The 57,671-nt window shown below is 40.2% G+C and carries 35 protein-coding genes and 1 CRISPR repeat array (1 of these 36 running past the window's edge); of the genes, 22 read left to right on the top strand and 13 right to left on the bottom strand.

Annotated features, from left to right (window positions below; genetic code table 11):
• The 8 genes from BM130_RS04785 to BM130_RS04750 form a co-directional block, all read left to right on the top strand.
• Nucleotides 1-1,947 carry the 3' portion of an SNF2-related protein gene (locus tag BM130_RS04785; protein ID WP_010528476.1) on the top strand. The gene continues 1,305 nt to the left of window position 1, outside the view, so only the last 1,947 of its 3,252 coding nucleotides appear in the window; the start codon falls outside the window, past its left edge; it ends in the stop codon at nt 1,945-1,947.
• Nucleotides 1,948-2,174: 227 nt separating this feature from the next.
• Complete coding sequence (locus BM130_RS04780; protein WP_010528475.1) at nt 2,175-5,549, top strand: Eco57I restriction-modification methylase domain-containing protein; 3,375 nt, start codon at nt 2,175-2,177, stop codon at nt 5,547-5,549.
• A 569-nt stretch (nt 5,550-6,118) separates the two neighbouring features.
• Nucleotides 6,119-6,664 carry a hypothetical protein gene (locus BM130_RS04775; protein WP_074964286.1) on the top strand — a complete coding sequence of 182 codons (546 nt, stop codon included), beginning with the start codon at nt 6,119-6,121 and terminating at the stop codon, nt 6,662-6,664.
• A gap of 452 nt (nt 6,665-7,116) precedes the next feature.
• A complete protein-coding gene (locus BM130_RS04770) occupies nt 7,117-10,110 on the top strand; it encodes a SusC/RagA family TonB-linked outer membrane protein (protein ID WP_010527114.1) in 2,994 nt (997 codons plus the stop codon).
• Nucleotides 10,111-10,122: 12 nt separating this feature from the next.
• Nucleotides 10,123-11,643: a RagB/SusD family nutrient uptake outer membrane protein gene (locus BM130_RS04765; RefSeq protein ID WP_010527113.1), complete on the top strand. Its 1,521-nt coding sequence runs from the start codon at nt 10,123-10,125 to the stop codon at nt 11,641-11,643.
• Between the two features lie 72 nt (nt 11,644-11,715).
• A complete protein-coding gene (locus BM130_RS04760; protein WP_010527112.1) occupies nt 11,716-13,206 on the top strand; it encodes an endo-1,6-beta-glucanase in 1,491 nt (496 codons plus the stop codon).
• Nucleotides 13,207-13,223: 17 nt separating this feature from the next.
• Nucleotides 13,224-14,552 (top strand): DUF5125 domain-containing protein, encoded by a 1,329-nt coding sequence (locus BM130_RS04755; protein WP_010527111.1) that lies wholly within the window; start codon nt 13,224-13,226, stop codon nt 14,550-14,552.
• Nucleotides 14,553-14,757: 205 nt separating this feature from the next.
• Nucleotides 14,758-16,242: a glycoside hydrolase family 30 protein gene (locus BM130_RS04750; protein WP_010527110.1), complete on the top strand. Its 1,485-nt coding sequence runs from the start codon at nt 14,758-14,760 to the stop codon at nt 16,240-16,242.
• A gap of 226 nt (nt 16,243-16,468) precedes the next feature.
• Here BM130_RS04750 and BM130_RS04745 read toward each other — a convergent pair whose 3' ends face one another.
• Nucleotides 16,469-19,357, bottom strand: coding sequence for a triple tyrosine motif-containing protein (locus tag BM130_RS04745; RefSeq protein ID WP_010527109.1), 2,889 nt, complete (start codon nt 19,355-19,357; stop codon nt 16,469-16,471).
• 138 nt (nt 19,358-19,495) lie between these two features.
• Here BM130_RS04745 and BM130_RS04740 point away from each other — a divergent pair, with 138 nt between their 5' ends.
• The 3 genes from BM130_RS04740 (at nt 19,496) to BM130_RS04730 (ending at nt 23,472) form a co-directional block, all read left to right on the top strand.
• Nucleotides 19,496-20,335 carry a sialate O-acetylesterase gene (locus BM130_RS04740; protein ID WP_010527108.1) on the top strand — a complete coding sequence of 280 codons (840 nt, stop codon included), beginning with the start codon at nt 19,496-19,498 and terminating at the stop codon, nt 20,333-20,335.
• Between the two features lie 241 nt (nt 20,336-20,576).
• Nucleotides 20,577-23,189, top strand: coding sequence for a beta-mannosidase (locus BM130_RS04735; RefSeq protein ID WP_010527107.1), 2,613 nt, complete (start codon nt 20,577-20,579; stop codon nt 23,187-23,189).
• Nucleotides 23,176-23,472, top strand: a complete 297-nt coding sequence (locus BM130_RS04730; protein ID WP_010527106.1) for an NAD(P)-dependent sugar epimerase/dehydratase — start codon at nt 23,176-23,178, stop codon at nt 23,470-23,472. Before BM130_RS04735 ends, BM130_RS04730 begins: the two co-directional genes overlap by 14 nt.
• A gap of 29 nt (nt 23,473-23,501) precedes the next feature.
• On the opposite strand, the gene BM130_RS04725 is transcribed toward BM130_RS04730, so the two are convergent.
• Together BM130_RS04725 and BM130_RS04720 are read right to left on the bottom strand one after the other, a co-directional pair.
• Nucleotides 23,502-24,332 (bottom strand): universal stress protein, encoded by an 831-nt coding sequence (locus BM130_RS04725; RefSeq protein WP_010527105.1) that lies wholly within the window; start codon nt 24,330-24,332, stop codon nt 23,502-23,504.
• A 631-nt stretch (nt 24,333-24,963) separates the two neighbouring features.
• Nucleotides 24,964-25,952: direct repeats of the CRISPR family, unit length 37 nt; unit sequence CTCAGAAAGCAACATCCATTAAAACAAGGATTAAGAC.
• Between the two features lie 1,229 nt (nt 25,953-27,181).
• Nucleotides 27,182-27,700, bottom strand: coding sequence for an NUDIX domain-containing protein (locus BM130_RS04720; protein WP_010527092.1), 519 nt, complete (start codon nt 27,698-27,700; stop codon nt 27,182-27,184).
• A gap of 208 nt (nt 27,701-27,908) precedes the next feature.
• On the opposite strand from BM130_RS04720, the gene BM130_RS04715 reads away from it, so the two are divergent.
• Together BM130_RS04715 and BM130_RS04710 are read left to right on the top strand one after the other, a co-directional pair.
• Nucleotides 27,909-28,364 (top strand): co-chaperone GroES, encoded by a 456-nt coding sequence (locus tag BM130_RS04715; protein ID WP_010527091.1) that lies wholly within the window; start codon nt 27,909-27,911, stop codon nt 28,362-28,364.
• Between the two features lie 1,306 nt (nt 28,365-29,670).
• Nucleotides 29,671-32,073: a TonB-dependent receptor gene (locus tag BM130_RS04710; protein WP_010528474.1), complete on the top strand. Its 2,403-nt coding sequence runs from the start codon at nt 29,671-29,673 to the stop codon at nt 32,071-32,073.
• Here BM130_RS04710 and BM130_RS04705 read toward each other — a convergent pair.
• On the bottom strand, nt 32,070-33,236 hold the full coding sequence (locus tag BM130_RS04705) for a metallophosphoesterase (RefSeq protein ID WP_010528473.1): 1,167 nt from the start codon (nt 33,234-33,236) through the stop codon (nt 32,070-32,072). The genes BM130_RS04710 and BM130_RS04705 overlap by 4 nt on opposite strands.
• A gap of 251 nt (nt 33,237-33,487) precedes the next feature.
• Entirely contained in the window at nt 33,488-34,306 is an 819-nt protein-coding gene (locus tag BM130_RS04700; protein WP_010528472.1) for an SDR family oxidoreductase, read from the bottom strand.
• 292 nt (nt 34,307-34,598) lie between these two features.
• On the opposite strand from BM130_RS04700, the gene BM130_RS04695 reads away from it, so the two are divergent.
• Nucleotides 34,599-34,955 (top strand): hypothetical protein, encoded by a 357-nt coding sequence (locus BM130_RS04695; RefSeq protein WP_010528471.1) that lies wholly within the window; start codon nt 34,599-34,601, stop codon nt 34,953-34,955.
• Between the two features lie 6 nt (nt 34,956-34,961).
• Here BM130_RS04695 and dpp5 read toward each other — a convergent pair whose 3' ends face one another.
• Nucleotides 34,962-37,124: a dipeptidyl-peptidase Dpp5 gene (gene dpp5 / locus BM130_RS04690; RefSeq protein WP_010528470.1), complete on the bottom strand. Its 2,163-nt coding sequence runs from the start codon at nt 37,122-37,124 to the stop codon at nt 34,962-34,964.
• Nucleotides 37,125-37,341: 217 nt separating this feature from the next.
• Here dpp5 and BM130_RS04685 point away from each other — a divergent pair, with 217 nt between their 5' ends.
• Nucleotides 37,342-39,834 (top strand): helix-turn-helix domain-containing protein, encoded by a 2,493-nt coding sequence (locus tag BM130_RS04685; protein WP_044138817.1) that lies wholly within the window; start codon nt 37,342-37,344, stop codon nt 39,832-39,834.
• 233 nt (nt 39,835-40,067) lie between these two features.
• On the opposite strand, the gene BM130_RS04680 is transcribed toward BM130_RS04685, so the two are convergent.
• From BM130_RS04680 to BM130_RS04660, 5 genes are all read right to left on the bottom strand, one after another.
• Complete coding sequence (locus BM130_RS04680) at nt 40,068-40,313, bottom strand: hypothetical protein (protein ID WP_010528468.1); 246 nt, start codon at nt 40,311-40,313, stop codon at nt 40,068-40,070.
• A gap of 368 nt (nt 40,314-40,681) precedes the next feature.
• Nucleotides 40,682-41,968, bottom strand: coding sequence for a Gfo/Idh/MocA family protein (locus BM130_RS04675; protein ID WP_010528467.1), 1,287 nt, complete (start codon nt 41,966-41,968; stop codon nt 40,682-40,684).
• Nucleotides 41,969-41,986: 18 nt separating this feature from the next.
• Nucleotides 41,987-42,814 carry an FAD:protein FMN transferase gene (locus BM130_RS04670; protein ID WP_237706164.1) on the bottom strand — a complete coding sequence of 276 codons (828 nt, stop codon included), beginning with the start codon at nt 42,812-42,814 and terminating at the stop codon, nt 41,987-41,989.
• Nucleotides 42,815-42,842: 28 nt separating this feature from the next.
• Nucleotides 42,843-44,192: a Gfo/Idh/MocA family protein gene (locus tag BM130_RS04665; protein WP_010528465.1), complete on the bottom strand. Its 1,350-nt coding sequence runs from the start codon at nt 44,190-44,192 to the stop codon at nt 42,843-42,845.
• A gap of 173 nt (nt 44,193-44,365) precedes the next feature.
• Nucleotides 44,366-45,751, bottom strand: a complete 1,386-nt coding sequence (locus tag BM130_RS04660; protein ID WP_010528464.1) for a 3-keto-disaccharide hydrolase — start codon at nt 45,749-45,751, stop codon at nt 44,366-44,368.
• Nucleotides 45,752-45,930: 179 nt separating this feature from the next.
• On the opposite strand from BM130_RS04660, the gene BM130_RS04655 reads away from it, so the two are divergent.
• The 7 genes from BM130_RS04655 (at nt 45,931) to BM130_RS04630 (ending at nt 54,915) form a co-directional block, all read left to right on the top strand.
• Nucleotides 45,931-49,932, top strand: a complete 4,002-nt coding sequence (locus tag BM130_RS04655; protein ID WP_010528463.1) for a hybrid sensor histidine kinase/response regulator transcription factor — start codon at nt 45,931-45,933, stop codon at nt 49,930-49,932.
• Nucleotides 49,933-50,262: 330 nt separating this feature from the next.
• Nucleotides 50,263-50,664 carry a DUF134 domain-containing protein gene (locus tag BM130_RS04650; RefSeq protein ID WP_074964284.1) on the top strand — a complete coding sequence of 134 codons (402 nt, stop codon included), beginning with the start codon at nt 50,263-50,265 and terminating at the stop codon, nt 50,662-50,664.
• A gap of 90 nt (nt 50,665-50,754) precedes the next feature.
• Nucleotides 50,755-51,069, top strand: coding sequence for a NifB/NifX family molybdenum-iron cluster-binding protein (locus BM130_RS04645; RefSeq protein ID WP_010528461.1), 315 nt, complete (start codon nt 50,755-50,757; stop codon nt 51,067-51,069).
• 65 nt (nt 51,070-51,134) lie between these two features.
• Nucleotides 51,135-51,260 (top strand): hypothetical protein, encoded by a 126-nt coding sequence (locus BM130_RS15815; protein WP_367889484.1) that lies wholly within the window; start codon nt 51,135-51,137, stop codon nt 51,258-51,260.
• A gap of 73 nt (nt 51,261-51,333) precedes the next feature.
• Nucleotides 51,334-52,251, top strand: coding sequence for a nucleotide-binding protein (locus BM130_RS04640; RefSeq protein ID WP_010528460.1), 918 nt, complete (start codon nt 51,334-51,336; stop codon nt 52,249-52,251).
• Nucleotides 52,223-53,104: an ATP-binding protein gene (locus BM130_RS04635; RefSeq protein ID WP_010528459.1), complete on the top strand. Its 882-nt coding sequence runs from the start codon at nt 52,223-52,225 to the stop codon at nt 53,102-53,104. The genes BM130_RS04640 and BM130_RS04635 overlap by 29 nt, the downstream gene beginning before the upstream one ends.
• A gap of 119 nt (nt 53,105-53,223) precedes the next feature.
• Nucleotides 53,224-54,915, top strand: coding sequence for an FAD-dependent oxidoreductase (locus tag BM130_RS04630; protein WP_029626702.1), 1,692 nt, complete (start codon nt 53,224-53,226; stop codon nt 54,913-54,915).
• A gap of 246 nt (nt 54,916-55,161) precedes the next feature.
• Here the strand turns inward: BM130_RS04630 and BM130_RS04625 are convergent, their stop codons facing one another.
• Nucleotides 55,162-55,836: a hypothetical protein gene (locus tag BM130_RS04625; RefSeq protein ID WP_010528457.1), complete on the bottom strand. Its 675-nt coding sequence runs from the start codon at nt 55,834-55,836 to the stop codon at nt 55,162-55,164.
• A gap of 463 nt (nt 55,837-56,299) precedes the next feature.
• Nucleotides 56,300-57,544 carry a pectinesterase family protein gene (locus tag BM130_RS04620; protein WP_302846861.1) on the bottom strand — a complete coding sequence of 415 codons (1,245 nt, stop codon included), beginning with the start codon at nt 57,542-57,544 and terminating at the stop codon, nt 56,300-56,302.
• Nucleotides 57,545-57,671 lie beyond the last annotated feature (127 nt).

The following is a 57,671-nucleotide window of genomic DNA, read 5'->3' as shown; positions in this document are numbered from 1 at the left end:
AATTTTAGAACCAGGCTATCGAAACTAAAAAAAGATAACCCTGAGTATAAAGCACTAATTAAAGAAATTTCCGAAGACATTCGAAATAATGTGTTGCGTTATGTAATGGTGCGTAGAACAAGGCATGACGTCCAAACTTACTTTTCAAAAGACATGGAATTACAGGGATTAGTATTCCCTACTTTAAACGACCCTCATAAAATTGTTTACAATTATGAAGGTAAATTGGAAGAAATATTTAAAGCAACTATAAAACGCTTACAGGAATTCACATATGCACGTTATACACCTTTACTGTTCTATGTAGGCCACAAAAAACTCTCGGAATTTGAGAAGCAACAACAGAAAAACGTTGGTGGCTTCATGAAAGGTATATTGGTGAAACGTCTTGAAAGCAGCTTTTTTGCTTTCAGAAAAAGTGTAGACCGTTTTATCCTTTCATATGAAAAGTTTATTGATATGTTCCATTCAGGAACTGTTTATATTAGCAAAAAAGTAGATGTATATGACTTAATTGAAAATGACAATATAGATGTTCTCGAAGCTTTTGTAAATGAAGAAAAAGCACACAAATACAGTTCAAAAGATTTCAAAAAAGACTTTTTAACCAAACTTGAATTTGACCTTCAAATCCTTAAAGACATTAAAAACCTTTGGCAAAAAGTTGATTCTGATCCCAAACTCGAAAAATTTATTGCAAGTCTTAAAAGCATTGACATCTTAAAGAAAAATAAACTTGTTATTTTCACCGAATCTAAAGAAACAGGTGATTATTTATACGAAGCTTTGCAAGACGTCTTCCCCGGCAAAGTGATGTTTTACTCTAGTACAGGAGGACGACATACAAACAAAGAATTAACCTCAAATCACATTGTTTCCCGAGATATTATTCAAGCAAACTTCGACCCCAACAGAAAAAATAATGAACAGCGGGATGATATTCGAATTTTGATTGCTACTGATGTTCTTGCAGAAGGTATTAACCTGCACCGCTCAAACGTACTTATCAATTACGATTTACCGTGGAACCCTACGCGGGTTTTACAAAGAGCTGGAAGGGTAAATCGTTTAGGTAGTGCTTTTGAATACGTTCACATTTACAATTTCTTTCCCACCTCACATTCAGACAAACACCTAGGATTAGAAGTAAATATTACCAATAAAATTCAAATGTTCCATGATATTTTGGGTGAAGATGCAAAATATCTAAGTGACGGGGAAGAGTTTGGTAGCCAAGAATTATTTAATACTTTGAATAGCAAGGAAGCATATTCCGGAGAAGATGAAGAAGGCGATTCTGAGTTGAAGTATTTGGAAATGATGCGAAAAATCAGAGATGAAAATCCCGACTTGTTTAAAAAAATTAAGGAGCTGCCTAAAAAAGCCAGGTCCGGTTTCAAAAAGCTTGATATCTCAACCAATCAATTAGTAACGTTTTTCCGAATTGGTAAGCTTAAAAAGTTCTATTTAAACCAAAATGGGACATCTAAGGAAATTACATTTTTCGATGCTGTAAACCTCTTAGAATGTAATCCTAATACAAAAAGGGAAAAGATTCCGGATGATTACTATCACTTATTAGAAACCAACAAAGCTCGATTTGAGTTAGATACTTCTATGAGGGATGAACCTAAAAAAAGTAACGGGGGACGTTCCAATACCAAGTATATTGAAACCAGACTAAAAGAAAAGTCCTTCAAAAACTTTAAAGGGTTTACCGATTCTGATGAAGAGTTTATCAATGGCGTTAAAAACATGTTGCAGCAAGGTACTATGGCTAAAAAAGTGGCTCAAAAAATCAAAAAAGAGCTCGAACGAACCATTAACCCATTAGAAATGCTTAATATTTTACGAAAACATATTAGAACAGTTGCTATCGAGAACAGTAATACCCAAAATGCTTTTCAAAAAAGAGAAGTTATTTTATCTGGCTACTTAATTAAATAACGATGAAACGTGCATGGAGATGTTTGCCACAATAAGAACATTTATAAAAATTTTTAGCCGGAAGCCACAGGCAGAAGGAAAAGAAGTCAACAGTCATTAGTCAATAGTCATTAGTCAACAGTCATTAGTCATTAGTCAACAGTCTTTAGTGTTGATTAACTAATGACTATCCACTAATGCCTAAATATAGTTCCATTCGACCATTGAATTAGATTAATATTATACGAATGAACAAGAATACAGCAATACAGTTAATAGAAAACACTTTTAGCGCTCGATTTGACGAAAATCAATTCACACTTTTTATTAAAAACCTGTTGAATGACCTGGAGCAAGGCGAAAAGGTCAAATCATACTCCGGCCAATATATTTGGGACGACTTCAAAGAGCACATCAATGCATACAAGCGTATAGGGAAATACACAGACCCTAATGGTGAAGCCCTTGATGTGTTAATTGTGGAAGTGAAAAATCGACAAAAACTCGAAAGGGCCAGAACCACCCTCAGAAACTTTGTAATTAAGCATCTGAATAAGTTCGAGAAAGACCATGCCTTAGTAGCTTTTTTCAGTAAAGAAGACGATAAACAAGATTGGCGTTTTTCTTATATAAAACTTGAACACAAAGCCTTTTGGGATGAAGAAAAAGGCAAGGTAAAAACCGGGAAGGAATTTACACCGGCTAAACGCTATTCATTCCTGGTTGGTGTCCATGAAAAGGCATATACCGCTAAGAACCAATTGCTGCCATTATTGCAAAATGTGGCTAAAAATCCAACGCTGGAAGAAATTGAAGCTGCCTTTAGCATTGAAAAGGTTACGGATGAATTCTTTGAACAATACAAAAACCTTTACATCAAACTTTCCGAACACTTTGAAAACGATGGGCATATCAAAGCCGAACTTGACAAAGCCAATATTGACATTCCTCGTTTTACAAAGAAGTTACTGGGGCAAATCGTCTTCCTTTACTTCTTGCAAAAAAAGGGCTGGTTAGGAGTCCCTAAAAACGAACGGTGGGGAAATGGCGATAAAAAGTTTATACAAACCCTTTATAATAAAGCCGTTGCCAATAATAAAAACTTTTTTAAAGATTATCTGCAATACCTGTTTTATGAAGCCTTGGCCAAAGAGCGGAAAAACACCGATTCATATTATGAAAAATTTAATTGCCGTATTCCTTTTTTAAATGGCGGTTTGTTTGAACCCGGTTATGATTGGGAAAAAGCTGACATTAGCATTCCAAACTCTTTGTTCAGAAATGATGAAAAAAACAAAGCCGGAGATATTGGTACGGGGATTCTGGATGTTTTCGACCGCTATAACTTTACTATTAAAGAAGATGAACCCCTTGACAAGGAAGTGGCCGTCGACCCTGAAATGCTGGGTAAGGTGTTCGAAAACATGTTGGAAATTACCGAGCGTAAGAGCAAAGGTGCTTTTTATACCCCTAGAGAGATTGTCCATTTTATGTGCCAGGAAAGCTTGATTCACTATTTGGACAACGCTTTGGAAGGAAAAATTGAAAAGGCAGATATCGAAACCTACATCCGCCACGGACATTTTGCTCTTGAAAATGACCAACGGGTTGCTGAAAAGGGAGAAACCGAAACTTATAAATATCAATTACCTTCAAGTATCCGCCAAAATGCCGACCTTATTGATCAAAAACTCGCTGAAATTCGCATTTGCGACCCGGCCATTGGCTCGGGAGCATTTCCCGTGGGTTTATTGCATGAGTTGGTAACTGCTCATTTGGTAATAAAACCGCACCTGTCAAACAGCTATCTTAGCCAAAAACTGGATAAACTGGGTTTCCCATTCAAAGAAAGTGTAAGCGAAAGCCGTTTTGTGTACCGTTTAAAACGTCATATAATACAGGAATGTATTTATGGAGTGGATATTGATGCCTCTGCCATAGACATTGCCCGTTTGCGATTGTGGCTCTCTTTGGTGGTTGATGAAGACGACCTTGACCCCATTGAAACCTTACCCAACCTCGATTACAAAATTATACGCGGTAATTCTCTAATTGGCTTGCCCCAAACTGCCATGCGCGATTTAAATGTTGAAAAGCAATTAGAAGAATTAAAAGAAGCTTTTTATAATGAAACAGACGAATCACAAAAGAAAGTATTACAGAACAAAATCAATTTTAAAATTCGGGAGTTACTGGATTCTGCTGAAAGATATGGAGGTGACAAAATTGACTTTGACTTCAAATTATTCTTTTCTGAAGTTTGGCGAGAAAAAGGTGGTTTTGATGTGATTATTGGAAATCCCCCGTATATACAATTACAGAAAAAAGGCGGGCAATTAGCTAACCAACTTAAACATGTGGGTTTCGAAACCTTTGTTCGAACTGGAGATATTTATTCATTGTTTTACGAAAAAGGTGTAAAACTATTAAAAGAAAAGGGTATTCTTTGTTACATCACTTCCAACAAGTGGATGCGAGCAGGTTATGGAGAAAAAACACGCAGTTTCTTTACCAAATATAATCCTTTAAAATTATTAGATCTTGGTGGTGGTATTTTTGAAAGTGCCACGGTAGATACTAACATACTTTTATTACAAAAAGCCTCTAATCAAAACCATTGCTTGGCCGCAAACCTTTCTCAACTTAAAAACTTAAAAGATTTAAATAATCTTTCCTTCGTTACGCTTAAAAATCTGACTAAAGATAATTGGGTTATTACCTCCGAAATTGAACAACGGATTAAAGCAAAAATTGAAGCAAAAGGAAAACCTCTAAAAGATTGGGATATTAATATTTACAGGGGCATTCTTACCGGCTACAACAAAGCATTTGTTATTGACACCGCAAAGCGCAATGAAATTTTAGCCAATTGTAAAAGTGAAGAGGAGCGCAAACGCACAGAAAAACTTATTAAACCACTGTTGCGGGGCCGTGATATCAAACGATACAGGGCAGATTGGGCAGGGCTGTGGTTGATTGGAACATTCCCTGCTTTAAAATTAAATATAGATGACTATCCAACAGTAAAAAATTATCTTAAAAGTTTTGGAAAAAAATTACACCAAACAGGGGAAGAATACATAGATGAAAATGGACAAAAACAAAAAAGTCGAAAAAAAACGGGTAATAAATGGTTTGAAACACAAGACCAAATCGGGTATCACCAAGAGTTTGAAAAAGAAAAGATTATTTTTCAAGAAATGGTTCAAGTTTCTTCTTTTCTATATGATGATAATCATAACTTTTATTGCTTGGATACAGGTAGAATAATTACAGGCAAGTCAATTAAATATCTAGTTGCTATTTTTAATTCAAAATTGTTTTTTTATGCAATAAAAAACTTTTATGGTGGAGGGGGGTTAGGAAATACAGGAGTTCGAATGAAACACACCTTTTTCAGAAAGTTTAATGTACCAAAAGCCACATTTAATAATAGAATTGAATATTTTGTAGAACAAATTCATTCAGCAAAAGAACAAGGTAAGGATACCACCACATTAGAGCAACAAATAGACTACTTAGTGTACAAGCTGTATGATTTGAGTTATGAGGAAGTAAAAGTAATAGATCCGGAGATTTCTTTATCAGAAGAGGCTTACAATAATCTCAAATTAGAAAGTTGATATAAATGTTAAACTAATTTTGCTGAGGATTTGGGATAAACAGCGAAATCCTATAAAACACGCGTAACGACCTTTACCACAAAGGTAATCGTAAAAAAGGGACAGAAAAAAGTTTATATAGTCATGAATTAAAATTCAATTGGTTATGTAGACTTACCCTTTATAGGACTGCATAGAAACAAACCGGTTTAATGAGGAAAAAACACTGCATGCAAAAATTGTAAACATTAAGAGCCAAGGTGCCTGTTCTTTGTTTGAATCCGTTGAAATGGTGCAAAAAAAACAAGGAATATTTCAAATCCATATTTTCTAAATAATTATAAATTCAACAAATAAATATTTGAAGGAGAAAACCCACAATCATTAAGGTGTGCATGGCGTCTCAACAACTTTGTTTTTGCGCTGCCTGTCGTATAACTATCAGGAAACCGCCAAAAAGAATTGTGGCCGGATTATCCCCAACCGGCTAAAGACGACAAATGCACGCCTTTGTCCATTTGGTATGCTGCTAACCAGGAAGACAACCCTGCATTTGGAAAACAGATTAACAGAAAGATGCACTAATCTTCATGCGGAAGGCCATTACATCGCTGCAGCGAGGTTTCGGCAACTCCCGAAGGTCATTGCAACGCTGCAGGAAGGTTTCGGGAACTCCCGAAGGCCATTGCAACGCTGCAGCAAGGTTTCAAATCACTCTGGAAGCCATTGCAACGCTGCAGCGAGGTTTCAAATCACTCTGGAAGCCATTACATCGCTGCAGCGAGGTTTCAAATCACTCTGGAAGCCATTACAACGCTGCAGCAAGGTTTCAAATCACTCTGGAAGCCATTACATCGCTGCAGCGAGGTTTCAAATCACTCTGGAAGCCATTACATCGCTGCAGCGAGGTTTCAAATCACTCTGGAAGTCATTGCAACGCTGCAGCGAGGTTTCAAATCATTCTGGAAGCCATTGCAACGCTGCAGCAAGGTTTCAAATCACTCTGGAAGTCATTGCAACGTTGCAGCGAGGTTTCAAATCACTCTGGAAGCCATTGCAACGTTGCAGCGAGGTTTCAAATCATTCTGGAAGTCATTGCAACGCTGCAGCAAGGTTTCAAAGAAAATATTCACTGAGCTGTGTTCCCGGTAAAATAATTAGTATAACGTCATGGCAAAATCATAGTTCAACTTCTCTGGTTTTGAGAAAAAAAGAAAAAATTAATCAGGACACAGTTTTATTAACACTCCCCTATTTTCGTTTTGCTCCTTGGGCAGAATAGTTCTTCTCTGTTCGATTTTCCCACCGGAAATTTTTAATCGGCGTTTCTTCCTGATTAAGGGCTAAAGTCCTTAATCTGTTCGGATAAAAACAAAAAAGATTTAAAGCCTGATAATCAGTATAGTAAAATTAAATGAAGTAGTAATGAATACCTCTTTCTCCGACGTGATGTAATTAAGATGTAAGGAATTGTTTTACTCCCGCCATTCGAAAAATTTACTTTGCTTTTCATTAGTTAATGTTTGTTTGCAAAGCCATTAAAAAATACGGGAAATTCGAATTAGTGTGTTAACTAAATTTAAATGCAATGAAGATAAAAGCAAAGTATTTCAATGAGATGGTAAAAATCTCATGGCGTTTGTTCCTGCTGGGAGCCTTTTTTCTCCTTACGCATAGAACTTTTGCACAGGAACTGACCGTTAACGGAATCGTTACCGATGAGCAAAATTTGCCTTTACCCGGCGCATCGGTAGTAATTAAGGGTACTACCAGCGGAACCATCACCGACTTGAACGGAGAATATACCCTTTCTGCCGGGGCGGATGATATTCTCGTCTTTTCCTTTATTGGAATGAAAAAACAGGAGGTGGCAGTGGATGGCCGTTCACGAATCGATATCCAAATGGAAGTCGAGACGGAAACATTGGAAGAACTGGTGGTGATAGGATATGGTTCCGTAAAAAAGAAAGATGTTACTACCTCTATCTCTACTGTTTCTACCAAAGAATTGGAAAAGAAACCCATTACCAATGTGGCGCAGGCAATACAGGGACGGGCTGCCGGAGTCTCGGTGATGAAACCCAGCGGTTCCCCCGATGCCGGAATGGTGGTAAGAGTGCGTGGTACTACCTCCCTGAACGGTAATAATGATCCTTTATATGTAGTTGATGGGGTACCTATGACCGACATTTCCTATCTGTCGCCCACCGAAATCGAAAGTATGCAAATATTGAAAGATGCCTCTTCCGCTGCCATTTATGGCTCCCGGGCGGCTAACGGTGTCGTCATTATTACTACAAAAAACGGAAAAGCGGGGGTAGCGAAAATTACTTTTAATGGTTACATGGGTATTACCGACCTGACCAATGAAATTGAATCTTTGAATCTTGAACAATATCGTGAATTACTTAATGATTTAGAACTCAATATTAACCTGCCCGATAATCTTACCGATCAAACCGACTGGTACGATGAAACCTATCAGACAGCCTTGACTCAAAACTATCAGCTTTCCATATCCAATGGCGATGATAAAATGAACTATTACATTACCGGTGGTTATACCCGGGAAGAAGGGGTGATTAAGGTCTCTTTTTTCGAACGCTACAACTTTAAGGCAAATCTTCAGAATGAAATTCGTCCCTGGCTAAAGGTCGGCGCTAATATCTCCTATTCTGACTATACCGGAAACGGCATTATATCAGGTACCGGTTCAAACCGGGCAGGTGTTGTATTGTCGGTTATTAATACCCCCACATATGCTCCCGTTTGGGATCCTGATAATCCCGGTCAATATTATAACAATTTTTATGGGGTTAATATTACTCACCCGGTCGAAAATATGTCCCGGAGTGAAGATAATGAGTCCAATAACCAAAGATTACTGGCTACCGGTGATGTTGAAATTGCTTTTGCCCCCAATCTGAAACTGAAATCTTCCATAACTCTTGACCGAAGCTATAATCATTCAGTATCCTTCCTGGATCCGGTGAAAACTGCCTGGGGGCGATCCAATTATGGTATGGGTAGCGACACACGCTCGCTTAGTACCGTCATGATATATGATAATGTGCTTACTTATAACCAATCGTGGGATAAACACAATTTTGATTTGATGCTGGGAAGTTCAGGAACTACTTCCGAGTGGTCTCAAAGTTACCAGTCTGCATCTCATTACCGCGATGGTAGTATCAAAACGTTAAATGCTGCCAATAAGATTTCGCCATACAACGGAACGGTTGCCGCCGAGTGGGCTATAATGTCCTATTTTGGTCGTCTGGGCTACAATTTTGATGACAAATATCTTATTACCTTGAATATGCGTGCCGATGGTTCATCTAAGTTGCATCCCGACCATCGTTGGGGCTATTTTCCTTCCGCATCAGCGGCATGGAGAGTCTCTTCCGAGCCCTTTATGGCTGATATTTCATGGATCGATGACTTGAAAATCAGAGGTGGCTGGGGACAAACAGGTAACCAATCCGGCCTGGGCGATTATGCCTATCTGGAACGATATAATATAATTCGCCAAAACTGGTGGGAAGAAGGAAATGAAAATGCCACTGTTAGTCTTAGTCAGGCAAATTTGAGAAATACTGATCTTACCTGGGAAACTACTACTCAAACCAATATTGGGCTGGACCTTACTATTCTTAAAAGCCGATTGACTTTTAATATGGATTGGTACTATAAGAAAACCACTGATATGTTAATGACCGTCGACCTCCCTGCCGGATCGGCTGCAGCTAGTACCATAAGTCGTAATGAGGGAGAGATGACCAATAAAGGCTTTGAATTCATGGTAAGTTCTCACAATATCACGCGTCCCAACTTTAAATGGGATACCGATTTTAATATCTCATTTAACCGGAATGAATTGACCAGCCTTGAGCTTACTAAAGTTTATTATTATGCTATTACCAGTGAATATGTTAACGAATATGCTGTTCGTATTGAGCCCGGCAGGCCGCTGGGTAGTTTTTACGGATACATCAGCGATGGGGTAGACCCCGAAACCGGAGAACTTATCTATCGCGATGTAAATGGTGACGGCATTCTTTCTACCACCGACCGTACCTACATCGGTGATCCGAATCCTGATTTTACCTTCGGATTAACCAATAATATTTCTTACAAAGGATTTTCTCTTAATGTTTTGATTCAGGGAAGCTATGGAAACGACATATTCAATGCTTCACGTATCGAAACGGAGGGTATGTATGACGGGAAAAACCAATCTACTGCGGTTCTGGACAGGTGGAGAATTCCCGGCCAGATCACAGACACCCCTAAAGCCGGTTTCGATATTAAGACTTCTTCTTATTTTGTTGAAGATGGTAGTTATCTGAGAGTTAAAGATATCACTCTGGCCTACGAGTTTCGGAAAGACTTTCTCAAGCGACTGGGTATTGCCAGATTACAACCTTATGTGTCGGCAACCAATCTAATTACCCTTACCAATTATTCAGGTATGGACCCCGAAGTTAACCAATGGGGCAATAGTGGGGCTGTTCAGGGTATCGATTGGGGAACCTATCCTCAGACCAAATCATTTGTTTTTGGTGTAAATGTTGAATTTTAATCGATTACAATTATGAAAATGATAAATATTTTGATTAAAGGATTCGGGATATTTTTGCTTTTGATAATATCCTTCTCTTGTTCTCTGGATAAAGATCCTTTGTCCGAGTTTTCGGAAGTAACCATCGGCAGTTCAGATGATGATGGTGACCGTATTAAGTTTGAAACCCGTAGCGAAATGTTGACTCAATATGAAGGGATGTATGAACTTTTCAGAAGTCGTCAGGAACACTGGTATCTCGATTATCTTATGATTACCGAAGTGCGTTCCGACAATGCCTATGCCGGCACCGTTGGGGCAGAAGTAATGCCCTTCGAAAACAATTCACTGGACGGAGGTAATAGTGTCATTACGCGTGATTGGAATCGGTACCTTGAAGATATTGCCTATGTAAATTCCATAATCGAAAACATCGATTTAGTGCCGGATCCTTCGTTTTCGGAGGAGGAAAGAGCACAGTGGAAAGCCGAAGCCAAAATTTTCAGGGCTATGGTTATGCTCGATATGGTCCGTTTCTGGGGTAATATTCCGGTAATTACCAAAGAGGCCGAGGATATTACCGCCGAAAATATTGAAGAGGTTTATCCTACCTATTTCCCGAGTCAAAATACACCTGAGGAGGCTTATCAACAAATTGTGGATGATTTAACTTCGGCGATTCCCGATGCCCCTGAGGCCGGCGATGACAAAACCATTCTTACAAAGGCGGTGGCTCGGTCGCTGTTGGCTAAAGCCTATGCCGAAAAACCCATTCGTGACTATGATAAAGTGATCGAATATTGCGATGCCGTTATCGCGGACGGGTTCCAACTTGTGGATGATTATTCGTTGCTTTTCAGAATGAACGAAGCAGGAACCGACATTGAAGCACGAAACACTTCCGAGTCGATTTTCGAAGTCCAATTCTTTACCGGTAGCGGTAACTGGGTTACATGGATGTTTGGACGTAACCTTCTTGACTGGGATCAGAATTTCTCATGGGCCAAATGGGTGACACCTTCACGAGACCTTATTGCTGCTTTTGAAGACGAAAATGATGACATCCGAATGGGCCAATCCATCGTTTATTATGATTGTAATTGGAGCCTCTATTATCCTTCCGACTATTATCCTTTCATGTACAAAATACGGTCGGGCAACAATAGTATTATCAAGCTACGTCTGGCCGATATCATGCTTTTAAAGGCCGAAGCTCTTGCCTGGAAAGGCGAACTAAATGCCGCAGCTGATATTGTAGACCAAATTAGAGCGCGTGTTGATTTGCCGGGGTTGTCCGAGTCGGTTAAGGCATCTCAGGAATCGATGATTGAGGCTGTATTGAACGAACGACGGCTGGAACTTGCTTTTGAGGGGCACCGTCTATTCGACCTTATACGCAACGGGAAATTACAATCCGTAATGAACTCTGTTAATGACAGAGATAGTGGCCGATTATCACAATCCAGACCTTTTACTGAAGATTCGGAACTGCTTCCCATCCCGCAAACCGTGCTGGATGCCAATACCAATCTTGTTCAGAATCCGGGTTATTAATTTGATATAAAATTGTCGAATGATGAGTGGTCTGTTTCATAATTTTTTAGACCCTTAATTAAACATTTGAAGATGATAAAGGAATTTTTTTATATGACAATTTTAGGGCTGGTTTTCATGTCGTGCAGTGCCTGTTCGGAAGACAAGAATGACAGTCCCGACGAAGAGCCTAATGACATTCCCGAAGTGGGAGATGTTACCCTGTATGTTACAACGGCTAACCGTGCTTACGATTTTGCCCAAAAAGCTGTTGATTTTAGTCAAACATCAAACATGTCTCCAACCACCATTACGCTGGACCCCTCAACGCGGTATCAGGAAATGGATGGTTTTGGCGCTGCTCTTACAGGATCATCCTGCTATAATCTTTTGCAGATGGATCCTGCCGACCGAACCGCTTTTCTCAAACAAACCTTTTCACACGATGAGGGAATGGGCTACAGTTATGTACGTATCTCTATCGGCTGTTCCGATTTTTCACTGAGCGAATATACCTGTTGTGATACACCGGGTATAGAAAATTTTAGTCTGCAAAGTGAAGAAATTGATTATGTGATTCCTGTTTTAAAGGAAGTGCTGGCAATTAATCCCGACCTTAAGATTCTGGGATCACCGTGGACTTGCCCCAGGTGGATGAAGGTCAATAATCTTACCGATTTGCAACCCTATAATTCCTGGACCGGCGGACATTTAAATCCTGAGTACTATGATGATTATGCCACCTATTTTGTGAAATGGATTCAGGCTTTTGCCGGTTATGGCATTGATATTTATGCCATAACACCGCAAAATGAACCGTTGAATACCGGTAATTCGGCTTCGCTGTTTATGGGCTGGGAAGAACAACGCGATTTTGTAAAAATATTGGGACCTGCGCTTCAGGAGGCAGGCCTTGAAACCAAGTTGTATGTTTTTGATCACAATTACAATTACGACAATATGAGTGATCAGGAAGATTATCCGGTTAAAATTTATCAGGATGAAGACGCAGAACCATTTATTGCCGGTGCTGCTTATCATAATTATGGCGGCAATATCGATGAATTGCTCGATATACACGAAAAGGCACCTCACAAAGAATTAATCTTTACCGAAACATCAATAGGTACCTGGAACGATGGACAAAATCTTGCTGTCAGACTGATGGACGATATGGAATATGTAGCCCTGGGAACTGTTAATAGGTGGTGTAAAGCGGTCATCGTCTGGAATCTGATGCTGGATTCCAACCGCGGACCCAACAGAGAAGGAGGATGTCAAACCTGTTACGGTGCAGTGGATATCAGCTCGCAAGATTATAAATCCATTAGCCGTAATTCTCATTACTACATTATTGGTCACCTGGCCAGTGTCGTAAAGCCGGGGGCTGTACGTATTAATACTTCCGGGTATGAAGAGGATGGAATTCTTTACAGTGCATTCCAAAACACCGATGGATCCTTTGCTCTGGTGTTAATGAATAACAGAGATGAGAACAAATCTATTACCATAAGCGATGGTACTAACCACTTCACCTATGTTGTCCCTTCAAAAGCGGTTGTATCATATCGTTGGAATCAATAATTTTAAATAGCAGAATTATGAAAAAGATTATATTTTTCTTCAGTTTATTATTACCGGTTTTTTTCTTTGTCGCCTGCGATGATGATGAAGAGGTTACCGGACAACCTCAGCTGGTGTTAAATAGTGAAATTTCTCAGGCAAATTTTGGCGATAGTATCTCTTTTTCGGCCACGGTAAGCGATGCCGATAATGTGCCGTTATCTACTCTTAAAGCTCAGTTGTATTTCGGCGATGAGATGGTGCAGGAAACAGTGATTCGTACCAAAACCGAAGGAGATTACAGTGGCAAAATATTTGTCCCGTTTCTGAAAGATGTTCCCAACGGAACGGCTACCCTCAAATTTATCTTGCAAAATATCCGATTTGCCATTGAGGAACAAAGCATGGGTGTTGACCTTTCACGACCCGATTATCCCTATTTGATTTTAGTTACCGATGATGGAAATGAGTATCAGATGGATCGTTCCGAGCTGTATCAATATACCGTTACGGCAAATTTCCCGCAAAAAGTTAATGGATACATTAAAACACCGGTGCTTAATGAGCAGGGTAATGTAATTACGTTTGGTTGGGAAGACGGAGACATCATACAGGGAAGCAATTCCCCAATTACATTTTCCAATTATGCTGCGGGTGAATATGCTATTTCTTTCAATACCCTTACTTATGAGGCCGCTCCATTTATTACTTTGGAATTTGCCGGAGAAGAGATGGCAATGATTGATGCCAATAATTATAAAGTGGAGATGGAGCTGGAGCAAAATCAATCCATTGAAGTTACCGGTATACCGGATATAGAGCAATGGTGGATCGACCCCGACTTCTTTGTCGCCAATGAAGACGGTTCGTATACTTTTCTGCCTGTTTCCGGGAAGTATAGGGTTATCGCCAATTTTGAACTGAGCTATTTTATTGTGGAGGCCATGTCGGGTGATGAGACGGCTACTTTGCAGGATGATGGTAGTGGAGCCTTATGGATTATTGGTACTGATATTGGCAAACCTTCATTAGAAAACGAAGTGGGATGGAATACCGATAGAGCCCTTTGCATGGCACAAATTACTCCCAAAAAATATCAGGTAACGGTAGTTGCCGGACAGTCGATTAATCCTTCAAGTATCAACTTTAAGTTTTTCCATCAAAAAGGATGGGGTGGGGAGTATAAAAACGATAATCTAACAACCTCAAGTGATATTGTTTTCGTGGGCGATGGCTCAAATGGAAGGGATCCCGGAAACCTCGGACTGGTGGATGGGGTAACATTGACCGAAGGAGCTGTCTATGTTTTTGAAGTGGATATTACTGCCGGAAAAGAAAATGCCGTCTTGACTGTCAAAAAATTATAAGTTTTTATAACTTGATTTCAAAAAAAGGATCCTTTACTGATACCCCTTAATCGGTGTGGATATCATCCATTCACCGGTGAGGGGGGTGTTGAGAGGTAAGCCTTTAAAAACATTGGTTCCCGAAATTTCGGGAGTCAATGTTTTGGTTTTTTCGTTACTCCTTTACACACAACTAATAAAGTTATTACAAAAAACTGTTAGAATTATGAAGAAATTGTTTAGTGCATTGGTACTTTTGGCTTTTGGGTTTTCGGGATGCAATAATGCACCAAATGAGAAAACCGAATCAATAACCGATAAGTTAAACCAAAAGGGAAATACCATTTCTGCTACTTCGGCAGTAGTCTACCGAACAGCCAAAGAGACACAGGACCGGCTCAGCAAGGTGGGTGCCATTTCATTCGAAGAGTTTCGCCAGCCTCTGGAGACCCAACCCTGTGTTTTTATTGACCCATCAAATACTTTCCAGACTTTCCTGGGGGTGGGAGGTGCCTTTACCGATGCCTCGGCCGAGGTATTTGCCAAATTATCGGCTCAAAAGCAACAGGAACTTCTGGATGCCTATTTTGGAGAGAAGGGAATTAACTACACTTTTATGCGTACACATATTGCCAGTTGTGATTTTTCAAGTGAAAGTTATGACTATGTGGATGAAAACGATTCAGCACTGGCGACATTTTCTGTTGAGCACGACCTTAAATATCGTATTCCTTTCATAAAAAAAGCGATGGATATTGTTGGTGAGGATTTTAAAATGTTTGTGAGTCCCTGGAGTCCGCCCGCATGGATGAAAGATAATAACAACCGGTTGAGGGGCGGTAAGCTTCTTGACAAATACAAACAATCATGGGCCAATCACTACGTGAAATTTATCCGGGCCTATGAGCAACAGGGTATTCCCGTATGGGGCTTGTCGGTTCAGAACGAGCCAATGGCCGTTCAGCGATGGGAGTCCTGTATCTATACTGCCGACGACGAAAGAGATTTTGTGAAGTATTATTTGGGGCCTACCCTCGAAAAACAGGGCATGAGTGATAAAAAACTGATTGTTTGGGACCATAACCGCGACCTGATTTTTCAACGGGCATCAGTTATCTTCAACGACCCGGAGGCTTCCAGATATATTTGGGGTATCGGGTTTCACTGGTATGAAACCTGGACAGGCAGTGATATGCAGTTTAATAACCTAAAAGCAGTGAAAGAAGCTTATCCCGACAAAAATCTGGTATTTACCGAAGGTTGTGTAGAGGCATTTAATTATGACAGGTTAAATGATTGGGGGCTTGGAGAAAGGTACGGAAAGTCCATGATTAATGATTTTAACAACGGAACGGTTGCCTGGACCGACTGGAATATCCTTTTGGATGAAAATGGTGGGCCCAATCATGTTGGCAACTATTGTTTTGCGCCCGTGCACGCCAATCTATCGATGGACCAATTGATATACACAAACAGTTATTACTATATTGGACATTTTTCAAAATTCATTCGTCCGGGAGCACGTCGAATCAGCTGTGCCTCCAGTCGTGATGTGCTGCAAGCCACTGCTTTTATGAATCCGGACGGTACCATTGTGGTAGTGGTAATGAATGTTTCCGAAGAAGCAATGCCCTTTAAATTATGGATGAACGGGAAAGCTGCTTCTATTAATAGTTTACCACATTCAATCGTTTCGGTGGTTATGAATTAAATAGTATCCGGGAGTCTGAACAAACCGGAAGAAGGTGTCTGAAAAGCTAAATAATGCCGGGTGGTTTTGTAGAACTGATATAAAGCCGGTAATTATTAATGTCAATGGCAAAATCGACTTTTTTGACACCTTCTTTTTTTATAAATTTTCAATTCTAATTTGTCGTATCTTCGTTGCAGTAGGGTCCTGTTTTTTCTTATTCTAATTTCTTCGGGCATTAAAACAACTAAGAATCTATCAATTCCTGGATGCCGGGATATTTCTTTTTTAATCTGTATCTTGCTGTTTCGACACCTCTCACCGAAATATTGAAAATACTGGCAATCTCTTTATTGGCCAGTTCCATTTTTATAAAGGCACATAACCTGAGGTCTTTGGCAGAAATAGCCGGGTATCTGCTTTTAAGTTCATTGAAAAGGTCCTGATGAACCCGCTCGAGGTTAGTATCAAATAATTGATATTGCGATTCATCATTAAGGCTCATTTGTATTTTCTTGACCATCTCCAGGATACTTTTTCGTACTGTGTCGTTTCCGGCATTTTTTCTGACATTGTTGAGTTCCGCTTGAATGTCGATCAATAATTCCCGCATCTTGGCAATCAGAAGGGCATTATTTACCAGGTCTTTGCTTTTTTCAATATTTTCTGCCTCCATGCGCTTTTTTTCTTGCAGAATGATCTGGTTTTCCCGCTCTATTTCTCTGGCTTTTTGAAGTTGCTTTTCTTCTTCGCGGGTCTTTTCCTTTTCTTTTAATATGATTTTCTGAACCTGTTTATAAAGACTAAAGATAATGGTTATTCCTACCCCGATCCAGAAAATAATCCATGGCCAGGTGGCATACCATGCCCGTTCAACAGTGAATGTTACCTTTGCAACGTTGGTGAATTCGCCCGATAGACTTTTCGCTTTTACTTTTAATGTATAATCTCCCCATTTTAAGAATGAAAAATTAACATCGGGTTTTTCTTGCCAGGGTGACCAATCACTCATATAACCTTCCAAAAAGTAGGCATAGCGTATATTGGTTTTATCTTTGATAAACGGTGCCGAAAAATGAAATTTAATGTTGTAAACCTCATTGGGAAATACTATGGGAGTTTCAAAGAACTTCATGTTGCGGGTAATGGTGGTATCTTTGAAACTATAGCTAATGCTTCTTATATGGGTTTTAGGGTGGTTGATTGTGTTGATTCCTTTTGGTGGACTGGATTTATAGGCGAATAATCCATGGGTAGTGCCAATTAATACTTCATTGCTGCCGTTTAACGGGACGATACATTCCATACCCCGGTTAAGGGTCCCTTTTAGAGATAAAAATGGATCTGTTATTACCGCATTATTATTTGTGTGATCAATGAATGCAATTTGGTCATCGATAACACACCAGGTGGTGTCGCCATGGGCGATTAATTGCCGGATGTTTTTATCGTTTCCCAGCAGGGTAGTCAAAAATTTGTGAACCTCAAAGCGGCCGGTCGCTTCATTGAATACATATAGCCCATGATTGGTTGAAAAGATATCTTCCCCCCGCCATTGATGCACATTGATATTAAATGTCGATGGCAGTCCATTTTGTTCACTAAAATGTTCCGTGGAAACAATTCTCGAATGGTTTTCATTGGTCTTTATTCTATAAACCCCCTTGTAGCCATGGCAAACCCAATAAGAGTGTTCCTGACCGCCAACAGCCATTAAATCGCGTGTGGATTCCTCAAATCCGGGAATTTTTTCATGTATTACCTCTACACCCAATGGTGTAAGGTGTATAGAACCCAGACCATTGTATGTACATACAAAATAATGACTTGTCGACTGTGAAGATATGGGATATAGTTTCCAAACACCTGAGAAATTTCCTATTCTGACTGTTTTATTCTCCAAAATTTGAAATAAGCCTCTGTCATGGGCACAAAAAAGCTTGTCGTTTATAACCTTGAGTGACCAGGCCTGCCCTTGCAAACCCTGTATTCTGGTAAATTCATTTTGACTGATAATCGTATCCGTGGTATGTGTTGAAGAGTGAAAGACTCCCTGATTGGTGGCTATGTATAACCGGTTTTTAAACCATAATGCATCGTATATGGACGACCCCTGAAACATTAAAGTTAAGGGTGCATGGGGATCAAAAAAATCAAGGCCTTTGTTCAATAATATCCATATTAAGCCCTCCCGGGATTCGAACAGATTCAAAACGGTTTTATCCTGTAGTTCAGTAAAGGTTCTAACCTGTTGTATCCTATCGCCTTTAATTTGCCAGGAGATTAATTTATGGCTTAGGGTCCCGGTATATATTATGCCGGAAGTAGACTTGATTGCCGAGGTAAAGACTTCCGGCCCTCCGGTTGTAAGACTTAATCTTTTTTGAACGGTTTTTGTGCTGAGGTTTACTGAATAGATATTCCCGGCCTTGGTCAATATTAATATATGTTCTTTTTGATCGGAGGATAGGATATTTACTATTTCTTCATTGTTAAGCCGCTGTGTGGATAAAAATGGTGTGAATTGCGATGTTCGGACGTCCAGAGTAAATAGAGTATTACCATCTAAAACAAACAAATGGTTTTTACAAATGCCGGCATATCCAAAATAATCTTCCGGCTCAATAATTTTGTAATTACCGTTGTCAAGAAGACATATATAATTAAAACTCTGAAAAATGATTGTACCATCCTTTTCCAATATTTTCCAAACATTTCCGAAATCTTTGTATTTGTCAGGCAGGTTGGTAATTAATGATTGATAAGTAAAACCATCATCCTCTTTATTTTTTATTATTCCAAATTCATTGAACCCTCCCGCATAAATTGTCCCGTCAGAAGCACAATACAGACTTCTGACCGAGCTGTTGTTGGGTAATGTGGCTTTGTCCCATCGCTCGCCGTCGAAGCGCAAAACCCCTGTGTTATTGCCGAGATACATTAATCCTGCTGTATCCTGACATGCCGTCCAAAATTGTGAATCACTGTTATAATCGGTATGCGAAAAGTGATATACCGGCGGATTACCAATGATGGACCTCTTGGCATTTGGGTAGGCTTCAAAAGTGAAAAGCAGAAGGTATATTAATACCCCCATAAAGCCGCCCGGAAATTTCTTTTGGTTTTGTTTATGCATGCCTGATATTAAAAACAATTTGATTTTTTTAAGTCCAAAAATAGGGATTACTTCAGGGATTATTTATTTTTAAATGATTAAATCAATATACTTCTCTTAAAGATACTATGTTAATCGTTTAAATAAAATTAACTGATTATGAAAGCTAAAATTTTATTTTCTTTGTTGTTACTCTTCTGTTTGATTTCTTTAAACCTCACCTCCCAAAACCCGAATTTTCACATCTATTTATGTTTTGGCCAGTCGAATATGGAAGGTTCGGCAAAGATTGAGGCCTGCGACTTGAATGTTGACGGTCGTTTTCAGGTTATGGCTTCCACTGACTGTTCGAAAAATGGTCGCCAAACAGGTACCTGGTATGCAGCCATTCCTCCTTTGAGTCAATGTTATGTTGGTCTTTCACCGGCCGATTATTTTGGTCGTACCATGGTTGCCAATTTGCCCGACAGCATCACTGTTGGTGTCATCGTGGTGGCTATAGGCGGGTGTGATATCCGGCTGTTTGATAAGGATATTTATAAGGACTACTTAAATACCTATCCTGAAGCGTGGTTTCAGGACAAGATTAAGGCCTATGGCGGAAATCCCTATGAGCGATTAATTAGTCTGGCCAAAAAGGCCCAAAAAGACGGAGTGATTAAAGGCATACTGTTGCATCAGGGCGAAACCAATAATGGTGATGAGCAATGGCCACAATATGTTAAGAAGATATATGAAGATATGCTCAATGATCTTTCGCTCGATGCCGAATCGGTACCTTTGCTGGCAGGTGAGGTCGTGGGCGAAGACCAGCAAGGGGTATGTGCTGCCATGAATCCGATAATTAACAAATTGCCGGATGTGATACCTGCTGCTCATGTTATTGATTCAGAGGATTGTCCCGTGAGGGAGGATCATGTCCATTTCAATTCGGAAGGGGTAAGAAAGCTGGGACGACGATATGCCTTTACGATGCTTTCGTTGTTAGGCTATCTGTAATTGTTGCTTTATGGATGTTCTTAACCAACATATTGTTTTGTTGTAACGGCAGGTGCAATTTGAGTATAATACCCGGCTGCTTTATTTCCGTTTATGGTAGATGTTTTATAAAATATTGAAAATGAAATGAAAAAATAAGGGGAGGCGTAAAAATAAATGAATGGGAATTTGTTCGTTATGGGAATGATGTTTACTTTTATATGCCTGCTATAATAAACAATTAGGTTAAGTTAAAAGGTATATGGAAAAAAACATTTTTCAGCACAAGTTTCTATTTGTAAGTTTATTTATTGCTTTTATGATATTTGGAAATGCATGTCGGGAACAGTATACAGGCTCGCCGGTAACTATTAATTTAAATGACAACTGGGAGTTTTCTCAGGCCGGCACCGATAAATGGATGCCCGCAACCGTACCCGGGACGGTTCATTCCGATTTGATGGCCAATGGGGTTATTAAAGATCCGCATACAGGCATGAATGAAGATGATGTGCAATGGGTAGAAAAAGAAGATTGGATTTATCGCACCTCTTTTAATGTTGATAAATCTCTGTTATCAGGCCCCGATGTCATTGAGCTGTTCTTCAATGGGCTGGATACATATGCTGATGTTTATCTTAACGATGAAAAAATTCTGACAGCCGACAATATGTTTGTTGGCTGGAGAGTGGATGTTAAGGAGTATTTGAAGGAGGGAACAAATACGCTTCGCATCTATTTTCATTCGCCCGTAAAAGAGGGTATGAAGAAACTTAAAAGATTGGATTATTTGCTACCGGCCATCAATGAGCAGGCCCCGGAGGGCGAACGTACCAATATCTTTACCCGTAAGGCTCCGTTTCATTATGGATGGGACTGGGGCCCTCGACTCGTTACTTCCGGAATCTGGAAGCCGGTTGTTCTAAAGGCATGGAGCAGAGCTGATATCGAGGATGTTTATATTCAAACCGACGAGGCTCATCAATCCGCTGCAAAAGTGTCGGGGAATATCCATGTTCGGGTTACCCATGCCGGGAAATACAGGGTAGAACTCAAAACCGATGCACCTGCCGAGCCTTTCGTGCGTGATGTAGAGCTTAAACAGGGCGATAACTATATTCCGTTTCAACTGGAGTTGGATCATCCCAAACTATGGTGGACTAACGGACTGGGAGAACCCCATTTGTACAGCTTTGATTTTTCCCTGAAGTTCGAAGAACAACCGGTGGATGAATATCATCTCGATTATGGTGTCCGAACCTTAAGAGTTGTTCAAAAACCTGATGAGGTTGGTCATACTTTTTATTTTGAGCTGAATGGAGTGCCGGTCTTCATGAAGGGTGCCAATGTTATTCCGTCAGAAACTTTAACACCGTTAATCACTAAGGAGCGCTACGAAAATCTTATTCAGAATGCCATCGATGCAAACATGAATATGATTAGAATTTGGGGTGGCGCCATCTATGGTGATGATTACCTGTACGATTTGTGCGACCGTAATGGCATATTGGTATGGCAGGATTTTATGTTTGCCTGTGCCCTTCAGCCGGGCGACGAGGCGCATTTGGAAAATATCCGGAAAGAGGCCAGATACAATGTAAAACGTCTTCGCAACCATCCATCCCTGGCCATGTGGTGTGGCAATAACGAAAACTTTCACGGTTGGCATGAATGGGGATGGGACCGTATGTTTAAGCCCGATGTTAAAGAATTTGTGTGGAATACCTACCAGAAAATTTTTGATGAAATTCTTCCTCAGGCCGTCAGTGAGCTGGACTCAATGCGCTATTATCATCCCTCTTCACCAATAGGTTACGGAGGTAAAAAGGCCGACCGCACTTCCGGCGATGAGCATGACTGGACCATTTGGTTTGGACAAAAGCCTTTTTCAGCCTATAACGATAATGTTCCGCGTTTTGTTAGTGAGTATGGATTACAATCGTTTCCTTCAATGCATACCATTAAGCAATTTTCCGAACCGGAAGATTGGGCTTATGATTCAAAGCTCATGCGGCATCGTCAGAGAGGTAGAATGCCATACATCCGTCCGGGATTTGACGGTAACGATATGATTAAATGGTATATGGAGCAATATTATAATGTTCCCGATACTTTCCCGGATTTTGTGTATGTGAGCCAGTTGCTTCAGGCAAAAGCCTATAAAACCGCCATTGAAGCGCATCGCCGCAATAAACCGCATTGCATGGGGTCGCTTTACTGGCAACTTAACGACAGCTGGCCTACCATCTCATGGTCAACGGTTGATTATTATGGCCGGTGGAAGGCCGCTCACTACTTTGTTAAAAAGGCTAACGAAGCATTTATCTTATCCCCTGTCTTGGAAGAGGGTAAAGTAAATGTTTATGCTGTTAACGATTATCTGCAATCCATATCCGGTGAATTGTTGGTTAAGGTCATTAGTTTTGATGGAGATGAACTCTTTTCACAAAAAGTGGATGCACGGGTTCCGGAAAATAGTTCAGTAGTTATTTTTGAAGATTTACTAACCAATTTAGTGGATGATGACAAGCTTAGCAATGCTGTATTGGCTGTGGAATTTCACTCCGGCGGACAAATCATTGCCGATAACCTTCTCTACTTTAAGGAGCCTAAAGAATTAGAGCTTCCCGATGCCTCAGTTGAGGTTTCGGTGGGAAAAACTGCCGACGGATACAGAGTTACCGTCTCTTCCGACAAACTGGTTAAAAATGTTTTTCTTGACACTGCCGGTGGAACCGGGCGTTTTTCAGATAATTTTTTCGATGTTCTGCCCGGTGATGCTGTGGTCGTAGAACTTAAAACCGATAAGCAGCTGAGCCTCGACAATGATATTATAATCAGAACTTTGAATGATCTGGTAAATGTTGACGAATAAGGAGCGGAAGACCGAAGCCATTCATATTCCTTCCGACTTTATAGGTCGTTTTGATGAAAACCTGTATGGTAGTCTTATGGGCGACAAGGCGCACAGCGTAATTTTTGATAACTCTAAAATAAAACGTTTTGTACCCGGATTTCAGGCCACCATACCGTTTTGCGAAGGTATTAAGCGCACGCTTCAATGGTTTGAAGCTGAACCCGGACGGATTCAGATGAACCCCGCCAAAAGTCAGTTGGTGGAGACCATTATTCAGGCCTACAGGCGAGGCTGGCAGTAATTAGCTGCCAGATTTATTTTGTACTACGGTTATTCTGTTTTTTGCGATTGTACCTTTTCCGGCAATATCAACATCGGATGTTGCGGCTGCAGTACCATTTTCTTTATAATGTTGGGGTTAAACATTTTTTCGAAAAAATTATAATGATGTCGTATCAAGGCCAGCAGATTGGCTTCCTTTTCATCCATGAAAGCCAGTATGTCTTTGCAAGCATCCCCGGTATTTTCCATAAAGTGAAAATCTGTTTTTATGCCCGGAAAATAGCCTGACACTTTTTCTTCGATTTCCAAATGGTTCAGGGTATCATCTTCCAAAATTAAAAACAGCAGTTCGCTGTTATAATGGCTTACCACTTCGGTAAGCGTATCGGCCATTTTGTCTAATGACACTTTGTGTAAGTCGGTGGCGAAAACTATTTTTTTTGGCGGGACAAAACGGGCATCGATGGGAACTACCAACATTGGGTGGTGAATATTGTTTATCACTTCCAGGGCATTGCTTCCAAGCAATAGATGTTCCAGGGCCGTTTCGCCCTTGCAGCCCAATACTATCAAGTCGGAGTGATGGCTCTCTATTTCCTTTCGGATAACCTCGGTAATAGGGCCAAAGGCTGACAAAGGTTTTATCCTGGCGTTGGGAAATTGTGCATGTAGGGCCGATAATTCTTCCTTTAAGCTGCGCCGACTCTCGGCAGCCAATTCTTCTTTTACCTGTAAGATGTAAGGACTACCGCTGAAGTCCACATCAAAACAATTTAAAAGCTGATAACTAATGGGTTGGTCTTTAAACATTTTAAGAGCAAAGAGGGCAGCATTTCGGGCGGTAGCTGAAAAATCGGTTAGTAAGATAATGTGTTTCATGGCTTGGCATTTTTAGGTGGGTGACACATTTTTTGAAATATGCTGTTTGTGTTTTTATTCAAAAATTTACGAAAAAAAACAACATGTTGATACAGTATTGTTGATAATGTCGGTGTTGTTTTTAGAAAAGTCTGATTTTTTGCCGGTTAACTGAGAAAATATTTCGTCATTAATGAATGTTTTTTAGTAGCAAAAACCTCTTTAATTTCGGAAATCCTAAATCTAATCATCTAAAACCACCATCCAATTCTCTCTGCGTCATCGCGTCTCTGCGTTTATAAGTAATTAGTGCAAAGAGAATCGTGCATAGTGGATTTTCCTTAAGAAAATATTGAAATCTAACATCTAACATCTAACAATCTAACATCTAATAATCTCTCATCTATTACTTGTAAAGTGACCTTGTTGGTTACACTTAAAACTTGTATCTACTCAAAAATATTAATAAATTGCGTTGTTGTTAACGCTCTTTGAAATGATGGGAAAAATTGACAAAAATCAGGAATATTGCATTGAAAAAATTATTAATTTTGCGCTTCGAAAATTTTAGTTAATTTCAATCTAAAAAATATTAAATAGTGTAAAATTTGAATTTCAACAATTTGTTTGTCAATATTTTATAAAATATGCTCTCAGAAAGCAACATCCATTAAAACAAGGATTAAGACTTTTTTCCGGTTTACTTTGACTCTGTTCCGAAGGCTCAGAAAGCAACATCCATTAAAACAAGGATTAAGACCAAGAAAATCTCTACCTTTAAGGACTACCTGATCTCAGAAAGCAACATCCATTAAAACAAGGATTAAGACTACTTGAAACGGAAGCCTTCGGGTAGCTTAGTTGCCCTCAGAAAGCAACATCCATTAAAACAAGGATTAAGACTACTCACCTCCTTCGAATTCGTAGAGGTGGCCGTCGCTCAGAAAGCAACATCCATTAAAACAAGGATTAAGACAGTTGTGTACTGTTGGATAATAATCTGATTATCTGTCACTCAGAAAGCAACATCCATTAAAACAAGGATTAAGACAGAAAATCTCGTTCTATTAATCGAGCTTTTGTAGCTCAGAAAGCAACATCCATTAAAACAAGGATTAAGACAGCACCCAAATCAGATACTTCAGTGTTAGAGCTAGGACTCAGAAAGCAACATCCATTAAAACAAGGATTAAGACAATAAGGTATTGTGTAGGTCTGCGCCGTATTGGTTCTCTCAGAAAGCAACATCCATTAAAACAAGGATTAAGACATTTTTCTCAAAAAAAATAAAATAAAAAAAATAAAAACTCAGAAAGCAACATCCATTAAAACAAGGATTAAGACCTATAGGCTTCTTTAGCCTCGTTAAAATCCATTCCTCAGAAAGCATCTTCCATTAAAACAAGGATTAAGACCCAGAAATATCCATTCTTGAGGGTAGCTATTGCGACTCAGAAAGCATCTTCCATTAAAACAAGGATTAAGACAAAGCAGGTTGGTAACTACCATTGGTTACTACATAACCCAGATAATCTTGGCAAGCAACTTCCATTAAAACAAGGATTAAGACCTAAAGAAATAGCTATCCTCATCCTTTCTTTTAACTCAGAAAGCAACTTCCATTAAAACAAGGATTAAGACCGGATTAGATTATTAGGCAGAAGTGGCAAGGCAGAAGGGGAATACCGGGGAATTGAGAATGAAAAATGAAGAATGGATAATTGTTGGCGGAAAGAGATTAAAGCAATGTGTATGTTTCCTTTAGTGAAATTTGAAATCCATTATCTTATATCTAATAATCTCACATCTAACTATCTGTTTTTCTTTACGTCTCTGCGTTTAATGAAAAAGTTCAGAGTTGTCTTTCATTAAAACCCGGAAGTTTAAGAATCATTTCCAAAAACTAGTGTTATCAAAACATGTATCAACCAATCATTCATCGTCTGGCCTCTGGCTTCCGGCTTCTGACCTCTGATAAAAGCAAGGATTAAAATCGTGCAAGGTAGTTAGGCAGAAGTGGCAAGGCAGAAGGGGTATTTGGAAATTGAATAATGAACAATTGATAATTGATAATGAATAATGGAAAATGGAAAATTATTAGCGCTGTTAATATTCATCAGAAGTATACCACCAATATTCATCAAAAGTATACCACTTTTCCAGAGCTCTCATTGATGAATTAGCGAAGCGAAATGAAAAAGTTCAGAGTTGTCTTTCATTAAAACCCGGAAGTTTAAGAATCATTTCCAAAAACTAGTGTTATCAAAACATGTATCAACCAATCATTCATCGTCTGGCCTCTGGCTTCTGACCTCTGACCTCTGATAAAAACAAGGATTAAAATCGTGCAAGGTTATTAGGCAGAAGTAGCAAGGCAGAAGGGGGGAATACCGGGGAATTGAGAATTAAAAATGAAGAATGGATAATTGTTGGCGGAAAGCGATTAAAGCAATGTGTATATTTCCTTTAGTGAAATTTGAAATCTATTATCTTACATCTAAAAATCTTACATCTATCTGTTTGTTCTTTCTCTGCGTCATTGCGTCTCTGCGTTTATAAGTAATTAGTGCAAAGAGAATAGTGCATAGTGTATTTTCCTTAAGAAAATATTGAAATCTATCATCTTACATCTAAAAATCTAAAAATCTACCATCTAAATTCTGTTTTGTCATTGCGTCTCTGCGTTAAAAAGTAAAAGAAGTTATTAATGTAGGAGGGAGTATGGCCTAAGCTTATCGGTATTCAGAACTAAGGAATTCGAATTTGGGGCTTAGGAACTACTAGCTATACAATTAAAGTAAAACCTAAGATGCGCCGATGAAGGGGAAAAGGGGGAGAAGGCTAAAGTTAAATAACAGGCATAGAATGAGTTATTTTGCCAGATAGAATTTTAATATTTTTCGGATAGAGTTGCTGCTAATTTTGTTAAAATCAATCTCTTTAGGGTCGAAGAATTGATATCCGGCAATATCATCAGCAACTTTGATGTTGTCAAAGTTCTTCACTTTGCAGGCAAAACCGCAGTCGGTGGTGAAGACGGAATAACCACTGTAGATATATTCATTGGGGAAACTGGTAAGATAAGTGGTGGTGGCAATTTCCAAATTCAATTCTTCTTTAATTTCCCTTTTAATGGCCTCTTCAGCACTTTCCATGGGGTCAACAAAACCACCGGGCAGGTCGAGTGCCCCTAAGTCGGGCTCTACCCCCCGCACGGTGAGGAGTATTTGTCCTTGGTCGTTTTCGATGACTGCAGCCACCGCTGTGGCACTATTGATGAAAAACTCAAACCCACAACTGCTACATTTAAATGACTTGTTTGTTTGCGGTTTAAAGAGTCCGGAACCACATCGCGGACAATATTTGAGTACTTTTTCGGGACGTGACATAAGTCTCTTTTTCGATTTTAAAATTTCTTCGGGATAAAATTCCCTTATTGCAATATTAATAAACCTAAAAACAAAACTATGTAAATCTTCTCAAAAAAATCTCTTTTTTAATATTTGAATTTGAATAAAATACTTTTTGTGGTTTTTTAAGTTGCTGTAATTTAGGGTCTTGTGAATGTGGCGTAGGGCCGTATCTGTTTAAAAAATTATGATTGATGAGATTGCCATAATCAAACATTTTATAATCTTACAATCTATTGTTTATCTTTGCAGCAAAAAAATGGTTCCGGGAATAGACGAAAAAGATTTAAACAAGTTTATTGTCGTAGGTGATCGTGTGCTAATAAAGCCCAAAACCCCTGAAAAGCGGACAAAATCAGGGTTATTCCTGCCCCCTAATGTGCAGGAAAAGGAGAAGATTCATTCCGGATATGTCATTAAAACCGGTCCGGGATATCCCATCCCGGCCATCGTAGAAGATGATGAACCCTGGAAGTCGAAAAATGAAAATGTGCGTTATGTGCCGCTTCAGCCCAAAGAAGGGGATTTGGCCATCTACCTTCAGAACAGTGGTTATGAAATAGAATTTAACAACCAAAAATATGTCATTGTCCCTCAATCGGCTATTTTGATGCTGATACGGGACGAAGGACTCTTCGAATAAACATACTGGCCTGATACTTTTATATTTAACCTTTTTTCCGGCATCTTTCTGTGCCGGATTTTTTTTCTTAGTCAAGGAAAGGATAGAACCGTGGTGAAAATCGAATCTAAAAAATTTTAGGTCGGAAATCGGCGGTTGAAATCGAATCTAAAAAATTTTAGGTCGGAAATCGGCGGCTGAAATCGAATCTAAAAAATTTTAGAACGGAAATCGGCGGCTGAAATTGAATCTAAAAAATTTTAGGTCGAAAATCGACGGCCGAAATTGAATCTAAAAAATTTTAGGTCGAAAATTGACGGCCGAAATTGAATCTAAAAAATTTTAGGTCGAAAATCGACGGCCGAAATCGAATCTGTAAAATTACAGGTCGAAAATTGACGGCCGAAAATGAATCTGTAAAATTACAGGTCGAAAATCGACGGCCGAAATCGAATCTGTAAAATTATAGGTCGAAAATCGGCGGCCGAAATCGAATCTAAAAAATTTTAGGTCGAAAATCGGCGGCCGAAATCGAATCTGTAAAATTATAGGTCGAAAATCGACGGCCGAAATTGAATCTAAAAAATTTTAGGTCGAAAATCGACGGCCGAAATCGAATCTGTAAAATTACAGGTCGAAAATCGACGGTCGAAATTGAATCTGTAAAATTACAGGTCGAAAATCGACGGCCGAAATCGAATCTGTAAAATTACAGGTCGAAAATCGACGGCCGAAATTGAATCTGTAAAATTACAGGTCGAAAATCGACGGCCGAAATCGAATCTGTAAAATTACAGGTCGAAAATCGACGGCCGAAATCGAATCTGTAAAATTATAGGTCGAAAATCGGCGGTCGAAATTGAATCTGTAAAATTATAGGTCGAAAATCGACGGCCGAAATCGAATCTGTAAAATTACAGGTCGATTTAAGAAATAAGAGGCCGGAAGTCAGAAGCCGGAAACCTGTGGCTGGAGGTCAGAACCATTAAAGTTAACTACAAATTTCTGTTTATTTCCATCTATATCTATTTCCATCTCGTAACTAAAGATTATAAGATGTAAGAATTTTAGATTTAAGATATAAGTGGGCTTTCTATTAATTCAAATGGAACTTAAAGTAGTCATTAGTGGATAGTTATTAGTGATTAGTCATTAGTGGTTAGTCTTTAGTCATTAGTTCTTTAACACTAACCACTCGTTGGCTAATGACTAATCACTTCTTTTACTTTCTGCCTCAAAGTTTTATACATATTCCAGTTGAGGCAAACACTTTTGTGTCATAGTTGTTTAACAGGCATATACAAATAAATTTCCTTATATTTATTCCATGAGTTGTAAAAGATTAATAATATTATTTTTGCTTATTGTACAGGTTTCGATGGTAATGGGTCAGTCATCGGTTCTGCGAGGTCTGGTAAAAGACGCCTATACCAACGAGCCACTTCCGTTTGTGAATATCGTTATAGAGGGGACAAATACAGGGACTACCACCAATGAGACGGGCGAATTTGTTTTTGAAGGTTTGGAGCCCGGTTTCATTCGGCTACAGCTTTCATCGATAGGTTATGAGCGGTTGTTGACGGAAGAGATAAATATTTCTGCCATCCGTTCAAACTATGTGGAGATTTCGATGGTACAAAAGAGTACGCAGCTGGATGAGGTGGAGGTGAGTGCTGGCGCCTTTGTTCGTAAGGGAGAAACGCCGGTGTCGCTGCGGCGCATAGGTATTGAACAGATAGAGAAGAGTGCCGGAGCTTCGCGTGACCTGGCCAAGGTGCTTCAGAGCTTCCCGGGGGTGGGTGCCAATGTATCGTTTCGTAACGATTTGATAGTTAGGGGTGGCGGTCCTTCAGAGAACCGTTTTTTTCTCGACGGCATTGAAATACCGGTGTTGAATCACTTTTCGACGCAAGGAGCATCGGGTGGCTCGGTGGGCATTTTGAATGTGGATTTTATTCGTGAGGTGGACTTCTATTCCAGTGCTTTTCCGGCCGGTAGAGGCAATGCCATGAGTTCTGTTTTCGAGTTTAAGCAAATCGATGCCAACAAGGATAAACCTTCGTTTAAGGCCACGCTGGGTGCTTCGGAGTTGTCGCTTTCGTCTAACACCCCTTTGGGTAAGAAAACCGGCGGTCTTTTTTCGGTTCGCCGCTCTTACCTGCAGTTTTTGTTTGACCAGCTGGGGTTGCCGTTTCTTCCGTCGTTTACCGACTTTCAGTTTCGCACCAGGACACGCTTCGATGAAAAGAATGAGCTAATACTTTTAGGCGTAGGTGCCATTGATGAGTTTAAATTTAATCCTTCGCCCGACCCTACCGAAGAAAACCAATATATTCTTGAATATCTGCCATCCTTCGAACAATGGAACTATACCGTTGGCGCTTCTTTCAAACATTTTATGGACCAAAATTATTTAGAGGTTGCAATAAGTCGTAGTCAGCTCAACAATCGCATCAATAAATATCAGGATAATGAGGAAGATAATCCCGATAAATTGGTGAATGATTACGTGAGCGATGAGATACAGAACCGTTTGAGGATGGAGTTGTACAGCAATCCCGGCAGGGTGACTATGAGGGCGGGTATTTCTTTGGAGGATATCTCTTATTACAATCGAACCTACACCCGGGTGTTCAGGGATGATATGCCTGCCGAAATTAATTATCGTACCGATTTAAATTTCTTTAGTTACGGTGTTTTCGGCTCTTTATACAGCACTATTGTTGACGACAAGCTGGATGTCAGACTCGGCTTGCGGATGGATGCCAATACTTACAGCGATGATATGAATAATCCGTTGGAGCAGCTAAGTCCTCGTCTCACTTTATCCTATCGGATAGCCACTGACGTTAGTGTTAATTTTAATGCCGGAAGGTATTATCAGCTGCCGCCCTACACCACCATGGGTTATAAAAATAACCTGGGACAATGGGTGAATAAGGACAATGGCTTAAAGTATATCCATGCCGACCATTTGGTAGGGGGTGTGGAATGGCTGCCTAACAGTTCTCTGAGAATAAGTGTGGAAGCTTTTTGGAAAAGATATCGTAACTATCCCTTTTCGGTTACCGATTCGGTGGCCCTGGCCAGTAAAGGTGCCGATTATGGTGTGCTGGGAGACGAAGAGGTAACAAGCACCGCCGATGGACGTACCTATGGACTGGAATTTTTGGTGCGCCGTAAATCTTCCAAAGGGTATAGTTATATCCTGGCTTACACGTTGGTGAGTAGTGAGTTTACCGATGCGGAGGGGAATTATGTGCCATCATCGTGGGATGCCGGTCATTTGTTGACTTTTACTTTTAATAAGAGCTTTTCTCGCCATTGGGATTTTGGTATGCGCTGGCGTTTGGCAGGAGGTTTACCCTATACCCCTTACGACAGAGATAAGTCGGAACTGGTGGCAGCCTGGGATGTGCAGGGCAGGGAATACCTTGATTACAGCCGTTTTAATGAATCGCGTTTAGACCCTTTTCATCAGTTGGATTTACGTGTGGATAAAACCTGGCTGTTTTCCAAATTCTCGTTAGGAGTTTATCTGGATATCCAGAATGTTTATAACCGGAAAAGCCGGGAGGCACCCAAGCTGATTCAGGTTACCGATGAAAACGGAAATCCGGTGATTCAGAATCCCGAAGCCCCGGAAGCTGAACAACGATATGAGCTGAAAGAATTGGTCACCTCTTCCGGCACAGTATTGCCTACCATTGGTGTAATCCTTGAATTTTAGTGGGTGGCATTAAATTTAAGCGAGAAAACTACCACTTCGGGGCGGTTGCCGGTGCGTACGGGAGGTCCCCAGGTGCCAAAGCCTGTGCTTACATAGAAGTGGGTAGTTCCTTTTTGTTTGTAGCCTCTGCTTACTTCATATATTCTGTTGGTGATATAACCGAAGGGCCATAATTGTCCGTGATGGGTATGCCCCGAAATTTGCAGGTCAACACCTGTGTTGGCCACCTCGTCGAGATGATAGGGCTGATGGTCCAGCAAAATGACGGGTTTGGAGGTGTCAATATCCTTCAAAAGCTGAACAATGGATTTTCGCTCTTTGCGTAGTCGGCCTTTGGCGCTTCGGTCTTCGCGGCCAATGAGGTAAAAGGCATCGTTTATCAATACCGCACTGTCGCGTAATACCTTGATGCCATGTTGCATAAGATATTGTATGGATGGTTCTCCGCCACCGATATACTCATGGTTTCCCGTACAGGCAAAAATACCCAGAGGGGCTTTTAATTTGGTGAGGCTGTCGCCCAGATTTTGACGTATAACGGGTCCCACATCTTCGTCGAGCACATCGCCGGCCAGAAGAATAATATCAGGATTCAGGGCATTAACCGTCTGAACCAGTTTGGCTGTTTTACGAGGTCCGATGATAGTGCCTAAATGGATATCGCTGACGGCAACGATGCGCAGGCTGTCTGCCGGCCCGGCATCTTTGGGAATGTTCAACTGAACATGTACGGTTTTGGGATGCCATGCATTGATATGTCCGGCCAATACCACAACAAAGGTAATGGCAGCCACCACCAAACCGGTTCGGAATTTGAAAAGAGGATAATTGTTGCCTGCCATCTTGCGGATAAAAGGAACGGCCAAATCGACCAGACGTGCCAAATCAATCAGAAGTAACTGCAAGGTGGCGTATAGCATAACGGCAAACCAGAAAGCACCAAGCCAGTGCAGTGACACGGTTAACGCATTATACATGCTTTTTTCTAATGTACGGCCCAGAAAGTAGGCGAAAGTGGCAATCACCATGAAAGCAATAAACCATGGTCTGACTTTTGGGAAGGCCTCTAACGCCTGATAGCCGCGGATGGTTATATAAAGGTTGACCAGAACCTGAATGGATAATACTATGGTGAAAAACATGAAGAATTGATTTTTTTCCATTGTTAATGCTTTTGGTAGTGATTAGTGGTTAGTGATTAGTGATTAGTCATTAGTCGTTAGTTTTTAGTCTGTTTTGTTCATATTGTATCAGATTTTTAGATTTAAGAAATATTTTATAGCAACAATCCTTTAATATCAATCCCCTCAATCTCATCAATCCCCTCAATCTCATCAATCCCTTCAATCCCTTCAATCCCCTCGCCTAACAGCCTAATGACCTATCAGTCTAATAGCCTGACTGTCTAATAGCCTCAAATGTTAGCAATAAGGCGTATGGTTTTTTGAAACCAGGAAAATGGCAACATACGGTAGATGAATATAAAGATGCGAGCCTGGAAGCCCGGCTTGAAGCGTAATTTATGTTTTTTTGATGTGGCTGCCTTAAATATGGTTTTGGCCACCACTTTGGGCTGAGATGCATATTTGAACGTTAAATTATAAAAGTGAGCCACCTTTTGTGAGATGGCGATATACTTTTCATGGTCGGGTGGTATGATATCTTCTTTGGATTTCCCGTAAAATTCGGTAGATACCGGTCCCGGTTCAATAAGTCGAACATGGATGTTAAAAGGTCTGACTTCGTAATAAAGACTTTCGGTAAATCCTTCGATGGCATATTTGCTGGCGTTATAGAGAGAGTAGAGGGGTAACCCCATTCTGCCGGCTACGGATGAAAGATTGATAATGGTTCCTTTTTTTCGCAGGCGCATGAGTGGCAATATAGCTTTAATCACCCGCAACGTTCCAATGAAGTTGGTATCAATCTGACGGATAATCTGGTCGTCGTTGGCACCTTCGAAAACTCCCAAAGCACCATAACCGGCATTGTTGATAACCACATCTATCCCTTTAAACTCATCCCATGCTTTTAAAATGGTTTCTTCAACCATATTGGGCTGAGTGACATCAAGGCGGTAGATAACTACACCCGTAAGGTCTTTAATTTTTCCGGCGCGGGAAGGGTCACGCATGGTTGCTGCCACATTCCACCCTCTTTGTGCAAAATAGGTAACAGTCGCTTTTCCTATTCCCGACGATGCGCCGGTGATTAATACTGTTTTGCTTTTCATGAAATTGAGTTATGTTTTTCTGTCCGAAAATATTCTTTAACCTTACCGTTACGAATAGAAAAAGTTCATTTAAATTGAATATTTGTTAAATCATTTAATACGAAAATACCTGTATTTGTGTTTTGATGATATTAAATATAGTCAAAACCAATTGATTTGCATGGCTCATTGTTTGTTCTTTTGTCGTTCTGAATATTTTTTGTTGTCTCGAACAATCGGACCCTTCCTTTTGTTGCTTTCAGTACTTGTTATCCTGCCAAAAAGGATGTGAATCGAAATAATGTAGAAAGTTATGAAGCTAAAAAATTTGTTGTTTACAGGTTTGGGATTGGTGTTTATTTCTTTGATTCTAAAGTTATTTGGGGTTGAATGGTATTATTTTGTACTGATAGTCGGCATAACGTTAAAAGTGATATATCTGGTTATAGGTTTACTAAATGGGACCTTGGCAGCCGGACGTTATCTGGCAATGTTGTTTGTCGGTATTGCCATGGTAGGTGCCGGGGGCTATTTGAAAAGTGTACTTCCAAATACGGCCCCCGGTTTTTGGCTTATGATGACTGGTTTTTTGGTAAAGGCGGTATCTATCGTGCTTATGGTCGTTGTTGGGCGCAGGCGGCGTATGGTTGCCGAACGTGTTGAGCGTTAGTATACACTATTTTTTCAACCAACGGTCCAGCCAGGCGAAAAATTCGCGTTGCCATAAAATACCGTTTTGCGGTGAAAGTACCCAGTGACTTTCTTCAGGGAAAAACAAGAATCGTGAGGGAATGCCGCGTAGTTGTGCTGCATTAAAGGCGGCCATTCCCTGCGTGTAGGGAATACGGAAATCTTTTCCTCCATGGATGACCAGGATGGGCGTATCCCACTTGTCTACAAAAAGATGTGGTGAGAAGTCGTAACGTTTGTTGGGCATTTCCCAGTAGGGTTTCTTTAAATCCCAGTTAACAAAAAACATCTCTTCGGTGGTGGTATACATCATATCCTGGTTGAAGACGCCGCAATGGGCAATGAAGGCTTTAAACCGTTTATTGTGGTTGCCGGCCAGCCAGTAAACCGAATAGCCGCCATAGCTGGCACCTACCGCCCCTAATTTTTGTTCATCCACAAAAGGTTCTTTAGCTACCGAGTCGATGGCACTTAAATAATCGAGCATGTTTTGTCCGCCATAGTCGCCACTGATTTGTTCGGTCCATTCCCGGCCAAAGCCGGGCAATCCCCTGCGATTGGGGGCAACGATAATATAATCGTTAGCAGCCATCATCTGGAAATTCCAGCGATAACTCCAAAACTGGCTTACACTGCTTTGTGGCCCGCCCTGGCAATATAACAGAGCCGGATATTTTTTGTTGGCATCGAAGTTGGGTGGATAAATAACCCACGTGAGCATTTTTTTATTGTCGGTGGTGGTAATCCATCGTTTTTCCACCTTACCCATGGTGAGTTTATTAAGTATGGGTTGGTTTACTTTGGAAATGTTGACGGCCGACCCGTCGATGGAATTAACGGCATAAATTTCGGCAGGACTGCTCATACTCATTCGGGTGGCTATTAACTGGCCACCGGCAGGAATAACCGAGGTGTAATTATGTTCTCCTGATGTGATTTTATGAATATCACCACCCGGTAAATTGATTCGGAAAATATGTTCAGTGGCATGTCGGTTACTTATGAAGAAGAGGGCATCACCCATCATATTCCATACAGGACTGTGGATATCTTCATCGAAATTGGCGGTGAAATCAATAACTTTTCCTGTTTCCAGGTCTTTAACCATCAGCCGGTTTTTGTCGGATTCGTATCCGTCGCGTGGCATGCTTTCCCATGCCATGCGCAATCCGTCGGGTGAAAAGACCGGATTTTTGTCATAGCCCGGCATACCTTCGGTTAAATTTTGCGTGGTTTGGGTGTTGAGGTCGTAAAGATATATGTCGGAATTGGTTGAGAGTGCGTATGCTTTACCTTTTAGTTTTTTGCAGGTATAGGCAATTTTTTCTCCATCGGGTGTCCAGGATATTTGTTCCATCCCGCCAAACGGTTTGAGAGGGGTATCGTAGGGTTCACCTTCCATGATGTCGGTGGCCTCGGTTATTAATTTATCAGACTTGTAGGGTGCCACAAAAATGTGACTGTAATTATAGTCGTGCCAGTGGTCCCAATGGCGGTACATTAAGTCTTCTTCTATCCGTGCATTTGCTTTGGGCAAGTCCGGATATTTATCAGTGGGGGTTTTATCCAATTTTACATCTTTTAATACTAACAGATGTTTCAGGTTGGGAGCATATTTATAGCCTTTAATGCCACCGGGCAGGTCGGTGATTTGTTTCACTTCCGTTCCGTCGGGCAGCATCTCGAAAAGTTGGTTGCTTCCGTACTTGTTACTGATAAAGGTGATTTTTTCTCCGTCGGGTCGCCAGTCCACATGGGAAATGGAGAAATCCGGTTTGTCATCCGTTTCAACCGCAACCTTTTTTGTATCTCCCCAGGTTAGACTTATGGATAATAGTTTGGGCTTTTTGAATTGAGGTACAATTTGTTGTTTTTCCGTTCCGTCAAGATTCGAAATAAAAAGATTGGTGTGGAAAGTGTTTTTTTCAATATCGGGCCACGTAACGGTATAAAGAATCTTTTTTTGGTCGGGCGATACTTTTACATTGCCTATACGGCCAAACGACCATAAAATTTCCGGTGTGAGGATACCATTTTTAACTTCCACTTTTTCGGGACTAAAAACCGGTCGAATATAGGAATTGGATTTATCGGCGCAGCCAGTCATGAATCCCAGGCCTGCAAGAATTAGTGATGTCAGTTTTTTCATGGTTGTCGTGAGTATTGATTGATATACAAGTTAATAAAAATGTTGGAAATGAGATTAATGGTTAGGCTGGCGATGCAAAAATAAACAGATTTTTTTGTTTAGCACTAACCATGCTAAAGCGGGAATTCTTTGGTTGTCATGGAATTTATGTGTAATAAATTGAAAAATCGCATGGTAACACATAATTTTGACGGGTAAAATAAAATCCATAATGGTTATGACTGACCGGACAAATCCGGAGCTATCGCTTGCCCGGGAGTTTGTTGAGTTCACTCAAAATAATGTATTTCTGACCGGAAAGGCGGGGACGGGGAAAACCACCTTTCTGCATCGATTAAAAGCCGATTTACCCAAACGGATGGTGGTGGTTGCTCCTACCGGGGTGGCTGCCATTAATGCGGGTGGCGTAACCATTCACTCTTTTTTCCAGCTTCCGTTTGGGCCCATACTTCCCGGTATGTCCGGAAATTCCGGCAAGGACAACAGGTCGGCCTATCGGTTCAACCGGCAAAAGGTTGATATCATTCGAACACTGGACCTTTTGGTGATTGATGAAATAAGCATGGTGCGTGCCGACTTGCTCGACGGAATTGATGAAGTATTGCGGCGATACCGAAGAGATGAGCGTCCCTTTGGCGGGGTACAGCTTTTAATGATAGGCGATTTGCAACAATTGGCCCCGGTCGTAAAAGCCGAAGAGTGGGAATTACTGAAAAATTATTATGATTCATCATTTTTCTTTGGCAGCAGGGCTTTGCAACAAAGCGGTTACGTTACAGTAGAACTAAAGCATGTATATCGGCAGCAGGATGAAAAATTTATTGAGGTGCTCAATATGATTCGGGATAATAATCTGAACGGTGCCGGCCTTGAACTGTTAAATCGCTGTTATCGTCCAGGTGTTTTGAAAAAGCCTGACCCAGGGTATATTACACTTACCACTCATAATTATCAGGCTCAAAAAATAAATGATTCACGGTTAGATAGTCTTGCAGGAAAAGCCAGGAAATTTGTGGCGCAAGTTGAAGGTCATTTTCCTGAGAGCAATTATCCGACTGAAGCCGAACTATTGCTTAAGGTGGGGGCGCAGGTGATGTTTGTTAAAAATGATTTGTCGCCGCTAAAACAATACTTCAATGGGAAAATAGGTGAGGTGGTTGGTTTTAAGGATGATGTTATATTGGTGAAATGTCGCGACAGTGAGGACCCCATTGAGGTAAAACCGGATAAATGGGAAAATGTAAAATATGTTATTGATGACCGAACAAAAGAGATTAGCGAGGAGGTGGAAGGTTCGTTTACTCAGTATCCGTTGAAGACAGCCTGGGCCATAACCATTCATAAAAGTCAGGGTCTTACCTTTGAAAAGGCTATTGTTGATGCCAATGCTGCTTTTGCTCATGGGCAGGTTTATGTGGCGCTAAGTCGTTGTAAGTCGCTTGAAGGGTTGGTATTGACAAATCCGTTGGATGTGGGTGCTCTGAAAACCGACAGGGAGGTTAAGAACTTTGTTCGGCAGGTGGAAGAAAACCCGGTGGATGAAACCACGTTAGAGCGTTCCAAAGAGGAATATTGCCTGACGTTGTTAAACGAAATGTTTGATTTCAGCAGGTTGGACCGTCATGTAGGCTATCTTCGAAAGTTGACCAATGAGCATGAAGGTTCGGTAGGGCAGGAGATGAATTTTGCCGTCAACAAAATGAAGGAGGTGACAGAGAAGGAATTGAACCCTGTCGCTGAAAAATTTAAGATTCAACTGAAAAAACTGATGGGAGAGAATGCCGATATCGTCACCAATGTTCAGTTACAGGAACGCATAAAAAAAGCCTGTATTTGGTTTTATGACCAAATTAAGACGGCATTGGTTAAACCCTATGAAAATTTTTCTGTAGAGACCGACAACAAAGAGTTGCGGAAGATGCTTAAAAGTGCACTTGACCGTCTGGGTAGCGAACTTAGGGTGAAAGAGTATGTTTTTCAGTCGTGCAGGGAAGTATTTACGGTTAAGAATTATTTGGAAGCCCGGGCAAAAGCGCTATTGGATGAATCATCTGCTCAAAAGCCAACAGTAAGTTCAGAAAAATCAGTAGATGTTTCTGTAACGCATCCTGAACTGTATGCTCGGTTAAAGAACTGGCGTAACAACAAGGCAGTAGAAGAGGGTCTTCCGGTTTATATGGTATTGCAGGTTAAATCTATGAAACACATTGCCAACAGATTGCCTGCCTCGACAAAAGGTCTGAAAACTATTTCGGGTCTGGGAAAAGTAAAACTGGAAAAATATGGTGCTGAGATTATTCAGATTGTTCAGGATTATTGTAAAGAAAAGAATATAACTCCTGATGAGAGCTCTGCTGAGGAAACAACTCCCTCAAAGAAGCCAAAAATCAATACCAAAGAAGTAACTTTAAACCTTTTCAGGGAGGGAAAAAGTATTAAAGAAATAGCCGCTGAACGCCATCTGACTCAGAATACCATTTACAACCATTTGAGCTATTATGTGCGTAGGGGTGAGGTAGCAGTTTTTCAGTTGGTTTCAGCCGAAAAGGTGAATGCGGTAGTCGACTGGCTGAAGAATAACAGAGTAAAGGGTTTGACTGAAATAAAACAGCATTTTGGTGAAATGATTTCCTGGGAGGAACTGCGACTAATTGTTAATCACCTGGAATATTTAAAGGGTGAACGTAATGCTGAGGAGAAAACCTCGTAAAAAGCGGAAAATGATTGGCCGGAGAAGCATGGGAAAATTTACCGGTTTATTTGAAATCCTGAAAATTGAGATTTGTTGATTGGCGATGAAAGCCGAGGGTAGCTTTCAAAGTAAATGTTTTTAAACTCTGTGATACCCTGTTTGTTGTCGCTGGATTGGCAGGGTGTTAAGCTTGTTACATATCACCCACAGGGTATCACAGAGTTTTTGAGCATCATGTTTTATTAGATGTTTCAGCTATTTTCTTTTTTTCTTCCCGGAAATCGAATAAGCCGGAAAAGGCCCCTGAAAATCCATAAAATTACGTACAGGAAAAAACTCAAAACAACCACATATCCTGCTTGTGAATAGAGTTCGCTCCAGCTGGTAGAGTAAATGATTATAGCATAAACATTTAATCCGATAGCGATTATCAGGCACAATAGCCAGATAATTAGCTCTCTTTTAATTTGCCTGGGTGTTATTATTATATTTTTCATGAGTATAAAGTTTGCTTATATGATTAGTTTAAAGTTTATTATGGCCAGCCCACACCCCTTAATCCCCTAAAGGGGAAATTTCCAAACCCGCGATAATTTATTCGAAAAATTCAACTTCTGCCTTCTGCCTGTGCACTTCTGCCTTAGTTTTATACATGCTCTTTTGTGGCAAAAGCCGCCATGCTCGTTTCATCCGTATAAAATTTACTTATTTTATTGAACTATTGGTTCTTAAAATAGTCATTAGTGGTTAGTTCCTTAGTCATTAGTTAATCAACACTAGTCACTATGACTGTTGACTAATGACTAATCACTAACGACTATTGACTTTTTTTTAAAGAGCATAACCCGGAATGACTGTTAAAAAGCTATATTCTGTACTTTTCAGGCAATGCAACTTTTTTTCCGGTATCAATGGCAATTTCAGCTAAAAGAGTCCAGATGCTGGCATTGTACCCTTCGATAATCATTTTCTCAGGTGCTTTGCCTTTTCTGATGTATTGAGCGAATCCTTCCAGTTGAAGGGCTGAGTCATAAAAGTCGGTATCTTCGATGATGGGTTCACCCTGATATTTAACTGCTGTTTCAGGTATCCAGCTGGCACCGCCGATATTAACCTTTTCAAAAAATCCCGATTCTATATCGTTAAGCAGTTGCAGAATGCCGGGTGCCGGTGGCGGTGTCTCGGTATAATATCGGTTAACTTCAAATTCGATGGTGCCTTTGTGCCCCATAACTTGTTCTTCCAAACCATATTTTTTGTTGCTAATCATTGAGTCGTAGATAAACTGTACACCGTTGTCATAGGTATATATTAAAGCAACATTGTCTTCCACCTCTCTGCCATCTTTCCAGAATACGATGCTACCGGTTCCCATTACCGAAACAGGTGTTTTCTGTAATGCCCAGTTGGCTACCTGTATTTGGTGAGACAACAATTCGGTGAGCAATCCTGCCGAATACTCTTTGTATAAGCGCCAATTGATAAAACGTTCCATCTCTACGGTATTATCAGGCACTTTGCGACGCCAATTGTTATTGCGATGCCAGTAGGCTCTTATTTGCCCGATGGTTCCCAGTTCCCCGTTGTGAATGCGCTTCATTCCTTCGAGATAAACAGGGTTAAATAGCCGTTGATGGCCAATCTGGAGAATTTTTCCGGTTTCTTTATGGGCATCATACATGGCTTTAGTGTCATCCAATGTACGGGCCATTGCCTTTTCGCAAAATACGTGTATTCCGTGTTTTAAGCAGTCGATGGTGATGTGCGCATGTTGATGTAAAGGGGTGGCAATAATAACTCCATCGGGTTTTTCCTTTGTGATTAGGTCCTGGTAATTATTGTAAGATTTAACCTTTATATTTTCTTTTTGGCACATATTAATTGCCTTGTCCAGGTGGGGTTGGTAAACATCGCAAAGCGCACATATTTCTATGTTGTTTGCATTGGCTATCCGGAAAAGATAGCGCATCAGTTGTTTGCCACGACTCCCGGTTCCAATAACCGCCAAACGAACCTTGTCAGAAGGGTTCTTACCAATAGGTGTGTTGTCAGAAAATGCTTTAATCCATGGTGAAGCAGCCAAAGTAGCAACCGAGCCGGTGATGGCCAGTTTTTTCAAAAATTCTCTTCTTGATTGATATTGTTTGCTCATTCGATATGATTTTATGCGTTACCGGTTTATTTTTTGTTTAAAAACCTTCCATTGCTTGATATGAAATTGTTGGGTTAAGTGTTGATGTCGGTCAAGGGGTGCGGCAATAAGTGAAGTTGAAAGTACTTCTGCGTCGGCCGCACATTCAGCTTGTACACAAGCCATAATATTTTGCCTTATTGGTTGGCTTTGTTGATAGTTCCAAATATGAAGCTTTTGTGCTCTTCCGCTATGAGCTGCACTCACAGAAATGGCATCGTTGTTGAGTTTCCACACTTCAGCATCGAGGGTGTTGTCCTGAAATGAGAAAGGCCAGTAAGGCCCATGCGGGTGCCGGCCTCTGGTGAGGATGGAACTACCGCCAAAGCTGATAAAGGCATGTGGAATTTCCATTTGGTTAAGTATTTCGGCTGCCATGTCAAGGGCAATGCCTTTCCCTATGCCGCCAAAATCCAGTGAGACACCTTTCTGCAGAAAACGTAACCTACCCTCATTATGATTAATTTCAATGATTTCTTCCGGATGTCGGAAGCGGGGACCAACTATCTTGGGTGAAGGATTGTTGTTGTGTTTGAGTGATGCGTATATTTCCCCGCCAAAAATATTGAAATATCCCTCTGTTTGCCTAAAATAATCCATTCCCTGAAGGATGTATTTGGTTAACAGGGGACTAACCGCCGTTGTGCCATGTTGTGCATCGCGGTTAATACGGTAGGTTTCGGCTTCGCTATTGTATCTGTCAATCACCATCTGAAGCTTTTTTATCTCCGACACAATGGCCGAAGCGGAAGCTTCAGCGCATTCGTGAGATACCCCGTGGATAATAATATCCAGCGAGGTATTCATCAGAAATGCGTTTGTGTAAAAAGGTGTTTTAGAGTTTTGGTTCCCAACCTTTTTCATACTCTCTTTCCCATAACGACATGGCTTTGTAGCTGTTAAGGATGTGACCATTTGAAGGATCACATTTGAGGACTTCACCGGTACGGGAAGCAATGTTAGCCAGATGTCCGAGCAAAGTACTGATGGCCCCTTCGTCGATGGGCGACCGTTGTTTTTCTTTGCCGCGTATGGCTTCGAAGAAGTTTTGTACATGCAAGGTTGAGAGGTCTCCACCTCCGCCTAATTGAGTGCCGCCTTCATTATTACCGGAATGTCGCTGGCGGATAAGTTTTCCATTGCGGTCGTACAATTTGTACCCACCGCGGTCGACCCACACAGATCCTTCTGTCCCGTAAATGATGGTCCCTCTTCCACCTCCGTAGGTATTATGTCCGTTACGGCTTTTTCCGTCCCATTTGATAACTTTATTTCCCGGGAAACGTAAAGTAGCATCCATGGTGTCGTACATGGTCCAGCCATCATCCACCCAGTGATATTTACCTGAATCAACCATTACTTCTTCAGGGAAAGTTACCTGCAAAGCCCAGCGGGCAATATCGAGCTCATGAACGGCGTTATTTCCTGTTTCAGCGGTTCCGTAATCCCATCCGTACCAATGCCAGTTATAATCCCAGGTGTTGTGTTCATAATCTTTACGCGGTGCGGGACCTTGCCATAAATCCCAGTTCAGGCCATCGGGCACAGGCGCCTTAACCGGATTTATTACCCGCCCTCTGTTATTGGTATAAAATGCTTTGGCCAAATAGGGTGTGCCAATGACGCCGTTGTGTATTTCGTTAATGATTTCGATGGTCTCTGCTGACGATCGTTGCTGATTCCCCATCTGGATGATTTTTCCGTAACGGTCGCGCGATTTTACCAGCAATTCACCTTCGTAGGGATTATGGCTGCAAGGCTTTTCAACGTAAACATGTTTGCCCGCTTCGTTGGCTAACCAGGTGCCGGGAGCATGCCAGTGGTCGGGCGTTGCCAAAAGGATGGCATCTACTTCTTTATCTTCTATGACTTTAAAAAAGTTTTCTTCTTGTATGGGAGTATAATCCAATACTTTTGAAAAGGTATTGCCGGCTTTTACTCTTTGTTTTTTCATTACATCGCATAAATAAAGCAGGCGTACATTGCTTTTGGCAGAAGCAATGGGTTGGATGTAGGCCCCCAGACGACGTCCCAAACCTATTATGGCGATGTTCAGACGATCGTTGGCACCTAATATAGAAGCATAGCTTTTGGCCGGCATGCTCATGCCTGCAATGGTTAACCCTGCGGCGCCCAAAGCGCTTTTCTTAAGGAACTCGCGGCGAGAAGTGTTATTTTTTTTCATTTTACTCTACTGTTTTGCGTTAACAAAATAAAAACTCCGAGACTAGTAAGATATTGAGCCGTGATGTTGTAATTTATAGCTTCACATTATATCTCGGCAAGGGAAGGGTAGAGCCATAATTTCTTGACTCTGACCTTTATAAATTAGAAAACAATGGTTCTGTGATTAGAAAGTTATAATTCTTTGATTTTAATGTTTCTGAATTCTACTTCATTACCATGGTCTTGCAGGAGGATATGTCCTTCTTCTGCTTCACCGAAGTTTGGCCAAATTTTATATTTGCTGTAAGCAACCAGGGCTCTCCACATCTGTGTGTCGCGTACGTATTCAACAACTTTAATACCGTTTAAATAATGAGCTACTTTCTTTCCATTGACAACGATACGTGCTCTATTCCAATGATCATATCCATTCACATATTTTTCTCTGGGGAGGTGAGGATTATATTCTAATCCGTTGGCAGGTATTAGGTCGTAAAGAGAGCCCACTGTTCGGTTTCCATTCACGCCTTTTTTTGCATCGGGATGATATTTATCGTCGAGAATCTGGAACTCACAACCGATAGATGAGCCTTCGCCTTTGTTGAGTTCTGTATCCACAAAATATTTTATACCGCTGTTGGCCCCTTTGGTAAGTCTAAAGTCAACTTCAAGGATAAAATTTTTGTATTTTTTAGTAGTAACAATATCTCCACCATTGGTAGATTCTCCACCTCCGGCTTCCAGAACTTTAAGTATGCCGTCTTTGATTTCCCATCCATTTTCAGGAAAATGATCTAATTTGGCACCCCGCCAACCATTGGTGGTTTTTCCATCCCACAAAAGTTTCCAACCTTCAGCTTTTTCTTTGTTGGTTAATTGGTTTTTTAGATAACTAACTTGTGGTGCCGACATGTTTTCAAATTGTTTAAAGTCGTCAGCATCAATCTCCTGAAGTGTAATGTTTCTCCACCATACTTTTTTCCCTTCAAGAGATTTGTTATTTCCAATGCCGTGCACCTGGAGAGCTATAAAACCGGTTTCTGTTTCTTCTTCTACCAAATTGGCTGTTGGTACTCCGTTAACCCATGTCATTATATAATTATTATAGGCAACTACCTTAAAATGGTTCCATTCGCCACGTTTGTAAGCAGTTTTGGCTTTTTCATTGTATTCCAACGGATATCTCCATCCTTTTCGTGCTTCATCATATAAACCACCTGACCAGCTGCGTTTGGAATCATCACACTCAATCTGCATGCCGTGAACTCTTCCGTTGTTGTATTCCTTATAGCTATGGCTTCTGATCTGGACTCCCGAATTGAGCCCTTCATCCATCTTCATCTCATATTCCAGGATGAAGTTGGTGTACTCTTTTTTGGTAGCCAAAAAGCTGTTGGGAGAATTGGATACAGAGGTTCCAACAATCATCCCATCGACAACTTCAAAAGGAGCTTTGCCATTTAATTGTTTCCAACCTTTTAAATTTTTCCCGTTAAATAGATCAATTTTGTTTTGTGATATCGAAGTCACACTAATACATAAAACCAATATTGAAAAGAATAAATGATGCTTTTTCATGATATGTTGTTTTAAAATTTTATTAATATTTAATAACTGCAAATTAAGATTTGTTAATTTTGAAGTATGGATGTTTTTGTGCCAAATAGAGACGTTTTTGTTTTTTGTGGTATTTTCTTTATTGATGTGAGATGAGGTATTTCTCTTTGATAATCATATTTCTATTGCAATTATGTGTTATGGTGACAGTGAGGGGTCAGGCCCCTCGGTTTGACCATTTTGACATATCCGGCGGTTTATCACAAAATAACATTAACGGATTGGTAATTGACGACAAGGGTAACGTGTGGGTAGGGACTTTGGATGGCTTGAATAAATTCAATGGATACGAGTTTGAGATATTCAAACCTCAATATGATAATACCGATGGTGTTTCAGGTAACCATATAATTGCCATGGGCAAAGGCGTGAATGGTGATGTATGGATAACAACACGAGAAGGGGTGTTGAATCAATACCGGTCGGCCGTTAAACGTTTCCGACATTTTCCGGATTCAATTTTCAGTGCTTTAGGCGTTGCACCTGTTCAAAACTTGTTGCAGCAAAACGATAGCTTACTCTGGTTTAGTCAGGATAATAAAGTTGGTCTGTTAAACATTAATGATCAGAACGGTTGGAAATATAATGCTTCTGCGTATGTTTCGGGTTTAACACTAAAAGGAGATAGCCTCCTGACGTTTGGAAGGTTTGGAATAGAATACCTTTCTGTTGAGGATAATAATGGGAATATTAGCATTAAGAGCCATTTGTTAAAGAAGAGACCTTGTTATCATCTTCAAAGAGATGAAAATGAATGGTACATGATATCTGACAGAGGTATTGAAAAGTGGTCTGATAATTTAACCGTATCAGAATTGGTGGTTGATTTATCGACGTTAAACCTTTCCATAAGGCCCTCACAAATTAATTGTTTTGCTGTTTATAAGGGAGTATTTTGGATTGGAGACGACAATCTTTTAGACAGAATTAGACCGCAAGGTAATGGGTATATGGTCGAAAGGTTTAGCTATAACCCCGAAAACGATTTTTCCTTTAAAGGGTATTATGTTACCCATCTTCAGTTTGATAGTTTGGGTAATTTATGGATTGGAACCAGAAAAAACGGATTGAATCATTTTAATTATCGGAAGAATAGGTTTTTACATTATAATTGGAATCGGCCATTGTTGAATAGTCCCGATACGGATCCGGTACGGGCTATATGTAAAAGGAATAATGGTGAGATATGGCTGGGATTCGACAGAAAAGGAGTAGGAATTATTGATTCGGAAGGTCGGCAACATTACCTGGGATATTTTTATTTAAAAGATGGGTCAAAACGAGTAATTCGGAATGTTCGCAATATTTTCGAAGATTCGTACGGCAACATTTGGGTAGGGGAGGCCAGTCGGTTATGCATATATAATGAATCGCGAAAACGTTTGGAGGCAGTAAGTTCCCGGTTTTCCTGGACATGGCCATACCATTGCTATTCAATTAAAGAATTTGAGCCGGGGATATTAACCATTACATCTTCTCAGAAATTGGGAATGGTAAATCTCGAAACGGGGGAATTAACACAGTTAAATTTAAATGAAAATAATAATGGCTTACCGGGTATTGTGCGAGAAGTTGTTAAAGATAAATATGGAAATTTATGGATAGCTAAAGATGAAAATGGCCTATTGAAATTTGAAAAGCAACAAAAACGTTTCAAAACTTACCAACGGTCCTCTCACAATTTATCCGACAATAAAATTTATTGTTTGCTACCCCGGGGGGATAGCTTGTGGATAGGCACTAATGCCGGTCTTAATTTGTTCAGCATATCCGGTGATAGTGTCGTTAATAAGTATTTTGAAAAGGATGGGCTTTCCAATAATATCGTTTATAGCCTTTTGCGGGATTCAAAAGGCAATCTTTGGATGAGTACAAACAGAGGAATAACCCACTTTTATCCGGATGAGGAGCAATTTTATGTTTTTCTGGCCAACGATTTTTTCATGGACGATGCCTGGTATGCCGACAAAGATGGTTATATCTTTTATGGAGGATATACAGGGGTGGTGGGCTTCCATCCTGATAGTATTGTATTACCACATTTAAACATTCGGGCCGGTATTGAGAGTTTTTATTTGTTTAATAGAGAAATATTACCCGGCGACAGTTTAGGAAATAGGATTTTAATTAATCAGCCTTTACAGTCGGGAAGTGAAATTAAATTGAAACATAACGAAAATTCCTTTTCTATCCGGTTTAATGCTTACCCTTTCGATTATCCCAATCACAATGTATTTCGCTATCGTTTGTTGGGCTTGCAAAATGAATGGATATATCCTGCAGGAACAATCCGAGAAGCATCATATACCGTGGTTCCCCCCGGCGAATATATTTTTGAATTACAGGCCGGCAGTAATCGTCAAACGTTTGGCCCCTCTTTGTATTTAAAGATCGTTGTTATACCACCTTTTTGGCGAACCACATGGTTTAAAGGGGCAATGATTCTTCTGCTGCTGGGTTTGATTTTTGGTGGCTATCAGATAAGGTTGCAACAGATTCATAAAAGAAATTTGTTATTGAAGAGTCGCGTGGAAGAGCAAACCAAAGAACTTAGGGAACGCAACCAACAAATTTTAGAAATGTCGCAAAAACTTCATGAGGCTGATCAGTCTAAACTGCAATTTTTTACCAATATATCTCACGATTTTAGAACGCCGTTAACTTTAATTTTAGCGCACCTTGACCAAATTGACCACAATAAAAAAAGAGCAGTACGCACCATCCGCAATAATGCCCGTCGCCTTATGAATATGATTGACCAGTTGATTGATTTGCGGAAACTGGATCAGGGAAAATTAAAATTGTCTGTTTCCAAATTTGATGTTGTAGGAGTTGTAAAAGATATTGTTGGAAATTTTCAACCACTGGCCGAACAAAAGAATGTAAACATTCAATTCTATTCATCCAATGACACGCTCGAGGTATGGCTCGACATGGATAAGTTGGAAAAAATTACCGGTAATTTGTTATCTAATGCCATCAAATATTCGGGTGAGAATAGTTCGGTAATGGTCACTGTTGGTGAAGAAAGTAATGCTTTTTACATAGAGGTCGAGGATTCGGGACCCGGTATCTCTAAAGAAGAATTGGAACGTATCTTTGACCGTTTTTACCGTGTTACCGGAACGGGGAATAAAGCATCGGGACATGGCATAGGGTTAACCATTGTTAAAGGACTTACAGAACTACAAAAAGGGAGGGTTGAGGTTTCAAGCACACCTGGAAAGGGTACGCGTTTCCGTTTAAAATTCTTAAAAGGGCGAGACCATTTTAAAGAGGAAGATTTCGGAACTTCATCGTCAGCAGCCATCTTTTATGATGAGCCGGTTGTTGAGGAAAACTTTGCAGACGATTTTTCCAGGTATTCTGACCAAAAGATTGTTATAGTAGAAGATAATCGTGAACTTTCAGCTTTTCTGAAAGAAGTGTTGGACAATTGGTTTCAGGTGAAAGTGGCGTATGATGGGAAACAGGCATTAAGTATAATCCGGCAATTTGAACCCGACTTGATTATTTCGGATATTATGATGCCGGGGATGGATGGTATTGCTCTTTGTCGGGAGATTAAAGCCAATAATCGAACCTCTAATATTCCATTTATTTTATTAACTGCGCGCACAGATGAAGAAATAAAAATAGAAGGTTTTGATCTGGGTATTGATGATTATATCGAAAAACCTTTTAATACACGGGTTTTACTGGCACGGTTGAAGTCCATCCTTGAAAACAGACAAAAACTGATGCAAAATATTCAGTCTGCCGATTGCTATATATCTGCCGGTGCTGAATTTTCCAAAGAGGATAAGTCATTCTTAAATTCGGTCAATAGTTTAATTGAAAACAATTTTTCTGATGCTTCCTTTAATGTGGAGGTGTTGAGTAAAATGCTTTTTATGAGTCGGTCTTCATTTTACAGAAAATTTAAAAGCTTAACGGGAATGACTGCTGCCGATTATTTGAGAAAGATTAGATTACATAAAGCAGTCAATTTAATAAGGTATGAAGAGATGCCGGTAGGACAGATAGCTGAGAATGTGGGATTTCAGAGTGTAGCCCATTTTCGCAAAAGTTTCAAAAATGAGTTCGGTGCTACCCCCGGTGAATGGAGCAAAAAGCACAAAGCCGGGAATATTCGTTCCTGAAAAATTTATTTTTTATTTGGGGAGAATGAGACTTTCTTTAAGTTCATTGTTGTTAGTATTAGTGGCTTGTTAGATGGCAGGTTTCTGACTGTTTACTTCTGCCAAAATCGTTAAAATTCCCGGTTGTAAAGAATTTCTAAATGAGTTCATAATGCTGTATTGACATCCTTATTAGTATTATTTTTTCGAAAATCCCCAATTGCACTATTAAAAAGCAAGAACAAAAATCTTGATTCATTCCATCAACTAAATATCTTTTGTAAAAATTAATTATTGTAAAATTTTGTTTTGAGAATATTCTCATTATATTTGTATGAACAAAAGTTCATTATGGCCAGACCAAAAACATTAAGAAAAGTAGTTAAGCCACCGGGATTTAAAGGGTATAAACCCTACGGGCATCAACACGCGCAAACAAAGTGTGTCGAATTGCTTTACGAAGAATATGAAGCCATAAAACTGGCCGATTATGATTTGATGACGCACCAACAAGCATCGGAAGTGATGGGTATTTCGCGGGCTACCTTTGCGCGTATATATGAACGAGCCCGGCGGAAGATGGCTGAAGCATTGGTGGAAGTAAAGGAAATAAAAGCGGTATACGGCCACGCTCTGCTGGATAAAAGCTGGTTGATATGTCACAATTGCAATGCCAGGTTTACCATACCTGAAACCATAAGAAACAGAAATTGTCCTGTTTGCAAATCATTTAATGTTGAAGCATTAAAATAGCATCAGGAAAAATGCTGTCGAGTGTCCAAAAATACGCGGATATAGGTATAGTGACACTTTCAATTTGTTAACAATCAAATTATATCATAGATGAAGACATTAATAACCTCAACCACATCAACACCGGAAGGACCTTTTGATAAACGTTTTGGCCGGGCCGCATGGTTTTGTGTGTTGGATGAAAAAACCGGTGAATCAACTTTTATTAAAAATGAAAATGCCGAAGGACAAAGTGGTATTGGCACTAAAACAGCTGAAAAAGTGGTAGAGTTGGGTGTCGGTAAAGTTATTTCCGGAGATTTTGGCCCTAAAGCCAAAAAGTTGCTGGATAAATTCGGTGTTCAAATGGTTATTATCAATGAAGATTTGAAAGTTATAGATATTATTAACCGAATTAAAGGATAGTATCATGCCAAAAATGGATCATACAGGTAGGTCCCGAAGGTAAGGGACCACGGACAGGTCGCAAATTGGGAAAGTGCGCAAAAGAGAGCAATGACACTGCAGCCGGAAAGTTAGGTGTTGGCATGGGTAAAAAACGAAAGGACGGTTGCGGTGAAGGAAAAGGAAAAAGATTACGAAGTAATTTACCTTAGTTTTTTACTTCTTTTTACTTCAATCTGGTTGATTGGGAGTAGGCTTATAACTAATCATTAAAGTATTGTTTTTATGCCTTTAAAAATTGCTGTGGCCAGTGGTAAAGGCGGTACCGGAAAAACTACCGTTTCTGTAAATCTTCAGTATTTTATATCGAAGAGTTTGACAGATGAGGTTTTGCTGGTCGATTGCGATGTTGAGGAACCCAACGATCGCATCTTTTTCCCGGATAGTAAAACCACTTCTACTCTTGAGGTGACGCATGCAATTCCGGAAATAGACAGGAATAAATGTCTTTTTTGCCGAAAGTGTGTCGACTATTGCGAATTTAACGCAATAGTGGTTATTCCGCCGGCCCACTTTGCAGAAATTAATGCTTCATTATGTCATTCTTGTGGTGCCTGCAGTGTAGCTTGCAGAGAGGGAGCTATTAGAGAGAAACCACATCCTTTGGGAAAAATAACGACAGTAAATACAGGCATTGGGGAGGGCATCGTTGAAGGTAGGTTAGAGGTAGGTTCGGCCATGCAAACCCTTATGATTAAGGAGCTGAAGAAGAATGTGTCGAAGCATCATAGAGATGCTGATTCCGATGAAATTATACTTTTCGATGCGCCTCCGGGCACCAGCTGTCCGGTAGTGGAAACAATTGCTGACGTAGATTATGTCATATTGGTTGCAGAACCAACACCTTTTGGTTTGAATGATATGACGCTGATGGTTGAACTGCTGGTGGAAATGGGAAAGCCCTTTGGAGTAGTTATTAATAAAGCAGGCCTGGGGAATAAAGAGATCTATTCATTTCTAAAGGAGCAAGAAATAGAACTGTTGGGGGAAATCCCCTTTAACAAAGAATATGCAGGAAAATATGCCGAAGGTAAATTGCTTCAAAATATTGATCCCCACGCACGAAGATGCTATTCGGATATTGTTACATCCATAGAAAGACGATTACTGCAAGATGAAGGAATTAACTATTTTAAGTGGTAAGGGCGGCGCCGGAAAAACCAGTGTTGCCGCATCCATTGCTTCGGTCGCTCAAAATGCGGTGTTGTGCGATGATGATGTCGATGCAGCAGATTTGCATTTGATATTCAAACCTGAGGTAAAGGAGGTGCATCGCTTTGAAGGGGGGCAGGTGGCCGTTATAGATGAGGAAAAGTGTACCAATTGCGGTATTTGCTGGTCATATTGTAGGTTCGATGCCATTCATACAAAAGCGGGTAGTGGATTTTATATCAATGCTTATCAGTGTGAGGGGTGCCGATTATGTGAACGGGTTTGTCCATCGAAGGCCATTCACTCTTATAGAAACAATAATAATTATTGGTTTGTATCCGATAGCCGGTTTGGTCCATTTGTACATGCCAAAATGGGGGCAGGCGAAGATAATTCAGGTAAACTGGTTGCAACGGTGCGACAAAAAGCCAGAGAAATAGCTACAGAAACAAATGCTGAATTTATTATTAATGATGGCCCTCCGGGTATTGGTTGTCCGGCCATCTCTTCCATTTCAGGTGTCGATGCTGTTTTACTGGTTGTTGAGCCTACGCGATCTGGGCTACACGATGCTCAACGGTTGGTGAGTCTGACCAACTCTTTCAATGTGCCGGTTTACGGTTTTATCAATAAATATGATATCAATCTGCAAGTGTCAGAAACAATTGAAGCATTTCTTAACAAAAATCATATTCCGTTATTAGGACGATGGAACTTTGATGTAAATATTGTCAAAGCAATGCTGGAAAAGATGAGTGTGGTGGAATTTGCACCTGAGGGTGAAACAGCCAGGGAAGTTAAAAAAGTCTGGGAGCAATTAAAGTCTTTGATGTTAACCGATTAGTTATTGTTGCCGGGAAGTTTAGTTAAGATGCCAAATCATATATATTTACTGTTACTCAACACGCGTTATTTAATACTAAAACTAACAACAAAAAATTATAAAACTAAATGTCAACAACCATGTCACACAAAAAAATAATCGTGATTGGCGGTTCAGCCGCCGGTCCTAAGGCTGCATCCAAGGCCCGTCGAATGGATGAATTTGCAGATATTACCATGTTTCAAAAGGCGCCTGAGCTCTCAATGGCATCATGCGGGTATCCCTATTATGTCGGAGGCTTTTTTGACGACCGTAATAAATTGTTGTGTACCCCTACGGGTGTGGTGCGCGATCCCAAATTTTTCTGGAGTGCAAAAGGTATTGTGGCCAAAGTGAATACCGAAGTAACGCGTATCGACCGAAAAAATAAGGTTGTAGAATATACCAATCTTAAAACCGGTGAAAAGGGTTCTCAACCCTATGACAAACTGATTTTAGCTACAGGCTCTATCCCTAATATGCCACCGGTGCCCGGAAACGACCTTGAAGGTATTACAACTTTGCAATCCATGCAAGATGCCGATTTTCTTAGAAAAATAAGAGACGAGGGCAAAATTAAAAAGGCTGTCGTCATTGGTGGTGGTTTAATTGGTATTGAAACTTTGGAGGCATTAAACCTTGCAGGCATTGAATTGACATTGGTGGAATTGCTACCCCAATTGTTAACTTTCCTGGATTGGAAGATGGCCAAACTGGTGGAAAATTACTTGAAAACTAAAGCCAATGTTATTACTCAAAACGGGGTGGCCGAGTTTGTCGGTGAAAACGGAAAACTTACTGCGGTTAAGCTCCAGAACGGTACCGAAATTCCCTGTCAGCTGGCGGTAGTAGCTATAGGCGTTCGGCCCAATGTGAAGCTGGCTAAAGAGGCCGGTCTGGAAATCGGTCAGTTGGGAGGTATCACCACCAATGAATATATGCAAACGAGCGATCCGGACATTTATGCCGCCGGCGATTGTTGTGAAGTAACAAATATTATTACCGGTAAAAATGTACTTGCTCCGTTTGGCGACCTGGCCAACCTTCAGGGGCGTGTTGCAGGTGAAAATGTTATTGCCGGAAATGTGGCTAAATTTCCGGGGACCATTCAAACCGGTATTTGTAAAATTTTTGATTATGGTGTTGGTATCACAGGCCTTTCGGAAACCAAAGCCAAAGAAGCAGGATTCGACTATGAGAGAGTTTTGAATGCCAGCCCCGATAAGCCGGGCTTTATGAATGGAAAATTGTTGATTACCAAGCTGGTGGTGGATAAAAAAAGTCGTAAGATTCTTGGAGCGCAATGTCTGGGGCCCGGCGATGTGAGCAAACAACTGGCCATCTGGGCTACCGCAATTAAAGGCAACCTGACTGTTGATGATATGGTCAATGCCGATTTGCCTTATGCCCCGCCATTCTCGCTGGCTATTGATCACAGCATAGCTACCGCACACATCATGGAAAACAAGCTTAAGGGAGTCTTTAACGGTATATCTTCCGTTGAACTGAAAGAAAAAGTTGATCGCGGCGACGATATGTTTATTCTGGATGCTCGTGGTGCCGATGAGTATGAACAAATGCGGCTGGGTATCGGTGAAACATTGATTCCTATAGGTAAGCTGAGGGAAAGATTAAATGAATTGCCAAAGGATAAAAACAAAGAGATTATTACTTTTTGTAAAATATCGCTTAGAGGTTATGAAGCTGCAGTTCTCCTGAAACACCATGGTTATAAAAATGTGAAAATACTTGAGGGAGGAGTTGCCGCCTGGCCGTTTGAGAGAGAGAAATAAAAAATAGAACAACATAGTAAACCCGAAACCGTAAGAGCGTTGCCAATATTATACTATACTTTGGCGGCGCTCTGTTTTTACATAACTTCTATATCAGGGAATACACCCTTACAAAAGGGTGGAAGGTGCCGGTTCCGATATGGGATACAGGTTGTTCCCCTTTATTGAATGACTTCCAAAATTACCTTAGCACTAATACTAAACTTACCATGTGATTGAATTTACTTTTTTTGTCCAGATCGGGAACTACTTTTTTATACTTTCCAGGTTGTCAATGGTATTACACTCATACTTTAATGCCACATACATTTTCCAGGTGCCGTATAAGATGCCTCCTCCAACACCATACGATAACTGGGACATACGAGGACCTGTGTATTCTATACCCTCTCTGTTGAAGTAGCGATATAAACGTGGTGTAAAGTAGCCATTTACTTCCGGGAATATTCCTATCCGGCAATTCTCTCTTTCATCTTCATTATGGTCAATGACTTTTAAATTTAGTATTTGGTTAATACCTGCCTGAAAGATTATAGTAGGAAAAAATTCTGATTCATCATAATAATTATAGTATTCATATTCGTCTTCCTCCAACGGCATTGAAGTGCTGCCCTGCGAAAATACATTAATTCCTGTGTAAACATTGAGTTCTTTAAAAAAGCAATAACCAATGCTTCCGTTTAAGGTTTGGGCTATAATATAGTCAGGATAAGGACTTGGTCCGATACCAAATTCAAATTTATAGGTCCATTGGGAAAAAGTATAATTTGAAAGTCCAAGAAAAAAGAATGAAACGAGCATGGCGACTTTTTGCCACAAAAGAACATGTATAAATTTCATTAAGCCATGCGAGTTCCATCCGGCCAATAACTTAGATGAATTTAATACGGATGAGATAGCAGTTAAAAACTTTTTTATCATAAAACAAAATTAATTTTTTGCAAGATTGTTACAAAAATAAAAATGTAAACTGCAACTACAAAAACGGTATTATGAAGGGAGAATTAAAGTGAAATTTGCTTTTTAGAGCTATTTATATGAAGGGGCTGTTATTTTATCCTGTCCTATTTTAGAAGAAAAGTATACAAAAAAGGGATGCATACATGATAACCCTTTTTTTTTTTATGTTTGCTAATTAAATTTGTTAATTGTTCCTTTGTAAAACTAAACTGAAAAGACATTTATATTTCCTTGCAGACACACTTTTTTAACAGTATCTTAAAATTATTATTTACCTAATTTTAAGCTGTTCGGTTTGTGGAGAAGGTTTTAATTATACTTGTTTTGGAATAATTTTTCTGTAAAACTTTTTCTGGACAAGTCAATATTTCATTTTTAAAACAGTTTATAAAAGTGACGGGCGGTGGAAGGCCGCCCGGTTTAGTTATCGAATCACCAATTTATGGTAATTGTTCCCGATTTTTAATAAATATATACCTTGTTTTAATCCTGTACAATCTATTTGTCCCGACTTGATTTCCATTTGATTTAAAAATTCACCTGAAATGGAAAAAATCTCAATTAATGTATTTCCCATAATTCCATTTACGTAAATTTTACCCGAAGAAGGATTGGGGTATAGAGTTATTTGAATTTTATCTGGGGTTTTTTTTATATCCGATGTAAGAACATTGATGGTTTGTGAAACCGGTTCAGCGGGGTTATACAGGAAATTTCCAGGTTGATGTGCCGTAATGGTTACTGTTCCAGGATGATTTACAGTAGCCTGGTTGCCAGATATCTGAACGATATCTGAATCGGAACTTGTGTAATAAACTTCAAGTCCAGAAGAAGCAAAGGCTTCAAGGTTTATCGTTCCTGAGAATGTATTTATTTCTGGAAATATTATTTCCTGTGGTATTTTGGCAGTGAAATTCGTATCGGGGACCCAGTCTATTCCGAATGCGGGATTCGTATTTTTTGAAAAGATATTTTTAATGGTGTATTGTGCCGCTTGCTCATCGGTAAGCTGTATTCCGGAATAATCAGGATTGGTAGATCGCTGATATGGTTTGTAACCGGGCCCCGAACAATTATATTCTGCAAAAAGAGGATTGAGACCGCTGTTCATGGAAGTCCAACCTTCCGGAGCGATTATCGACGGTTCTTCGCAGGATAAAAATACTACTTTCGGATTTCCCTGCCAGGGACGACCCAGATAGATTTTTGAAATAGAACCGTTAAAGCCATTTTTATTGTCATGTATTTTGCAGTTTTTGAATACATACCCGAATTTTGAATTAACATTTGTACTGGCAGCAGTTAAAACCCCGCCTTCACGATTAACCAGAAATTCACAACTATCGAAAACCACTGTTGATTGGCCGAAAATAAAGTCTACAGATCCTTCTATATAACAGTTCTTCATGTATACCCTTCCTAAGCTGTAACTGTAATATGTATCTTGGTATCCCAAAATTTTGCAATGGTAAAAGCTCTGCCTGTCGCCATTGGTTCTCAATGCAACCGCCTGCTGATTTGCAACTGATCCGTCATTGACAACAGTGTTTTGGAATGTTATATTTATGGCTGTAAAGTTGTCCCCTTCTATTGATACGCTGTAGGAATTGGAAGTACCGAGAGTTCCGCCCAACCCGTTATCTTTACCTGCATAATCGTCATATGTGATAACAACACTGTCAGGGTGTTCGCCTTTTAATATAGGGAAATTCCGAAATACTCTATTTCTTTGACGGAAAAGCTATTATCACTATCTTTGAGCAAACAAAAAACCCCGAAATTAGGCACATTTGCCT

Origin of the sequence: Thermophagus xiamenensis, from assembly GCF_900112795.1 — a bacterium.
Lineage (GTDB): Bacteria > Bacteroidota > Bacteroidia > Bacteroidales > Marinilabiliaceae > Thermophagus > Thermophagus xiamenensis.
This window is presented reverse-complemented; position numbering and strand designations above follow the sequence as displayed.

Excerpts from the sequence above, each read along its gene's own strand:
- BM130_RS04715 (WP_010527091.1), top strand. The coding sequence starts at position 27,909 with ATGATTGATGAGATTGCCATAATCAAACATTTTATAATCTTACAATCT.
- BM130_RS04645 (WP_010528461.1), top strand. The coding sequence starts at position 50,755 with ATGAAGACATTAATAACCTCAACCACATCAACACCGGAAGGACCTTTT.
- BM130_RS04685 (WP_044138817.1), top strand. The coding sequence starts at position 37,342 with ATGACTGACCGGACAAATCCGGAGCTATCGCTTGCCCGGGAGTTTGTT.
- BM130_RS04730 (WP_010527106.1), top strand. The coding sequence starts at position 23,176 with ATGTTGACGAATAAGGAGCGGAAGACCGAAGCCATTCATATTCCTTCC.
- BM130_RS04760 (WP_010527112.1), top strand. The coding sequence starts at position 11,716 with ATGATAAAGGAATTTTTTTATATGACAATTTTAGGGCTGGTTTTCATG.
- BM130_RS04775 (WP_074964286.1), top strand. The coding sequence starts at position 6,119 with ATGCGGAAGGCCATTACATCGCTGCAGCGAGGTTTCGGCAACTCCCGA.
- BM130_RS04720 (WP_010527092.1), bottom strand. The coding sequence starts at position 27,700 with ATGTCACGTCCCGAAAAAGTACTCAAATATTGTCCGCGATGTGGTTCC.
- BM130_RS04725 (WP_010527105.1), bottom strand. The coding sequence starts at position 24,332 with ATGAAACACATTATCTTACTAACCGATTTTTCAGCTACCGCCCGAAAT.
- BM130_RS04640 (WP_010528460.1), top strand. The coding sequence starts at position 51,334 with ATGCCTTTAAAAATTGCTGTGGCCAGTGGTAAAGGCGGTACCGGAAAA.
- BM130_RS04695 (WP_010528471.1), top strand. The coding sequence starts at position 34,599 with ATGAAGCTAAAAAATTTGTTGTTTACAGGTTTGGGATTGGTGTTTATT.
- BM130_RS04650 (WP_074964284.1), top strand. The coding sequence starts at position 50,263 with ATGGCCAGACCAAAAACATTAAGAAAAGTAGTTAAGCCACCGGGATTT.
- BM130_RS04735 (WP_010527107.1), top strand. The coding sequence starts at position 20,577 with ATGGAAAAAAACATTTTTCAGCACAAGTTTCTATTTGTAAGTTTATTT.
- BM130_RS04700 (WP_010528472.1), bottom strand. The coding sequence starts at position 34,306 with ATGAAAAGCAAAACAGTATTAATCACCGGCGCATCGTCGGGAATAGGA.
- BM130_RS04745 (WP_010527109.1), bottom strand. The coding sequence starts at position 19,357 with ATGCATAAACAAAACCAAAAGAAATTTCCGGGCGGCTTTATGGGGGTA.
- BM130_RS04660 (WP_010528464.1), bottom strand. The coding sequence starts at position 45,751 with ATGAAAAAGCATCATTTATTCTTTTCAATATTGGTTTTATGTATTAGT.
- BM130_RS04780 (WP_010528475.1), top strand. The coding sequence starts at position 2,175 with ATGAACAAGAATACAGCAATACAGTTAATAGAAAACACTTTTAGCGCT.
- BM130_RS04710 (WP_010528474.1), top strand. The coding sequence starts at position 29,671 with ATGAGTTGTAAAAGATTAATAATATTATTTTTGCTTATTGTACAGGTT.
- BM130_RS04770 (WP_010527114.1), top strand. The coding sequence starts at position 7,117 with ATGAAGATAAAAGCAAAGTATTTCAATGAGATGGTAAAAATCTCATGG.
- BM130_RS04680 (WP_010528468.1), bottom strand. The coding sequence starts at position 40,313 with ATGAAAAATATAATAATAACACCCAGGCAAATTAAAAGAGAGCTAATT.
- dpp5 (WP_010528470.1), bottom strand. The coding sequence starts at position 37,124 with ATGAAAAAACTGACATCACTAATTCTTGCAGGCCTGGGATTCATGACT.
- BM130_RS04740 (WP_010527108.1), top strand. The coding sequence starts at position 19,496 with ATGAAAGCTAAAATTTTATTTTCTTTGTTGTTACTCTTCTGTTTGATT.
- BM130_RS04705 (WP_010528473.1), bottom strand. The coding sequence starts at position 33,236 with ATGGAAAAAAATCAATTCTTCATGTTTTTCACCATAGTATTATCCATT.
- BM130_RS04765 (WP_010527113.1), top strand. The coding sequence starts at position 10,123 with ATGAAAATGATAAATATTTTGATTAAAGGATTCGGGATATTTTTGCTT.
- BM130_RS04655 (WP_010528463.1), top strand. The coding sequence starts at position 45,931 with ATGGTGACAGTGAGGGGTCAGGCCCCTCGGTTTGACCATTTTGACATA.
- BM130_RS04635 (WP_010528459.1), top strand. The coding sequence starts at position 52,223 with ATGAAGGAATTAACTATTTTAAGTGGTAAGGGCGGCGCCGGAAAAACC.
- BM130_RS04665 (WP_010528465.1), bottom strand. The coding sequence starts at position 44,192 with ATGAAAAAAAATAACACTTCTCGCCGCGAGTTCCTTAAGAAAAGCGCT.
- BM130_RS04625 (WP_010528457.1), bottom strand. The coding sequence starts at position 55,836 with ATGATAAAAAAGTTTTTAACTGCTATCTCATCCGTATTAAATTCATCT.
- BM130_RS04670 (WP_237706164.1), bottom strand. The coding sequence starts at position 42,814 with ATGAATACCTCGCTGGATATTATTATCCACGGGGTATCTCACGAATGC.
- BM130_RS04675 (WP_010528467.1), bottom strand. The coding sequence starts at position 41,968 with ATGAGCAAACAATATCAATCAAGAAGAGAATTTTTGAAAAAACTGGCC.
- BM130_RS04630 (WP_029626702.1), top strand. The coding sequence starts at position 53,224 with ATGTCACACAAAAAAATAATCGTGATTGGCGGTTCAGCCGCCGGTCCT.
- BM130_RS04750 (WP_010527110.1), top strand. The coding sequence starts at position 14,758 with ATGAAGAAATTGTTTAGTGCATTGGTACTTTTGGCTTTTGGGTTTTCG.
- BM130_RS04755 (WP_010527111.1), top strand. The coding sequence starts at position 13,224 with ATGAAAAAGATTATATTTTTCTTCAGTTTATTATTACCGGTTTTTTTC.